General features: G+C 67.2%; 47 protein-coding genes and 5 pseudogenes (1 of these 52 cut by a window edge). 31 read left to right on the top strand and 21 right to left on the bottom strand.

All coding sequences use genetic code 11. From position 1 onward, the window contains the following. From ACAH41_RS18545 to ACAH41_RS18535, 3 genes are all read right to left on the bottom strand, one after another. A protein-coding gene (locus ACAH41_RS18545; protein WP_325648438.1) for an NAD(P)-binding domain-containing protein crosses the window boundary here: on the bottom strand, positions 1-720 show its 5' portion. 156 nt of this gene lie to the left of the window's left edge; only the first 720 of its 876 coding nucleotides appear in the window; it begins with the start codon at positions 718-720; the stop codon falls past the left edge of the window. Between the two features lie 10 nt (positions 721-730). Continuing rightward, positions 731-1639 carry an NAD(P)-dependent oxidoreductase gene (locus tag ACAH41_RS18540; RefSeq protein WP_325648437.1) on the bottom strand — a complete coding sequence of 303 codons (909 nt, stop codon included), beginning with the start codon at positions 1637-1639 and terminating at the stop codon, positions 731-733. 144 nt (positions 1640-1783) lie between these two features. After that, entirely contained in the window at positions 1784-2722 is a 939-nt protein-coding gene (locus ACAH41_RS18535) for a LysR substrate-binding domain-containing protein (RefSeq protein WP_325648435.1), read from the bottom strand. Positions 2723-2793: 71 nt separating this feature from the next. Between ACAH41_RS18535 and ACAH41_RS18530 the strand changes: the two genes are divergently transcribed. The 6 genes from ACAH41_RS18530 (at position 2794) to ACAH41_RS18505 (ending at position 10866) form a co-directional block, all read left to right on the top strand. Further along, entirely contained in the window at positions 2794-4419 is a 1626-nt protein-coding gene (locus ACAH41_RS18530; protein WP_325648433.1) for a GMC family oxidoreductase N-terminal domain-containing protein, read from the top strand. A gap of 131 nt (positions 4420-4550) precedes the next feature. Further along, on the top strand, positions 4551-5354 hold the full coding sequence (locus ACAH41_RS18525; protein ID WP_325648431.1) for a glucose 1-dehydrogenase: 804 nt from the start codon (positions 4551-4553) through the stop codon (positions 5352-5354). A gap of 285 nt (positions 5355-5639) precedes the next feature. Beyond that, entirely contained in the window at positions 5640-6608 is a 969-nt protein-coding gene (locus ACAH41_RS18520; RefSeq protein WP_141286335.1) for a sugar ABC transporter substrate-binding protein, read from the top strand. 39 nt (positions 6609-6647) lie between these two features. Beyond that, positions 6648-8219 carry a sugar ABC transporter ATP-binding protein gene (locus tag ACAH41_RS18515; RefSeq protein WP_325648428.1) on the top strand — a complete coding sequence of 524 codons (1572 nt, stop codon included), beginning with the start codon at positions 6648-6650 and terminating at the stop codon, positions 8217-8219. Then, on the top strand, positions 8210-9448 hold the full coding sequence (locus ACAH41_RS18510) for an ABC transporter permease (protein ID WP_325648426.1): 1239 nt from the start codon (positions 8210-8212) through the stop codon (positions 9446-9448). Before ACAH41_RS18515 ends, ACAH41_RS18510 begins: the two co-directional genes overlap by 10 nt. A 41-nt stretch (positions 9449-9489) precedes the next feature. After that, on the top strand, positions 9490-10866 hold the full coding sequence (locus ACAH41_RS18505) for an MmgE/PrpD family protein (protein ID WP_325648424.1): 1377 nt from the start codon (positions 9490-9492) through the stop codon (positions 10864-10866). Between the two features lie 51 nt (positions 10867-10917). On the opposite strand, the gene ACAH41_RS18500 is transcribed toward ACAH41_RS18505, so the two are convergent. Next, the gene (locus ACAH41_RS18500) at positions 10918-11850 is read right to left on the bottom strand and encodes a LysR substrate-binding domain-containing protein (RefSeq protein WP_141286340.1); all 933 of its coding nucleotides are present in this window, start codon (positions 11848-11850) and stop codon (positions 10918-10920) included. Positions 11851-12011: 161 nt separating this feature from the next. Between ACAH41_RS18500 and ACAH41_RS18495 the strand changes: the two genes are divergently transcribed. The 6 genes and pseudogenes from ACAH41_RS18495 to ACAH41_RS18470 all read left to right on the top strand — a co-directional run bounded on the left by ACAH41_RS18495 (position 12012) and on the right by ACAH41_RS18470 (position 18276). After that, on the top strand, positions 12012-13301 hold the full coding sequence (locus tag ACAH41_RS18495; RefSeq protein WP_325648423.1) for a CoA transferase: 1290 nt from the start codon (positions 12012-12014) through the stop codon (positions 13299-13301). A 72-nt stretch (positions 13302-13373) separates the two neighbouring features. Next, positions 13374-14222, top strand: coding sequence for a sugar phosphate isomerase/epimerase family protein (locus ACAH41_RS18490; protein WP_325648421.1), 849 nt, complete (start codon positions 13374-13376; stop codon positions 14220-14222). A gap of 66 nt (positions 14223-14288) precedes the next feature. Then, positions 14289-15722: an aldehyde dehydrogenase family protein gene (locus tag ACAH41_RS18485; RefSeq protein WP_325648419.1), complete on the top strand. Its 1434-nt coding sequence runs from the start codon at positions 14289-14291 to the stop codon at positions 15720-15722. A gap of 97 nt (positions 15723-15819) precedes the next feature. Beyond that, a complete protein-coding gene (locus ACAH41_RS18480; RefSeq protein WP_325648417.1) occupies positions 15820-16563 on the top strand; it encodes an SDR family oxidoreductase in 744 nt (247 codons plus the stop codon). A 6-nt stretch (positions 16564-16569) separates the two neighbouring features. Further along, positions 16570-17424 (top strand): annotated as a pseudogene (locus ACAH41_RS18475) (SMP-30/gluconolactonase/LRE family protein). Between the two features lie 111 nt (positions 17425-17535). Beyond that, complete coding sequence (locus ACAH41_RS18470) at positions 17536-18276, top strand: IclR family transcriptional regulator (RefSeq protein WP_325648413.1); 741 nt, start codon at positions 17536-17538, stop codon at positions 18274-18276. A 19-nt stretch (positions 18277-18295) separates the two neighbouring features. Here the strand turns inward: ACAH41_RS18470 and ACAH41_RS18465 are convergent, their stop codons facing one another. Continuing rightward, the gene (locus tag ACAH41_RS18465) at positions 18296-19069 is read right to left on the bottom strand and encodes an SDR family oxidoreductase (RefSeq protein WP_141286352.1); all 774 of its coding nucleotides are present in this window, start codon (positions 19067-19069) and stop codon (positions 18296-18298) included. A 119-nt stretch (positions 19070-19188) separates the two neighbouring features. On the opposite strand from ACAH41_RS18465, the gene ACAH41_RS18460 reads away from it, so the two are divergent. Further along, on the top strand, positions 19189-20028 hold the full coding sequence (locus ACAH41_RS18460) for an SDR family NAD(P)-dependent oxidoreductase (protein ID WP_325648410.1): 840 nt from the start codon (positions 19189-19191) through the stop codon (positions 20026-20028). Positions 20029-20103: 75 nt separating this feature from the next. On the opposite strand, the gene ACAH41_RS18455 is transcribed toward ACAH41_RS18460, so the two are convergent. The 4 genes from ACAH41_RS18455 to ACAH41_RS18440 all read right to left on the bottom strand — a co-directional run bounded on the left by ACAH41_RS18455 (position 20104) and on the right by ACAH41_RS18440 (position 25224). After that, positions 20104-21837, bottom strand: coding sequence for an FAD-dependent oxidoreductase (locus ACAH41_RS18455; protein ID WP_325648408.1), 1734 nt, complete (start codon positions 21835-21837; stop codon positions 20104-20106). Between the two features lie 132 nt (positions 21838-21969). Continuing rightward, the gene (locus ACAH41_RS18450) at positions 21970-23169 is read right to left on the bottom strand and encodes an arabinose transporter (RefSeq protein WP_325648406.1); all 1200 of its coding nucleotides are present in this window, start codon (positions 23167-23169) and stop codon (positions 21970-21972) included. Continuing rightward, the gene (locus tag ACAH41_RS18445; protein WP_325648404.1) at positions 23154-24224 is read right to left on the bottom strand and encodes a zinc-binding dehydrogenase; all 1071 of its coding nucleotides are present in this window, start codon (positions 24222-24224) and stop codon (positions 23154-23156) included. Before ACAH41_RS18445 ends, ACAH41_RS18450 begins: the two co-directional genes overlap by 16 nt. Positions 24225-24255: 31 nt before the next feature. Continuing rightward, entirely contained in the window at positions 24256-25224 is a 969-nt protein-coding gene (locus ACAH41_RS18440; RefSeq protein ID WP_325648402.1) for a tripartite tricarboxylate transporter substrate binding protein, read from the bottom strand. Between the two features lie 216 nt (positions 25225-25440). On the opposite strand from ACAH41_RS18440, the gene ACAH41_RS18435 reads away from it, so the two are divergent. Both ACAH41_RS18435 and ACAH41_RS18430 read left to right on the top strand, forming a co-directional pair. Continuing rightward, positions 25441-26613, top strand: a complete 1173-nt coding sequence (locus ACAH41_RS18435; RefSeq protein WP_325648400.1) for an MFS transporter — start codon at positions 25441-25443, stop codon at positions 26611-26613. A 213-nt stretch (positions 26614-26826) separates the two neighbouring features. Then, on the top strand, positions 26827-26970 hold the full coding sequence (locus ACAH41_RS18430) for a hypothetical protein (protein WP_325648398.1): 144 nt from the start codon (positions 26827-26829) through the stop codon (positions 26968-26970). Between the two features lie 33 nt (positions 26971-27003). Here the strand turns inward: ACAH41_RS18430 and ACAH41_RS18425 are convergent, their stop codons facing one another. Further along, a complete protein-coding gene (locus ACAH41_RS18425) occupies positions 27004-27555 on the bottom strand; it encodes a DUF2889 domain-containing protein (RefSeq protein WP_325648395.1) in 552 nt (183 codons plus the stop codon). A 264-nt stretch (positions 27556-27819) separates the two neighbouring features. Between ACAH41_RS18425 and ACAH41_RS18420 the strand changes: the two genes are divergently transcribed. From ACAH41_RS18420 to ACAH41_RS18355, 14 genes are all read left to right on the top strand, one after another. Further along, positions 27820-29598, top strand: coding sequence for a thiamine pyrophosphate-binding protein (locus ACAH41_RS18420; RefSeq protein WP_325648393.1), 1779 nt, complete (start codon positions 27820-27822; stop codon positions 29596-29598). Continuing rightward, complete coding sequence (locus ACAH41_RS18415) at positions 29595-30104, top strand: Zn-ribbon domain-containing OB-fold protein (protein WP_231011412.1); 510 nt, start codon at positions 29595-29597, stop codon at positions 30102-30104. The genes ACAH41_RS18420 and ACAH41_RS18415 overlap by 4 nt, the downstream gene beginning before the upstream one ends. Next, positions 30101-31267: a thiolase family protein gene (locus tag ACAH41_RS18410; RefSeq protein WP_141286496.1), complete on the top strand. Its 1167-nt coding sequence runs from the start codon at positions 30101-30103 to the stop codon at positions 31265-31267. Before ACAH41_RS18415 ends, ACAH41_RS18410 begins: the two co-directional genes overlap by 4 nt. 10 nt (positions 31268-31277) lie before the next feature. Further along, a complete protein-coding gene (locus ACAH41_RS18405) occupies positions 31278-31748 on the top strand; it encodes a MaoC/PaaZ C-terminal domain-containing protein (RefSeq protein WP_141286498.1) in 471 nt (156 codons plus the stop codon). A gap of 26 nt (positions 31749-31774) precedes the next feature. Beyond that, entirely contained in the window at positions 31775-32992 is a 1218-nt protein-coding gene (locus ACAH41_RS18400; RefSeq protein WP_141286500.1) for an acyl-CoA dehydrogenase family protein, read from the top strand. A 10-nt stretch (positions 32993-33002) separates the two neighbouring features. Then, positions 33003-33809, top strand: a complete 807-nt coding sequence (locus ACAH41_RS18395) for an enoyl-CoA hydratase/isomerase family protein (RefSeq protein ID WP_141286502.1) — start codon at positions 33003-33005, stop codon at positions 33807-33809. Positions 33810-33879: 70 nt separating this feature from the next. Then, the gene (locus ACAH41_RS18390; protein WP_141286504.1) at positions 33880-35316 is read left to right on the top strand and encodes an aldehyde dehydrogenase family protein; all 1437 of its coding nucleotides are present in this window, start codon (positions 33880-33882) and stop codon (positions 35314-35316) included. Between the two features lie 43 nt (positions 35317-35359). Beyond that, positions 35360-36109: an electron transfer flavoprotein subunit beta/FixA family protein gene (locus tag ACAH41_RS18385; RefSeq protein WP_141286506.1), complete on the top strand. Its 750-nt coding sequence runs from the start codon at positions 35360-35362 to the stop codon at positions 36107-36109. 1 nt (position 36110) lies between these two features. Then, positions 36111-37040 carry an electron transfer flavoprotein subunit alpha/FixB family protein gene (locus ACAH41_RS18380; RefSeq protein ID WP_231011415.1) on the top strand — a complete coding sequence of 310 codons (930 nt, stop codon included), beginning with the start codon at positions 36111-36113 and terminating at the stop codon, positions 37038-37040. Positions 37041-37098: 58 nt separating this feature from the next. Next, a complete protein-coding gene (locus ACAH41_RS18375) occupies positions 37099-38262 on the top strand; it encodes an iron-containing alcohol dehydrogenase family protein (protein ID WP_325648392.1) in 1164 nt (387 codons plus the stop codon). Between the two features lie 242 nt (positions 38263-38504). After that, positions 38505-40082, top strand: a complete 1578-nt coding sequence (locus ACAH41_RS18370) for an aldehyde dehydrogenase family protein (RefSeq protein ID WP_325648391.1) — start codon at positions 38505-38507, stop codon at positions 40080-40082. A gap of 67 nt (positions 40083-40149) precedes the next feature. Continuing rightward, positions 40150-41094: a tripartite tricarboxylate transporter substrate-binding protein gene (locus tag ACAH41_RS18365; protein WP_325648730.1), complete on the top strand. Its 945-nt coding sequence runs from the start codon at positions 40150-40152 to the stop codon at positions 41092-41094. Positions 41095-41101: 7 nt separating this feature from the next. Continuing rightward, complete coding sequence (locus tag ACAH41_RS18360; protein WP_325648390.1) at positions 41102-43180, top strand: acetate--CoA ligase family protein; 2079 nt, start codon at positions 41102-41104, stop codon at positions 43178-43180. A 67-nt stretch (positions 43181-43247) separates the two neighbouring features. After that, positions 43248-43664 carry a helix-turn-helix domain-containing protein gene (locus ACAH41_RS18355; RefSeq protein ID WP_325648389.1) on the top strand — a complete coding sequence of 139 codons (417 nt, stop codon included), beginning with the start codon at positions 43248-43250 and terminating at the stop codon, positions 43662-43664. Positions 43665-43715: 51 nt separating this feature from the next. On the opposite strand, the pseudogene ACAH41_RS18350 reads toward ACAH41_RS18355, so the two are convergent. The 7 genes and pseudogenes from ACAH41_RS18350 to ACAH41_RS18320 all read right to left on the bottom strand — a co-directional run. Then, positions 43716-44279 (bottom strand): annotated as a pseudogene (locus ACAH41_RS18350) (IS110 family transposase); the annotation flags it as partial. A 299-nt stretch (positions 44280-44578) separates the two neighbouring features. Then, positions 44579-46788: pseudogene (paoC, locus tag ACAH41_RS18345) on the bottom strand (aldehyde oxidoreductase molybdenum-binding subunit PaoC). Then, positions 46785-47738, bottom strand: coding sequence for a xanthine dehydrogenase family protein subunit M (locus tag ACAH41_RS18340; RefSeq protein ID WP_325648388.1), 954 nt, complete (start codon positions 47736-47738; stop codon positions 46785-46787). Before ACAH41_RS18340 ends, paoC begins: the two are co-directional and overlap by 4 nt. Beyond that, positions 47735-48415 (bottom strand): aldehyde dehydrogenase iron-sulfur subunit PaoA, encoded by a 681-nt coding sequence (gene paoA / locus ACAH41_RS18335; RefSeq protein WP_325648387.1) that lies wholly within the window; start codon positions 48413-48415, stop codon positions 47735-47737. The genes ACAH41_RS18340 and paoA overlap by 4 nt, the downstream gene beginning before the upstream one ends. Before the next feature lie 207 nt (positions 48416-48622). Beyond that, a complete protein-coding gene (locus tag ACAH41_RS18330; RefSeq protein WP_325648386.1) occupies positions 48623-48769 on the bottom strand; it encodes a DUF2255 family protein in 147 nt (48 codons plus the stop codon). A 71-nt stretch (positions 48770-48840) separates the two neighbouring features. Next, positions 48841-49023 (bottom strand): annotated as a pseudogene (locus ACAH41_RS18325) (DUF2255 family protein); the annotation flags it as partial. Positions 49024-49176: 153 nt separating this feature from the next. Beyond that, a complete protein-coding gene (locus ACAH41_RS18320) occupies positions 49177-50190 on the bottom strand; it encodes an antibiotic biosynthesis monooxygenase (protein ID WP_325648385.1) in 1014 nt (337 codons plus the stop codon). Between the two features lie 136 nt (positions 50191-50326). Between ACAH41_RS18320 and ACAH41_RS18315 the strand changes: the two genes are divergently transcribed. Together ACAH41_RS18315 and ACAH41_RS18310 are read left to right on the top strand one after the other, a co-directional pair. Beyond that, a complete protein-coding gene (locus tag ACAH41_RS18315; RefSeq protein WP_325648384.1) occupies positions 50327-51304 on the top strand; it encodes an AraC family transcriptional regulator in 978 nt (325 codons plus the stop codon). Between the two features lie 195 nt (positions 51305-51499). Continuing rightward, a pseudogene (locus tag ACAH41_RS18310) lies at positions 51500-53011 on the top strand (IS630 family transposase). 455 nt (positions 53012-53466) lie between these two features. Here ACAH41_RS18310 and ACAH41_RS18305 read toward each other — a convergent pair. The 4 genes from ACAH41_RS18305 to ACAH41_RS18290 all read right to left on the bottom strand — a co-directional run. Beyond that, positions 53467-54414 (bottom strand): AraC family transcriptional regulator, encoded by a 948-nt coding sequence (locus ACAH41_RS18305; RefSeq protein WP_325648382.1) that lies wholly within the window; start codon positions 54412-54414, stop codon positions 53467-53469. 13 nt (positions 54415-54427) lie between these two features. Next, positions 54428-55831, bottom strand: coding sequence for a D-arabinitol 4-dehydrogenase (dalD, locus tag ACAH41_RS18300; protein WP_325648381.1), 1404 nt, complete (start codon positions 55829-55831; stop codon positions 54428-54430). A gap of 81 nt (positions 55832-55912) precedes the next feature. After that, the gene (locus ACAH41_RS18295) at positions 55913-56641 is read right to left on the bottom strand and encodes an SDR family oxidoreductase (RefSeq protein ID WP_231013127.1); all 729 of its coding nucleotides are present in this window, start codon (positions 56639-56641) and stop codon (positions 55913-55915) included. Positions 56642-56664: 23 nt separating this feature from the next. Next, positions 56665-57457, bottom strand: a 793-nt coding sequence (locus ACAH41_RS18290; protein ID WP_325648380.1) for a TOBE domain-containing protein, incomplete at its 5' end; no start/stop codon positions are given.

Raw genomic sequence — 57457 nt, 5'->3', positions numbered from 1 at the left:
TGCGGCCAGCTGCGATGCCAACGTGAGGTCCGCGACCACGCTGCGCAAGGGCACGTCCGCCGTGGTGCGGCCGGCGGCGATGGCCGGCAGCAGCCGCACCGTGCCGCTGTTGTTGCCGGAGCATCGCGTCAGCACCGTGCCCATGTCTTCGACCGACAAGCCGTTGCAAAAGCCCATCGCCGCGGTTTCGTAAGTCACCAAGCGGTTGGCCGCGGCGACCGTGGCCACCACCAGCGCCGCAGCCCGGCCGTTGCCGGCATCGCCGAAGTCGATCACCTTTGGGCAAATGGCTTCCAGCAGCGGACGCACCGCCGCCACTGCGCCCGCCGGGCCGCCGCAGGTGATGGCCGATGCCTCCGGCAGGGCCGCGTGCGATTCGCAGTGCAGCGGGGCGTCGACGAAGCCGATGCCCCGCTGCTGAAGCGCGGCCGCCAGGGCCTTGGCGTCGGCCGGATCGCCAGAACTCAGGTCGACCACCGTCGTGCCGCTCGGCAGCCGGGCACCGAAGCCCGCGGTGTCGTGCAGCGCGGCCGAAGCTGCGCAGACCAGCAGCACGCGGCACTGCTGCGACAAGGCGGCCAGATCCTGCACCGGCACGATCTCGCGCTGAAGGTGCTCGGCCGGCCACTCCGGCGCCAGCACGTGAACACGGAATGCCTTCAAGAGGCGGTGTGCCACCACGGCTGCCAACGGGCTGCTGCCCACAATGCCTACGTTCATGTTCTGAGCCTCAATGAGCGGGGGATGCCAGGGGGGCGCCGGTAAAGCGTGCGTCGGCCATCGATTCGACGACCCGGATCATGTCTTCGAGCTGGGCCTGCTCGCCCAGCGTGTTCAGGCCAATCTGCAGCAGGCCGCGAACGATGTCCGAGACCGGCATCGGCACGCCCCGGGCCATGCCCATCGACAGCGCCTGGTTGACGTCCTTGACCTGCAACCCCAGACCGAACTTGGTCGACTGCCGGCCTTCGGCGATCGCCACCAGCATGCCCTGCGTGGTGAAGTTGCGCCCGGTGGTGTGGTTCAGCGCCTCGGTCATGGCCTCCAGCGGCAGGCCGAACTTGCGGCCCATGGCCACCGCCTCCAGCGTAGCCAGGCGGCAGCCGGCGTTCATCATGTTGTTGACCGCCTTCATGGTCTGGCCGTTGCCGACCCGTCCGCCGCAATAGAAGACGTTCGGGCTGATGGCTTTCAGGACCGGTAGCACCTTGGCGTACACCGGCTCGGGGCCAGAGGCGATGATGGACACCGTGCCGGCGATGGCCGTGGCCATGGCGCCCGACACCGGCGCATCGATCAGGTCCACGCCCTGTTCGGCCAGGCGGCTGGCGAAGCGGCGTGTCTCGCCCGGCACGCCGCTGGTCTGGTCGACCACGATCGCACCCGGCGACAGGCCCTCTGCCAGCCCGTCCGGCCCGAACAGTACCCGCTCCACGTCAACGCTGCGTGGCAGGCACAGCAGCACCACCTCGCAGCCCTTTGCCAACGCCTTGGCCGACGGCGCTGCGCGCGCGCCCAGCTGCTCGAAGGTGGCGACCACCGCAGGGTTGAGGTCGAGGACGCTCAAGCTGTGTTTGTCCAACAGATGACGCGCGAGGGCGCCGCCCATCGCGCCCAGACCGATATACCCGACTTGCATTCGATGCTCCTGGAAAGCCGGTGTCGCCCGCGAAGACCGCCGGACGACACGACGGCCAAATTGTCGCGGCCGTGTCGACGCGGGTCGAGTCGGTTCTTTTGGCGGCGACGGTAAGTGCCGCTGACGCTGTGCGCCCCCGCCGGGTCAGTCGGCACCGCCCAGGTCGAGCGACTCGCTGCGCAGCGCCTCCACGAAGTGCGCGACCAGGCGGCTGCCGAGCGCCGGCTCCCAGATCGCGCCGATGTCCGGCGAGGGGATCGCCGGGCTCAGCGGCACGCGCTGGATCAGCCCGAGCGGCCGATAGAGCTGCAGCTCCGCAGCGCTGAGGATGGTGAGGTAGTCGCGCTCCTCCAGCAGCAGTTGCACCCGGATCGACGACCCGGCTTCGACACAAGGTACCGGCGGCCGCTGCTTCTGCATCGCGAAAGCTTCGTCGAACGCTGCCCGCATGACCGAGCCGGCAGGCGGCAGCAGCCAGGGATGGCGGTCCATCGACGCCCAGCTGGCGCCGGCCGGGCCGAGCAATGCATGGCCGCTGCGTGCCACGACCTGCAGGCTGTCGGCGCGCAGCGGCGCGGTGGCAAAGCCCGAGGCCAGGGCCTGGGCGCTGAGCGCGCCGATGATGAGGTCGATCTCTCGCCGCGCCAGCTGTTCCAGCAGTTCCGACAACGATGCTTCGACCACCGACACGAAGATGCCGGGCTGTTTCTGCTGCAGCCGTGCGATGGCGCGCGGCAACAAGACCCGCGGCAGACCGGTGCCCACTCGCAGCCGCCCCTGCAGCCCGGCGTGCAGGGCCAGGAAATCGGCGTGCGTTCGGCGCACGTCGCCCAGCATGCGCGAGGCATGCGCGCGCAGCACCTCGCCATCCGGCGTCAGCGAAAGCCGGCGTCCGCGCACGAACAAGGGCTGACCGATGGCCTCTTCCAGGTCGGCCAGCCAGTGCGACAGCGCTGGCTGAGTCATGTGGAGTTGCCCGGCGGCAGCGGTCATGCTGCCGGTTTCGTCGAGTGCGAGGAACACTTCCAGGTGCCGGATCTTCAACCGGCGGGCCCAGGGAATGGTCTCGAGAAGATCGGACATGTGCGATTGCTGATGGACGCATCGATTCTATTCATTGGCAAGTCAGGACACCGATCCAGAGAATCCGCCGCATGGAGACCTTCGACTACATCATCATCGGCGCCGGCTCGGCAGGCTGCGTGCTGGCCCGGCGACTCTCGGACAATCCCGCGATCCGGGTGTTGCTGCTAGAAGCCGGCCCGCCGGCAGACAAATTCTGGGTCCGCACACCGGCGGGCATGGCCAAGCTCTATTTCCACGACAAGCTGAACTGGAACTACTTCACCGAACCGATGCCCGAAATGCTGAACCGCCGGATGTACTGGCCGCGCGGCAAGGGGCTCGGCGGCTCGAGCGCGATCAACGGCATGGTCTACATCCGCGGCCACCGCCAGGATTTCGATACCTGGCGTGCTCTCGGCAACCCTGGCTGGGGCTTCGACGACGTGCTGCCGTACTTCAAGCGCATGGAGCACTTCGAGCGTGGTGGCGACGCCTACCGCGGCCAGGACGGGCCGCTTTGGATCAGCGATCCGGTGATCCGCCACCCTGCGTCCGCCGACTTCGTGGCCGCGGCCGAGCGCCACGGCATCCCGCGCACCGACGACATGAACGGCGCCCTGCACGATGGCGTCGGCTTCATGCAGCACAACATCAAGCACGGCCGGCGCCACTCGGCCTGGATGGCCTATGTGGAACCGGTGGCCCAGCGTCCCAATCTGGTGGTGCGGACCGGCTGCATGGTGCAACGGATCGTCTTCGACGGACGAATGGCGACCGGCGTCTCGGTGATCTCCGGCGGCGAAACCCGCGTCCTGCAGGCGACGCGGGAGGTGATCGTGTCGGCCGGAGCGGTGAACTCGCCGCAGTTGCTGATGCTCTCCGGCATCGGGCCTGGCGAGGAACTGCAGCGCTTCGGCATCTCGCCGGTCGCGCTGTCGCCAGGCGTGGGCGGCAACCTGCAGGATCACTTCTACGTGCACACCAGCTACCGGTCGACGCGGGACAGTTCCTACAACCACGAGATCACCGGCGCGCGGAAATACTGGACCGGCCTGCGCTACCTGTTGACGCGCTCCGGCTATCTCGCCCTCGGGTCTTCACAGGTGGCGGCGTTCGTCAAGAGCAGGCCCGAAGAGGACCATGCCGACCTGCAGATCAGCTTCAGGCCGATGTCCTTCACCTACCACGGCAACGGCCTGGTTGAGGTTGACCGCGAACCCTCGATCGCCGCGTCCGTCTACCGGCTGCGCCCTGCGGTGAGCGGCACCGTCCGCCTGCGCTCGCCGGATCCCTTGCAGCCGCCGCTGCTGCAGCCGGAGTTTCTGACGCACCAGGGCGACATCGACGCGGTGATCTCCGGCCTGCGGCAGATCCGGCGCATCCTGGCCACCGAGCCGCTCGCATCGCGGGTCGTGTCGGAGATCCTGCCCGGGAGCGAAGTGCAGAGCGACGCTGCGTTGCTCGACTACCTGCGACAGCACGGCAACTCCGCGATGCATCCATCCGGCACCTGCAAGATGGGCTCAGACCCGTTGGGCGTGGTCGACGAGCGGCTGCGCGTGCGGGGCGTCGAGCGGCTGCGCGTGGTTGACGCGTCAATCATGCCGCACGTGACCTCCGGCAACACCAATGCGCCCACGATGATGATTGCCGAGAAGGGCGCGGACATGATCCTTCACGACGCCGTGGCCCACTGCCCGCGCCAGGCGGCCTGACGGTGCCCGCGCCGGCGCCGCGGTGCCGAGCGTCGCATTTGCTGACCGTCGGCGGCAGTAAAAGCGACCAGTCAGGCGTCGGCCCGGCAACCACAATTTCCGTTTGGCAGGGGCGAGCCGCGCCGCCGCCGTTGCCCACACTCAAGGAGCATCAGATGATCGATCTTGCACATCAGCCACGCTACGCCGGCAAGGTGGCCTTCGTGACCGGCGCCGGCAGCGGCATCGGCCGGGCGACGGCGCTGGCCTTCGCGCGCGAGGGGGCCAGCGTGGTCGTGGTGGACATCGCCGAGCCGGCGAACCGCGAGACCGCGCGGCTCGTTGAGCAACTTGGCGCTCGTGCATTGGCCGCCAGCTGCGACGTGTCGAACGGGGACGCCGTGCGCGGGGCGCTCGACGAGGCGATGCGGACTTTCGGCCGGCTCGACTTCGCCTTCAACAACGCCGGCATCGAACAGCCGGCCACCTCGCTGGCCGACCTCAGCGAAGAGGTCTGGGACCGCATCATCCGGGTGAACCTGCGCAGCGTCTTCGTCTGCATGAAGTACCAGATTCCGCTGATGGTCCAGGGCGGCGGCGGCGCGATCGTCAACACGTCGTCAGGAGCCGGCGTGCTCGCCATCCAGGGGCAATCGTCGTATTGCGCGTCCAAGTTCGGCGTCACCAGCATCAGCAAGGTGGCTGCCCTGGAATATGCCAAGTCCAAGGTCCGGATCAATGCCGTGTGCCCCGGCATCATCGACACCGAGATGATCGAGCGCTACACCCAGGGCACGCTGGAGGGCCGCGCCAGGGTGATCGCGCAGGAGCCGATCGGCCGCATGGGCAAGGCCGAAGAGATTGCAGCAACGGTGCTCTGGCTGTGCTCCGACGAGGCGGCTTTCGTGACCGGTCACGCCATGGTGGTGGACGGTGGACAGACCGCCGGCATCTGAGGTCGAACCCTCGGCGTGCTTCAGGCGCGCTTACCTTCGACACCAGAAAAACCGACTCGACCTGACCAGAGGCGGCGCAAATAATCCGCCGACCCCAGTGACTCCCAGTCGATTGGGACGGCGGTCTGCCAGCGGGGCGGTTGCCGCAGAGCCGGGCACTCGAGAAGAGGGCGTGCCGGCCCGTGGATGGGCATGACTGGCATGGGCCGCTCCGGCGTGGTTGGCAGGCGGAGTGCGGCAAGAGACAGCCAACGTAAAACTTAACTATTCAAATTGGAGACAGGCATGAAAGAGATCAAGACGCTAGGGGTGGCCATTGGCGCCGCTGCATTGGCGCTCGTGGCAGGCGCGGCAGGCGCCAAGGACATCACGCTGGGCTATGTGGCCAACAGCATGCAGTTCCCTTACGACGCGGCGCTGGGCAAGGGGTTCCAGGAGGCTTGCAAGGAGCTGGGCTGCAAGACCGTCGTGATCGACGCGCGGGCCAGCGTCGAGCGCCAGGGCAATGCCATCGAGGACCTGATCGCGCAGAAGGTGGATGGCATCACCATCATCGCCACCGACTCGGTGGTGGCCCTGGGATGGGTGGATCGGGCGACGGATGCCAAGATCAATTTCGTTGCCTCTGCCGCGCAGATCGGTGACACCGACAAGGTACCGGTGAAGCAGGTGTACTCCAAGCTCACGGCGCTCGTCATCACCGACGATGTGGTCGCCGGCGAGCGTGCGGGCGAGTTGGCCGTGAAGTTCCTGCCCAAGGGCCGCACGGTAAAGATCGGCATCATCGAGGGTGCCCCCGGCTTCGCGGTGGTTCGGCAGCGCACCGAAGGCTTCAAGAAGGCACTGACTGCGGCGGGCGTGAAATTCCAGATCGTGGCTTCGCAGCCGACCGACTGGACGCCGGCCAAGGGCGAGGCGGTCTGCCAGAACATCCTGACGGCGAACCCCGACCTCGATCTGTTCTTCAGCCACGCCGACGACATGGCCCTCGGCTGCTCGCGCGCGATCCGGGCCGCAAACTCGAATGTGAAGCTGGTCTCGACCGGCGGCGGCTCGAAGCTCGGCAATGACGCCATCAAGAATGGCGAGATTGACGGCTCGGTCTGCACCAAGCCCGCCACGATCGGCCGGCTGGCGGCCAAGGCGCTCTACGACGCGGCGACCGGCAAGAACACCAAGAAGGCCCAATACATCTCGTACGACACGCCGGCGATCACCAAGGACAACCTGGCCGCGTGCCCGGCCGAGTGGTGATCCCGAGGTGCAGCACTTGACCGTCGAGGAGCGGGTTCGATGCCGGTGACACAGCATGTCCCGCTGATGCAGCTGCAGGGACTCAGCAAGGCCTTCCTGAACGGGGCCGTGGTGGCCTTGCGCGGTGTCGACCTGGTGATCGAGCCCGGCATGGTGCACGGCCTGCTGGGAGCCAACGGCGCTGGCAAATCCACGCTCATCAAGATCCTCTCGGGGGCCTTCCCGGCGTCCGGCGGCAAGATCCTGTGGAAGGGTGAGTCGGTTCAATGGTCGTCGCCGCGGGAAGCGAGCGCGATGGGCGTGGCGACCGTCCACCAGCACGTGCCCCTGGTGCCGACGCTGTCGGTGCTGGAGAACGTTTTCCTGGGCGACGAAGGCCGCTGGCGCCGTCATGCGGCCTATCGCTCGCGCTTCGACGAGCTCTGCGACCGAGTCGGTTACCGGCTCGACCCGGACCGTCTCGTGGGCGAGCTCGCCATCGGGCAGCGCCAGATGGTCTCGATCTTCCAGGCCCTGGGCACCGGGGCCGACCTGATCGTGCTGGACGAACCCACTGCCTCGCTGGCCAATGACGAGCGCGAGGTGGTCTACCAGACCGTGCGGCGCCTGAGCCGGGTCGAGAACAAGGCCATCCTGTTCGTCTCGCACTTTCTCGATGAAGTGGTGGCCCTGACCGATTGCCTCACCATCCTGCGCGATGGCCAGGCCGTCATGCGAGCGCAGACCTGCGACATGGACGAAACCCGCATCGCCGAGGCCATCGTCGGTCGGCAACTGGTGGCACTGGAACGGACCTCCGCAAGGACGCGCAGGCCGGACGCACCGGTAGCGCTCGAATTGCGCTCGCTCGCTTCGCCGGGCAAGCTCCAGCCGATCTCGCTGACGCTGAAGGCCGGCGAGGTGCTCGGCATTGCGGGACTGCTGGGTTCGGGCCGCAGCGAGCTGCTGCACGCCATCTTCGGCGCGGATCCCGACGCCACCGGTACCGTCGCCATCGCGGGCCGCGCGGTCGGCCGATCGACCATGGCGGCGGTGAAGGCTGGCATCGGTCTGGTGCCGGAGGACCGCGCGCGCCAGGGCCTGGTGCCGCAGTTCGAGATCTGGCGCAACACCACGCTGCCGGCTCTGGCCGGCGTCTCCTGGCGCCGCTGGCTGCCGGTGCGCCGCCATGAGGTGGCGCGCGGCGCCGAGGCGATCCGCAAGCTGAAGATCAAGGCGCCTTCGCCCGAAGCGCTGGTGACCGAGCTGAGCGGCGGCAATGCGCAGAAGGTGACCATCGCCAAATGGCTCTTCAGCGACATCCGGGTATTCCTTCTCGACGAACCGACAGCGGGCATCGACATTGGCGCGAAGACCGACATCCTCCGGCTTGTGCGCGAGCTGTCCGCCGCAGGCATGACAGTGCTCATCGTCTCGTCCGAATTCGAGGAGCTGCTCGCGGTGAGCGACCGGATCCTGGTGATGCGGGACGGCCGCTGCGTGGCGGAGCGGGCGCTCGAGGACACCTCCGAGCACGAGCTCATCCTTCTGGCGGGCGGGCAGAGCGCCCAGCCGAGCCTTGCGCCCACCGGTGGCGCGCAACTGACACAGACTGAGCGGCCATGGCACTGACGAATTCCCACCTCTCACACGCTTCCGATCCGACAGCGCGGCCCGTTGCGCCGCCGCGCGAGGCTGCGCCGGTCCATCAGGCCCTGCCTACGCAGTGGCGACGGGTGTTCGGTCTGCGCGAGATGGGCGTCTATTACGCCCTGCTGATCCTGGTGCTGGTGCTGGCGGTGGCGAGCGCCTACACAGGGCGGGTCAGCTACCTCAGCATGCAGAACATCACCAACGTGATGCATCAGTCATCGCTGACAGCCGTGATGGCGATCGCAATGACGGTGATCCTGATCACTGGCAATTTCGATCTTTCGGTCGCTTCCGTCGCAGCGCTTTCAGCAGCGGTGCTGATCGGCTTGGCCGACTCCATCGGCTTCTGGCCAGCGGTCGGTGCCGCAATGCTGGTGGCCGTACTGGCAGGGTTGCTCAACGGTGCCATCGTGCAGTACGTCGGCATCAATGCCTTCATCGTCACCCTCGGCACGCTGACGGCGATCCGCGGCATCGTGCTGATCTACACCGACGGCCGCTCCCTGTCGGTCGAGAGCCCCGAGGTGATCGCCTCGATGCGCGCCTTCGAGTCGGGCCGCGTGGCGATCGGCCTGCCGCTGATCTGCATCGGCGCCGTGCTGTTATTCGCCGGTGCCGCGGCGGCGCTGCGCAGGCGGCGCGAAGGCCGGGGCTTGTCGCCCGCGTCGCTTGGCATGCTGATGGGCGGGGTCTGCGCGATCGCAGTGGGTGCGGTGGGCGGATCGGAGCTGTCCGTCTCCAAGGCCGTGATCTACATGCTGATCTTCGCCTCGCTGGTGTGGTTCGTGCTCACCTTCACCACCGTCGGCCGCAAACTGTATGCCGTGGGCGGCAACCCCGAGGCGGCACGCCTGTCCGGCATCAACGTGACGCGTTACCGGATGGCGGCGTTCATCCTGTGCAGCGCCGCCGCAGGCTTCGCAGGCGTGATGTTCGGCAGCCGCCTGCGGTCCATCAACCCGGCCGCGCTGCAGGGTGCCGAGCTGACGGTCATCGCCTCGGCGATCCTGGGCGGCACCTCGCTGTTCGGCGGCGCGGGCAGCGTGGTCAAGACGCTCGCAGGAGCGATGCTCCTGTTCACCCTGACCAACGGCTTCAACATGCTGAACCTCGGGGCCAACTACCAGGGGCTGATCGAGGGCACGGTGATCGTCATCGCCGCAGCGATCTACACGGTGGGCGGCCACGGTCGTGCCCGCGCACACTGATCTGGTCGGCCTCAAGCCTCGCAACCCCCATCTCCGCCCCCATGACCCAAGACATCTGCCACGACTTTGCAAGGGCGAGTGCCGATACCCGTTTCGAGGACTTGCCGCCTGCCGCCGTCGAGTCGGCGCGCAACAGCGTGCTCGACACGGTTGGCGTCACGCTCGCCGCGAGCGGCCTGGAGCCCGCGGTGCGGAACTTCGTCGACGTGGTCACCGAATGTGGCGGCCGCCGGGAGAGCACGGTCCTGGGCTTCGGTGATCGCCTGCCTGCACCTCTGGCTGCGTTGGCCAACGGTGCGATGGCGCATTGCCTCGACTTCGATGACCAGACGCCCTGGGGGGCTCATGCCGCGAGCTCCATCGTGCCGGCCGCCTTCGCGGTGGCCGAGCGCATCGGTGGTGTCTCCGGCCGAAAGATGTTGGCTGCGGTGGCGGTCGGCCAAGACTTGTTCGCGCGGTTGCGTTGCAACGTGGGCTGGCGAAAGGACTGGAACCTGTCGACCTCGGTGGGCATTTTCTCGGCCGCTGCGGCCGCCTCGCATGTGCTCGGCCTGGACGCGCGGCAGACAGCCCATGCACTGGGCATCGCCAGCATGCAGTCCAGCGGCACCATGGAGCTCATCTTCGGCACAGGGAGCGATCTGCGCGGCATGTACGCGGGCTTCACAGCGCAGGGCGCCGTGCTTGGCGCGCTGCTGGCGCAGCGCGGCATCACCGGCATCGATACGCTGTTCGAGGGCCGGGCCGGCATCTTCAATACCTACTATGGCGGGCATTACGACCGGGCAGCCATGCTGCACGGTCTGGGCACCGACTACCTGGGCGCCGGCACGCTGTACAAGGCCTGGCCGGCGGTCGGCAATGTGCACACCTACCTGCACGCGACGCTGGTCCTGATGAAAGAGCATCGACTGGCCAATGACGACATCGAGCAGGTCCTCGTCTCGGTGGGCGACTTCCAGAAGATCATGTCGTCGCCGCTGGAACAGCGGCGCGCGCCGGCCACCCTGGTCGACGCGAAGTTCAGCCTGCCGTTCTGCGTCGGCCTGGCGCTGGCGCGCGGCCGCGTCAAGGTCTCCGACTTCAGTGCCGCGACCCTGAAGGACCCACAGGTGCTGGCCGCTGCCGCCAAGGTGCTGCCGGTTGACGACAGCCGCTTTGACTGGAACACCACCCTGCCGGACGGGCGGGTGGAGATCGTGACCCGGGACGGACGGCATCTCGTGCGCGTGGGCGACAAGGTGCCGGGCAGCGCCGAAGCGCCGATGACATGGGACGACTTGGCGGAGAAGTTCCGCGACTGCGCAGGCGCGGCGACGGCGCCCGTCTCGGCCGAGCGGGTCGAGCGGGCATTGCAACTCGCCCGCGACTTCGAGCACCTCGAGGACGTCAGCGAACTTTTCAGGACGCTGGCCTGAATCGGCCAGGTCACGGCGGCCGCGCTGCCGCCTCGCGGCGGCGACCAACGGTCACTTCGCCAGGAGCTTGACGATGTCCAGCAAGCGTTCGAGCGCGGGATCCATCTTGTCCTTGACCCACGCGAGCACGAAGCTGGTGGCGTGCGAGACATCCTGCAGCGGCACCACCGTGATGCCGTTGGGGTAGATGAAGTTCCGGCCCGTGACCGCCAGGCCGATGCCGATGCCGACCGAGATCAGGTTCAGCTGGGTCGAGATGGTCTTGACCTCTTGCACCACGTCCGGCTCGAAACCGGCCTCCTGGCACAGCGTGTAGAGCGGGCCGTAGCCGGGGCTGCTGACGGATTGCGGCACCACCACGAAACGCTCACCGGCCAAGTCGCTCAGCGTGACCGACTTTCGCTGGGCCAGGCGATGGTCGGTCGGCAGGGCGACACCCAGCGATCCGGTCTGGATGTGGAACCAGTCGAGCACGGTTTCGTCCTGGCTCATCAGGTTCGAGCCAGGCCCCTTGCGGACCTTGACCCGTCCGGGCCCGAAATGCATGAAGCCAGCGTCCAGCTTGCCGTCGGCAAGCGCGCGGAACTGGTCCGTGGTGGAGATCTCGTGCAGCGACAGCGTCACATCGGGATAGGCTTCCTTGTACTGCTTGATGGCCGCCCGGAACAGCGAGTTGAGCAGCGTCAGCGAGCCGTAACCGATGCTCAGGGTGCCGCTCTTGCCCTGGCCCACGCGCTGGGTCGCCAGCACAGCCTGGCCCAGCTGGTTCAGCAGCGCCTGGACCTGCGGCAGCAGCGTCTTGCCGGCTTCGGTCAGGCGGACCCGGTGCGCCAGACGCTCGAACAACGGCGTCCCGATCTCGTCTTCGAGGTCCGCGATGATCTGCGAGACCGCAGGCCGCGTGACATGCAAGCGGTCCGATGCGCGGCCGAAATGTTCTTCTTCGGCGGCGGCGATGAAATAGCGCAGGTGACGGAGTTCCATGAGTCCGCGGGAGTCTATCCGCACCTGACCCGGCGCATGTTGCCGATGACGTCTCGCATACCCTGGGTTAGTTCAACTTACCGGACCCGCCAATAAATGCGACTCGACTCGACTGGGTGCGCTCTTGAGAATGGAGCTGTCGAAATTGAACGGGCGGAACCATGTCGAACAGCAACAGCAGTGCGGAGCCATTGCCGCTCGAGGGCGTCAAGGTGGTCGAGCTGGCCCATCTGATTGCCGGCCCTTACTGCTGTCAGATGCTCGCTGACGAAGGTGCCACGGTCATCAAGGTCGAGCCTCCCAGCGGCGACCTGACGCGGCACCGTCTGCCCGCGCGCCGCACCGAGACCGGCGACGTCACGGCGTACTACGCTTCGCTCAATCGGGGCAAACAGAGTCTGGTGCTCGACCTGAAGAACGAGCACGGCAAAGAGCTGATGCTGAGCCTGCTCGAAACCGCGGACGTGTTCGTCACCAACATGCGTGCGGCAGCGCTGGCGCGCCTTGGCCTGCATCCCAAGAGCCTGCACGAGCGATTTCCACGACTGGTCATCGCCTGCATCTCGGGCTTCGGGCTGGACAATTCAGGCGATTACGCTGACCGTGCCGGACTGGCGATCGTGGCAGAGGCCATGTCCGGTGCCACCGGCCTCACCCGAGATCATTCCGGCAATCCGGTCTGGTGCGGTTTCGCGTTGGGAGACATCACTGCATCGGTGTCGGCTCACGCGGCCGTCATCCTCGCGCTGCGCAACCAGGAGCGTTTCGGCGTCGGCAAGTTGATCGACCTCGGCCTGGTCGAGTGCATGCTGCCGATGGTCTCGGTCGCCATGGGGCGCGCTCAGGTCGACGACGAAGTCGCGTCAAGCTTTACCGGCTCGAACAACTTCCATGGCATTCCCTATGGCGCGTTCCCGGCGTCGGATGGCGCCGTCAGCCTTGGCGTCAACCGCGATGACTTCTGGGCGCGCTTTTGCGTGGCCATGGGCCGCCCGGAGCTCGGCACCGATCCGCGTTATGCGACCTATGTGGAGCGCGCGAAGCGCCAGCGCGAGGTGCATGCCTTTGCCGAAGAATTCACCCGTGCGCACACCCGCGCCGAGATCACCGCCAAGCTGGTAGAGGCCGACGTGCCAGTGGCCTCCATCCTGGGCATGAAGGAAGTGATCCTGAACGACTATCTTCGCGAGCGAGGCTCGCTCTGGGAGGTCGACGATGGCCATGGCGGCACCTTCACCCTGCCTGCCAATACAGCTTGGCTCGAGAAGCCGCGCAAGGCACTGCGGGTGCCGCGCCTGGGCGAACATCGCGACAGTGTGCTGAAGGAACATCTGGGCCTCAGTGCGTCTGACATCGCCCAGCTGGATGGGGCCGGCGCCTTCGGCGTGGCACGGGATAGATCCAAGCCTTCCAGCGAGGCCAAGAGCGACGTCGTAACCTCCCGCGACTGAGCCGCTCCGCGAGCTCCGCGCTGCGCCACCTCCACGGTTTCGGCGCGAGTCCTCTTGCTTTCACTTCATCCCATGTCATCGACACTTCGCCCGGCCGCCTTTGCGGTCAATACTTACTCCTACACGCTGGGGTCGAGCGTTCGTGACTGTCTCGAACGCCTGGCGCGGCGTGGCTTCAGGGCCTTCGAGCTGATGATGTACCCGGGCCATCTCTGGCCGGCCCACGCCGATGCTGCCGCCCGCCGCGAGCTGCGCGCCTTCGTCGAGACCAATGGCCTGCGCATCACCACGCTGAACATGCCGAACATCGATCTCAACGTCGCTGCGGCCACCGAAGAGATGCGGAGGTCGACCCTGGCCGTTCTGCAGTCAGTGGTGGTGCTCGCGGGCGACCTGGGGGCGGAAGGGGTGGTCATCGGCCCAGGCAAGGCGAACCCGCTGCTGGCCATGCCGCGTGACGCGCTGGTCGGTCATTTTCACCAGGCGCTGGCGCAGCTGGTTCCCCTGGCTGCCGACCTCGGGACCGCCGTCCACGTCGAGAACATGCCATTCGCCTTCCTGCCGCACATGGCCGGTCTGCTCGAAGCCGTCGACCAGTTCGCCGACGACCGGGTTGGCATCGTCTACGACCTCGCCAACGGCCATTTCGTCGGCGAGGATCTCTGCGAGGCGCTTCGGCTCTGCGCCCGGCGCCTGCGGGTGGTCCACCTGTCCGATACCGGCCGAAGCGTCTACCGTCACGATGCGGTCGGGCTGGGCACTGTCGACTTCCGCCCTGTGCCGGCCACGCTCGAGGCGATTGGCTTCCACTGCCCGCCGGTACTGGAGATCATCGACCCGGAGCCCGATGCCGCCATCGAGCGCAGTGTGCTGGCGCTTCAGGGCATGGGCTGGGCCCCTGCAGTTGCCGCGGCGCGATGACGCCGCATTCATCGACCGACCGCGGTCTCGCCAAACAGATCTGAATCCACCGTTGCGGAGAATGCAGTGAAACATTACGACAAGTGCTTTATCGACGGCCAATGGGTGGAGCCGCGCTCTGCGCGGACCTTCGAACTCATCAATCCGGCCAGCGAAGAAGTCTTCGCCACCGTGGCATTGGCCAGTGCGCAGGACGTGGACCTGGCGGTCGTCGCCGCGCGGCGCGCCTTCTGGGACTTCAGCCAGACCACCCGCGACGAGCGCATCGCGCTGCTGGAGCGCATCGTGGCGCGGTTCACCGAACGCGAAGCGGACGTGGCCGCGGCCATCACCCGCGAACTGGGCGCGCCGGTGTGCCTGAAGCAGCGCACCGGTGCCGCGATAGACGCCTTCCGTCAGGCCATCAAGACCTTGCGGGCCTACGAGTTCGAGACGAGGCTGGGCGACAACATCGTGCGCCGCGAGTCTATCGGCGTGTGCGGCCTGATCACGGCGTGGAACTGGCCGGCGCAACTGCTGGCCACCAAGGTGTCGGCGGCGCTTGCAGCCGGCTGCACGGTGATCGTAAAGCCGAGCGAGTTCACGCCGGTCACGGCCATCCTGATGACGGAGATCCTGCACGAGGCGGGCGTGCCGAAGGGGGTGGTCAATCTGGTGATCGGAGACGGCCCCACCGTGGGCCAGGCCATCTGCAAGCACCCCGACATCGACTTCGTCTCGTTCACCGGTTCGACGCGCGCGGGCATCCTGGTGGCCGAAGCCGCGGCGGGCACGGTCAAGCGCGTTTCGCAGGAGCTTGGCGGCAAGTCGGCCAACATCATCCTGCCCGATGCCGATCTGGCGGCCGCGGTGCGCTGGAACGTCACGCGGGCCTTTACCAACAGCGGCCAGTCCTGCCATGCGCCCACCCGCATCCTGGTCCAGGAGGCGCAGGTCGACGAGGTTGTGCGCCTGCTGGCGGACGAAGTGGTGAAGGTCCGTGTGGGCGACCCACAGGACCCCGCCACGCTCGTCGGGCCGGTGGTGAACCGGGCGCAGTTCGAGCGGGTGCAGCACTACATCCAGGTTGGCATCGATGAGGGCGCGCGGCTGGTCAGCGGCGGTCTGGGCCGGCCCGAGGGCCTCCTGCACGGCTACTACGTCCGGCCAACCGTCTTTGCCGACGTGACGTCGCAGATGACCATCGCCCAGGAGGAGATCTTCGGCCCGGTGCTCGCCGTGATGTCCTACCGGGACGAGGCCGATGCCATCGCCATCGCCAACGGCACCGAGTACGGACTCGGCGGCTACATCTTCACGCGCGACTCGGCGCGCGGCAAGGACATCGGTGCGCGCATGCGCGCCGGGCGCATTTTCCTGAACGGCGCACCCAGCAACACCGAAGCCCCGATGGGCGGCTACAAGCGCTCCGGCAACGGGCGCGAGATGGGCGTCTTCGGCCTGGAGGAGTACCTTGAGGTCAAGGCCATGATCGGCTTCGCGCCGTCGCTCGGCGCCTGACAGCGGGGCGCCTGCATGTGCGCGAGCAGGCCCCACCCGGCGCTGCCGAGCGTCCCGACATCAACACACAATTCATCAACAACCGGAGTAGACAAGCATGCCGCAACTGGACGGAAAGAAAGTTCTGATCACCGGTGCCCTCGGCACCATTGGCCGCGCGATGGTCACGCGCTATGCCCAGGAGGGCGCCAGCGTGATCGCGCTCGACCGGCCCGGCGCCCCCAATCCACAGGGCATCCTGGACGAGGCGGCGCCGAACGTGCGCTTCTTCGGCTGTGACCTGAACCAGCTTGCCGCCACCGAAAGCGCGGTGAGCCAGCTCGCCAACGAAGTGGGCGGCATCGACATCCTGGTGAACAACGCCGCGCTGGTCATCATGAAGCCCTTCGAGCAGTTCAGCATCGAGGAGTACGAAGACCAGGTGCGCATCAACTCGTCGGCCGTCTTCGTGTTGGCCCGGGCCTGCTGCAAGACGATGAAGGAGCGCAAGCAGGGCAAGATCATCAACGTGACCTCCTTGACGCTCACCGGCCGATGGGAAGGGTACGTGCCCTACATCGCCTCGAAAGGCGCGATGTTCGGCTTGGTCAAGGGCCTGGCGCGCGAGCTCGGTGCGCACGGCATCACGGTGAACGGCATCTCGCCGGGCGCCGTGCTGTCGGAAGCGGAGTTCCGTGATCGGGCCGATACGCGCGAGCAGTACCACAACTGGATCCTGGAGAACCAGAGCCTGAAGCGCCGCATCGAGGCGGTCGACATCGCCAACCTGTCCGTGTTCCTCTCGTCCTCGCAGGCGGACCTGATCACCGGCCAGAACATCCAGATCGACGGCGGCTGGTAGTCCGTCATGGCCGACCATCGCCCGGAGCTTTTCGCCGAAGACTTCATCTTTCTCGAGGCGCCGCACTGGCAGGACGGCCGGCTCTGGGTGTCGGACGTCTTCGACCATTCGGTCTATGCACTGGACGTGCAGGGTGGACGCCGCAAGGTCTGCCACGTGCCGCACCGCCCGTCGGGGCTCGGCTTCCTGCCGGATGGCACGCCCATCGTCGTGTCATCGAAGAACCGCAAGCTGATGCGGATCGACGGCGAGACGCTGGTCGAACATGCCGACCTGTCGAACCTTGCCACTGGCGACGTGAACGATTTCGTCGTCGACCGTCACGGGCGGATCTATGTCGGCAACTTCGGCTATGACTACGACGCCGGCGAGCCGCGGGCGCTGACCGAACTGCACCGGATCGAGCGGGACGGCACCGTCAGCGTGGCTGCCAGCGGGCTCGAGTTCCCCAACGGCGCTGCCATCATCAACGATGGCACGACGCTGGTGGTGGCCTAGACCTGGGCGGGTCGATTGACCGCATTCGACATCGACGCCGACGGTCACCTCGGCCGCCGGCGGGTGTTCGCCGATCTCGGCGAGCGGCATCCCGACGGCCTCTGCGGCGATGCCGAAGGCGCCATCTGGGTGGGCTGCTTCAATACCGGTGAGTTCCTGCGGGTGCTCGAAGGCGGTGTCGTCACCGACACCATCGCCTTCGAAGGCCGCGGCGTGTCGTGCACGCTGGGCGGGGAGGGCGGCCGGCAACTCTTCTGCACCGTCTATCGCGGCTCCATCGAGGAGCTGGTCGCCGGCCGGCGCCACGGCGCAGTCTTCGCGCTGCCGGTGGCTGTGCCGGGGACGGACCCTGTCCGAGCATGATGCTGGCCTGCGCTCCGCCAACGCCCCCGGGACTGCTGAGCGGCATCCATGCCGGCTGGTGGAACCGGCTGAATACAATGCGGGCCAACATCCCAGAGAGGATCCCGCCCCATGATGCGCTCGGTAGAACGAACCCTCGCCGTGTTCGAAAGCTTCACCCCCGACCAGACTTCGCTGACGCTGCAGGAGATTGCGGACAGCATCGAACTTCCGAAGTCCACCGCCTTCCGTATCGTTGGCAGCCTTGAAGAGGCCGGCTACCTGGTGCGGCTGGAGGACCAGCGTTACTGCCTGTCGTTCCGCTTCACGCGGCTGGCCGGGCTGGTGCGCAACACTTTGGACATCCGCGCCATCGCGCGTCCCGCGATGCTGACCCTGGCCGAGCAGACCCAGGAGACGGTGGCGATCCACATGGCGGTGGACGGCAACCGTGTCTGCGTCGACTCGGTGGCAACTGCACCATCGCAACTGCGCAGCGTGATGCAGCCGGGCGAGCAGATCCCGCTGCTGCTCGGTTCGGCATCCAAGACGCTGCTGGCTTTCATGCCGGAAACCGCCTCGTCATCGACCCTCGCCGCAATCGCACGGGCCACCCAGCGCAAGTCCGCCGAGATCCGCGCGCAGCTCAGCGAGATCCGGGATCAGGGCTACGCGGTGTCGCACGGTGAGCGGCTGCTCGGCCTGTCGGCCATTTCGGCACCCGTGTGGGACGCCAACGGTGAGGCGCGTTACTGCATCACCGTCAACGGTCCGTCGGTGCGCATCCAGATGCACGAGAAAGCCTTCACCAAGCTGGTGAAAAAAGCCGCCGGCGACATCTCGCGCCGCTTCGGCGGGCCTGTCGCCAGCTGAGCGGGGCTTTGCGCGTCGGCTAGAACAGCGAGCCGATCATGCCGCCCTCCACCGCAATGGTGGACCCGGTGACAAAACCCGCCTGTGCGGAGGCCAGGAAGGCCACCACGCCTGCCAGTTCCTCTTGCGTGCCCATGCGGTGCAGCGGCGTCATCGAGACGCGGCGCTCCGCCTGGGCCGGCGTGTAGGCGGCCGAGCCGCTGCGGTGCGAGGTGTCGATCAGGGCGGGCGCCACGCAGTTCACCGTGATGCCCTTTGGCCCGAGCTCGTTGGCCAGGCCCTTCAGATAGGCCGTCACGCCGGCCCTGAAGACGGTGGACAGCGCATGCACGGCCATTGGCTGCTTGGCAGAGGCCGACGTGATCGCCAGGATGCGCCCCCATCCCTTGTCGAGCATCTGCGGCGCTACCGCATTGACCACCTGGACCACGCTCAGCAACTGGTTCTCGTAGGCCTCCTGCCAGCGCTCGGGCTCGGTCTCCTTGAGCGTGTCGCGCAGCGGGTTCGGTGGGCGGCCGGTGACGAGCACCATGATGTCGGCGCCCCCCAGCGATGCCAGCGTGCCTGAGAGGCGCGCCACGTCGTCGGCCACCAGCATGCTGCCCGCCACGACATGGGCTTTGACGCCGTAGTCGCCCTCGATCTCCTCGGCCACCGCCTGAAGCTTCTCGGCGGTGCGGGCGAACAGCAGCACGTTGGCGCCCTCCGCGGCCAGGGTGCGGGCGATGTTGCGACCCATGCCGCCACTGGAGGCGGTGACCAGGGCGAGCTTTCCGTCGATGCCGAGATTCATGGTAGGTCTGTCTCCGGGGGCGATGTTGCGGTTCCGTTCAGTGGAACTGTATGTGTGCAGTGGAACCGATGATAACATTCGAAGCTCTGTTAAGGACCAGCTTTCAAGGGGCTTCGGGCATGAGCACTTCCACGAATCAGGCGGCCGGTTGGACCGCAAGCAAGCGTCTCGACGGCAAGGTCGCCGTTGTCATCGGTGCGGGTCAGAGCCCGGGCGAGGGCTTGGGCAACGGGCGCGCGGCGGCCATCCGCTTCGCCCGCGAAGGCGCGCGTGTGCTGGCGGTGAACCGATCGATCGAATCCGCCGAAGAGACCGCCGCGATGATCCGCAGCGAAGGCGGCGATGCCATCGCCTTCAAGGCTGACATCCAGAAGGAGGCCGACATCGTCGCCGCCATCTCCGAGGCGCATCGGCGCTGGGGCTCGCTCGACGTTCTGCACAACAACGTCGGCGTGAGCCTCGGCGGTGGCGATGCGGACCTGATGGACATCACCGAAGAACAGTTCGACAACATCTACCGCAGCAACCTGCGCGGCACCGCGTTCACTTGCAAGCATGCGCTGGTGATCATGCGCCAGCAGCGTTCGGGCGCGATCGTCAATGTCTCCTCGGCTGCCGCGGTGGGCCTGTATCCGTATGCGGCCTACAAGGCCACCAAGGCAGGCGTCAATGCGCTCACCGAGCAGTTGGCACTGCAGAACGCCAAGTTCAACATTCGCGTCAATGCCATCCTGCCAGGCCTGATCGACACGCCCATGGCGGTCGAGACCCGCTCGCGCCGTTTCTCCAAGTCGCGTGACGAGATCAACGCCGAGCGCAACGCCAAGGTGCCGCTGCTGCGTCAGGGCACCGGATGGGACGTCGCCAACCTCGCGCTGTTCCTGGCGTCGGACGAAGCCAGCTTCATCACCGGCGAGTGCATCCTGGTCGACGGCGGCCGGATCCTCAACCGCACCTGATCGGCGGGTGGGCGCAGGCGGCCGCCTCGCGCCAGGCAATGCCCCGCCGGGCACGGCCGTCCGGATCCCGCCGCCTCAGGCCTTCTCGGCCGCCGCGGGGGCCACCGCTGGCGGGCGGGATGCAGGCGCCTCGGCGCCACAGGCGTTCCGCGCCGCAAGGTAGCCGAAGACGAGCGCAGGCCCCAGGGTGATGCCCGGCCCCGGATAGGCACCGTTCATCACCGACTGCATGTCGTTGCCGCAGGCATACAGGCCCTCGATGGCGCGACCCGCCTCGTCCAGCGCACGCCCTGACGGATCAGTCCGCACGCCGGCGGACATGCCGAGGTCCGCAGGGAACACGGCAACGGCGTGATACGGCGGCCGCTCCAGCGGCGCCACGCAAGGATTGGGTTGCTGGTCGGCATCGCCCAGGTGCCGCTGATAAATGGTGCTGCCGCGCCCGAAGGCGGTGTCGACACCGCGCGCCGCGCCGACATTGAAGGCCCGCACGGTCTCTGCCAATGATGCCGGCGGCACCCCGATCCGGGTGGCCAGCGCTTCCAGCGTCGGCGCCGTGTGCAGGTAGCCGCTGCGTTGCTCGGCACGGGCCGACAAGGCGAAGGGCCGGATCCGGCCGAGGCCGTATTTCCAGAGGAACCGGCTGTCGCAGATCAGCCAGGCGGGGATGGCGCTATCGGCACTGCGCAACTGCGCGCGCACGAACTCGTGGTACGAGACCGCCTCGTTGACAAAGCGGCAGCCGGTCTGGTTCACCGCGATCAGGCCGGGCTTGGCACGGTCTGTGACCGTGTGCGGAAACAGCGCCGTGCTGCCGTCCGAGCGCCGGAATCGGGACACCGGCACCCAGAAGGCCTGGGCGTCGTCGATCATCGAGGTGGCGGGCGTCAGCTGTGCGCCGGTGCCGGCGGCAAGCGCGGCGCCACTGTGGGCTGCGCCGCTTCGAACCGTCGCCGACAGCGTACCGGCCGACCCCGGCACATAGCGTGGGCGCAATGCCGAGTCGTGGGACAGTCCGCCCGTCGCGAGGATGATGCCGAGGCTGGCGCGAGACTCTCCGCGCTGGCCGTCGAATTCGGTGCGCACGCCCGCCACGCGGCCGTCGGCCTCGATCAGTCCGATCACCGAGGTGCGGGTGGCGATGTCGACGCCCAGGTCGAGCGCCGACTTGAACAGCCGCGCTGCCAGCGCGTTGCCGAGCACCAGTGAAGTGCCGCGGTGGGCTTGCAGGCGCTGCAGCATGAAGCGGGCGAGCAGCTTCAGCGCATGCCACTGCGCCTGCGGGGATCGGCCCACCCGACGCAGGACGGGCAGATCCTCGCGGCTCACCATCATGCCGCCAAACAACAGGAACTCGGGCAGCGGATCGCGAAGCCGTGCGAAGTCGGCGCCGAGCGCGCGGCCATCGAACGAAACCGGCTCCAGCACCCTGCCGCCGGCAGTGGCGCCCGGCAGGTCGGCGTAGTAGTCGGGATAGCGGCTGACCGGTTGCAGGCGCAACGAAGTGTGGGCCTCCAGGAAGCGGATGGCCTCGTCGCCTCGCGACAGGAAGGCCTGCATGCGAGGATCGTCCGATGAGCCTGGAACGGTCTGATCCAGGTACTCGCGCGTCGCAGCGGCGCTGTCCGGAAGTCCGGCCTGATGCATCTTGTGGTTGTCCGGGATCCACACCATGCCACCCGAGATGGCCGTCGTCCCGCCGATGCGGTCGCTGTGCTCGAGCAGCAGCACGCGCTTGCCCAGCGCAGCTGCAGTGCAGGCGGCCGAGAGCCCGGCGGCGCCGCTGCCTACGACGATGATGTCGTGCATGGCTTCCTTTGAATTGTGTCGTTGTGGTCTGCGCAGCGCAGGCGCCCGCAGGGTTGGTGCCGGCGGGGCCGGCAAGGCGTGGCATCGGGATGACCTGCGGCCACCTGCCGCGGGACCTGGCCGGTGCGCGGATCAGTCATGGGCCAGGCGCAGGGCAACCGCCGCAGCCAGCAGGACCACGGCGCCACTGGCGCCAAAGGCCGCTGCAAAACCCGCTTGGTCGGCCAGCAACCCCAGGGCCGGTCCCGCCAGGGCGAGGGCCAGATCCAGGCAGGCGGTGTAGCTGCCCAGCGCCAGCGCGCGGTGCCCGCTCGGTGCACCGCGCACGACCTCCAGCCCAAGGCCCGGAAACACCAGCGAATAGCCCAGACCGGTAAGGGCTGAGCCGAGGAGCGCTACCGTGGCCGAAGGCGCCAGGGCCAGCAAGGCCAGCCCGGCTGTTTCCACCAGCATGCCGCACGCGGCGACCCGCGCACCGCCGAAGCGGTCGGGCAGCTGCGATCCCACCAACCGCGCGGCCACGAAGGCGGCCGAGAACGCGGTGAACCCGGCCCAGCCCGGTGTCCAGCCGCGGCTGGCAAACAGCAGTGCGACAAAGGTCGTCACGGCGGCGAATCCGAGGCTGCTGAGTGCCAGGCCGAGCCCCGGCTTCCAGACCGCGCGCAGGACTGGCATGCCGCCGGACGGCCGGGCGGCGCCAGGCGGCCCAGCCCGTTGGGGCGCCTGGCGCAGCAAGGGCAGGGCCATGGCCGGCACCACCAGCGTTGCCAGGCCGATGGCCGAGAAACCAATCGTGTCATAGAGCAACACGCCGATCGGCGCTCCGATCGCGAAGGCCGTGTACATCGCGATGCCGATCCATGCGATCACCCGACCCGTTTGGCTGGCAGGGGCCGCAGCGATGCCCCACGCCAAGGCGCCGGTGATGACGAAACTCTCGGCCGCGCCGAGCAGGGCACGCCCCAGCAGCAGCACGCCCACGGCGACGCCGGGCGACGCATGGAACGGCAAGGACAGCAGGTACACCGCACCTGAGAGACAGCCCGCGAGCAGCCCCGCGCGCAGCGCTACCCGCGGCCCCCGCGTGTCGCAGAGGTGGCCGCACCACAGGCGCGAGGCGAGGGCCGCCGCAAACTGGCTGCCCACCACGGTCCCGACCACGAAGGAGCTCATGCCCAGCGTCTGGTGGACATGCACGGGCAGGACCGGCATGCCCAGGCCGGTCATGGCGAAGACCATGAACACCAGCGCCATCGGCGCCATGAGGATGCGCCGCAGCGGCGCGCCTGCCATGGCACCGGGCGGGGGCGAGGCGGTCAGAATTCGAAACACGCTTTGCCTGCGGTCTGGCTGTCGAACTGCCGATAGGCCTGTTCGGCCTGGGCAAGCTGCCAGCGATTGCTGAACTGCTGGTCAAGGTCAATCCCATGGTCGGCCACGAAGCGCACGCAGCGTGCCATGCCGACGTCCGAGAAGGTCCAGTGGCCGACGATGCTGCGCTGCCTCATCGTCAGGTCTGACCAGACGTTGAGCGTGACCTCTCCGCCGACGCCGACGAAGGCGATGCGGCCCCAGTTGGCAGTGCAGCGCACCGCGGCGAGCCGGGCGGCGGCGACACCCGAGCAGTCGATGGCCACCGTTGCGCCCCGGCCCGCGGTCCACTGCAGGATGGCTTCCACCGCATCCGCTTCGCGCGAGTTGACGGCCTGGGTGGCGCCGAGCTGGCGTGCCCGCTCGACTCGGTCACTGCAGACGTCGACCGCGAAGGTCCGCGCGCCCATGGCGCGGGCCAGCTGGATCGCCGACTGGCCGACCGGCCCCAAGCCGAAGACAGCGAGCGTGTCGCGCTCGCTGATCTCCATGCGCTCCAGCGCGCCGAAGGCCGTGCCGGTGCCGCACGAGATGGCTGCACCCGCCCGGTAGCCGATTTCGGCGGGCAGGTGGATCAGCGAGCGGGCCGGCACCCGCATGAACGGCGCATGGCCGCCGTGAGCCGTATGGCCGAACACGGTCGAGCCGCGCTCGCACATCTGGACCCAGCCGCTGCGGCAGGGATCGCAGTGGCGGCAACCATCGTAGTGATAGACCATCACGTGGTCGCCCGGGCGAAAGGCGCGCCGGTCGACATTGCGGCCGAGTTCGGCGATGACACCACAGGGTTCGTGACCCGCGATGACCGGGCTCTCGGGCGACAGCCCGTGTTCGGCCAGGAAGCCCGGGCTCTTGGCCGCCAGCGATGCGCCAGGAGCCCCGCGGTAGTGGTGCAAGTCGCTGCCGCAGAAACCGGAGGCCTTCATCTCGACCACCACGTCGTCGTCCCCGGGAACGGGGTCGTCGAATGACTGCAGCGCGAGCTTGCGATGACCCTTGAAAACGACGCCGAGCATCGATGATCTCCTTGATGGGCGACGCAGCCTGTCAGTCCAGGGCCAGCTTCAGGTCCTTCAGGATGTCCTTGAAGACCATGGAGTCCTTGCGGGCCATGTCCTGCAGCTCGGCAGGTGTCTGGATCAGCATCTCGAAACCCACGCTGCCCATGTAGGTCCGCAATTCGGGATCCTGCAGCACCCGACCGACGTCCGCATTGATCTTGTTCACGATGGGCTGCGGCGTGCCGCGAGGGGCGTACATCGACACCCAGGTCTGCAACTGATAGTGCGCAGGGCCTTGCGACTCAGCCACGGTCGGTACATCGGGAAAGATGGCGCTGCGCTGGGGCGCTGTGATGGCCAGGTATTTGATCTTCCGCGCCTTGAGCATCGGCTGCGTGGTCGAAGCCGTGCCCACGGCCCAGCTGATGTCGCCGTTGCTGATGGCCATGTAGATCTGCGGCGTTTCCTTGTAGGGAATGTGGGTCATCTTCACGCCGGCGGCCTGCTCCAGCATGGCGCCGCCCAGGTGGATGTTGCCGCCCACGCCGGACGAGCCATAGCTCAGGCCTCCGGGCGCAGCCTTCGCCGCCTGGATCAGGTCGCCCACGGTGTTCCACTTGGAGTCCGCGGCGACTGTGACGAAATACCAGGTGCGGTACAGGGTCGCCACCGGTTCGACGTCCTTGATCGGGTCGTATGGCAGCTTCTTCCACAGGTGGGGCGCAACGGCGATCAGTGGTGCATCGACCTGTACCAGCGTGTAGCCATCGGCTGGCGCGCGCTTGGCCGCCTCCATTGCCAGCCAGCCGTTGGCGCCGGGCCGGTTCTCGATGACCACCTGCTGACCCCACACGCGCGCCAGCCTTTCGCCGACCATCCGCATGATGGTGTCTGGCCCGGTGCCTGCAGGAAAGGGCAGCAGCACCTTGACCGGCCTGTCGGGGAAGGTCTGGCCATGCACACCGACGGCCACAGTGCACGCGAGTGCGGCCGCCACGAAAGATTGCTTGTGCATGGTTGTCTCTCTTGTGGATGTCGATCGCCCGCACCTGGCATGCCAGTGGCACCCTCAAGGCGACGTCGGTCGAGTGTGCCGCCGGGATCGCCGACGTTCCAGTTGCTTTTTCTAGCCGAAGGGGCTGGTCCAACTTTCCATGAAGCCTGGGACAATCGGACAGGTGAAACTCGCAATGTCCTTGTTCGCCGCCCAACGGGCTCCATGGCTCACCAGGTGAGCCCGCCGTTCGCCCGCGAGTCGCTCGCGCGCGAGATCGTCCGTCTCGTCGGCGGTCAGGGTGGCGTGCATGCCTGCATGTCGGGCCTGCGCATGGCGGTGCCGCTGATGGCACTGCAGCTCGGCCACGGCGCAGCGGCCGTGGGCTTGCTGCTGGCCTTGTTCGGCGCGGCCCAGCTCGCCATCTCGATCCCGGCGGGCCGGATGGCGGATCGGCATGGGCTGAAGAGGCCGATGCACATCAGCATGGTCGCCGCCTTCGCCGGGGCCGCGGTGGCAGCAGCCTGGCCGACCTACCCGGGACTGTGCGCAACGGCTCTGTTGGAAGGCGGTGCCGTTGCGCTCGCGGTGATTGCCCTGCAGCGCCACGCGGGGCAGATCGCGCACGGCGCGGACGAGATGAGGCGGGTGTTCTCCTGGCTCTCTTTCACGCCGGCGGCAGCGAACTTCCTCGGCCCCTTCGCGGCGGGCTTGGTGATCGACGCGCTAGGCTACCGGGCCGCGTTCCTCCTGCTGGGCGTGGGGCCCGTGGTGAGCTGGGCCTTCCTGCGCGGTGCCACGGCTTTGCCGGCATCCGCCGGGCCGTCCCGGTCCGGCGCCGGTGGCGAGGGCCTGTGGCGCGATCCGGCCGTGCGCAGCGTGCTGCTGATGAACGGCTTCGTGTCGGCCACCTGGGACATCCATGGCGTCATGGTGCCGCTGCTCGGACATGCGCGCGGGCTGAATGCTTCGGCGATCGGCAGCATTCTCGCCTCGTTCGCCATCGCGGCGGCGGCCGTGCGCCTGCTGGTGCCCTGGCTCGGCCGGCACTTTCGGGAGTGGGTGCTCATGGCGAGCGCGCTCACCGCGGCCTGCGTGCTGCTGGCGGTGTATCCCTTGATGCGCACCGCGCTGGCGATGGGCGCCTGCTCCATGTTGATGGGCCTGACGATCGGCGGCGTGCAACCCATGGTCATGAGCCTGCTGCACCAGATCACACCGCCGCACCGGCACGGACAGGTGATCGCACTGCGCATGATGATGATCAATGCCTCCAGCATCTCGATGCCGCTCATGGCCGGTGCGGCCGGGGGCATCGTCGGGGCGGCCGGCGTCTTCTGGGTCATGGCTGCGTCGCTGCTGGTCGGCGTACGGGTCGCGTTCGACCTGCGCCGCATGCCGCCGCCTTGATGCGTCAGCGTCGCTCATCCGAGGACCCAGAATAAGCGACCGGACCGGCCCGAGGGGCGTACAGATGCTGCCTGGCATCTCCAGTCAGGACGGCGCCTGGAGCCGCAGTACCGATCATGCCCCCCAATTCAATGCCGCCGCCTGGTGTGTCTCGGCCTCGCGCTGTGTTCGCCCGGTTTCGCGGCGCCAGCGTCCTTCCCCAGCAAGCCGAGCTTGTCCTTCTTCTTCGATGCCTACATCAGCAGCGGCGGCCAGATCGCCGCCGGCAAGATGAAGGCATTGGCCGTGACCTCGCCGGAGCGGCTGCAGGTGCTGCCGAACGTGCCCACCTTCAAGAAGCGGCTCCCGAAGGAGTAGGGCAGCGTCGAGCGCTGTCGCCGGCACGCGCGTTCAGGGTGCGTCGGTGGCGGCCTGGCCCGCCTGCTCGGGCCAGAGGATCTTCGCCACGGCGCGCTCGCGGCCATATGCGTAGCAGCTGTCCATCTTCCACGGCGCTGCGAGCGCCCGTTCCGGATCCGCGCCGCGGATGCCCTGCAGCGCCGTCGTGCCCAGCGTCACCAGCATCTCCATCAAATGGGTGCAACCGGCGGCGCCGCGCAGCCGCTCCTTGACCTTGGCCGACCAGCCGCGGGCCACCTTCTCGCCGATCAGGACTTTGAGCGTTCCTTCTGCTTCCCGGCACAGACGCCACGGCGTGGCATCGGACGACGCCTCGATGTCGCGCACGACGAACTCGCTGTCCAGCGTGATGCGCACCCAGAGGTCGTGCAGCGGATCGCCCGCAGGCACCGGCTCCGGCGAGCTGGCGCGCAGGAAGGGAAAGGGCTTGCGGTCGACGAGCCGTGCCTCGACGTCGAACAGGCCGTCGTCGCGTGCGAAGGCGCGCATGTCGATGGCGCGGTGATGCACTTCACGGCGCGGGGCAGGCAGGGTCAGTGGCATTACAGGCTCGACTGGAGGGGGACAGGCGCACGGGGCCGTTGCCGTGCATTGTTGCGCCCGCCGCGGCGCCGGTCGAGTCGACTTTCTTTTGCTTGACGGTAAGCGCTGCTGACCCGAGAGCGCCGCTGGTAAGCCAGACCGGCTCCACGAATAAGAAGAAGTGAATGGACACGCCCAACCCCGCTCGGCACAGTCCATCGTCCTCGGAAGGCATCCGCCAATCGAGCCGACGCACAACACAGAACAGCGAAAGCAGGCATGGTCATGAAAGGCAGCGAAGTCATCGCGCAGTACTTGGTGCAGCAGAAGGTGCCCTACGTGTTCGGCATCTGCGGCCACGGCAACGTGGGCATGCTCGACGCCCTCTACGACGTGCGCGACAAGGTGAACCTGGTGTCGCCGCGCCACGAGCAGTGCGCGGGCCACATGGCGGACGCCTACTTCCGTGTCAGGCACCAGCCGGTGGCCACGCTGACCTCGACCGGGCCGGGTTCGGCCAACATGGTGATGTCACTGGCGACGGCGCTTTCGGACTCGTCAGCCTTCCTGGCCATCACCTCGAACGTGCCGACATCGCAGATGAACCGGGCGCCGTTCCAGGAGCTCTACAAGCACAACCAGGCCGACTTCCCGTCTGTGCTGCGGCCGGTGGTCAAGCGCAGTTTCCAGCCCTCGCGGGTGGACATGCTGCCGCTGGCCCTGCGGCAGGCCTTCGACACCATGGTGAGCGGCCGACCCGGTCCGGTGAACCTGGACGTGCCCTACAACCTCTACCAGGAAGAGGCTGACGTCGAGGTGCCGCCGCCTTCTCAGGTGATGGGTGCGCAGCGGCCGGCCGCCTCCGCCGAGGACTTGGGGAAGGTGGTCGAACTGCTCAAGGCGGCCCGCCAGCCCGTGTTCTTCATCGGCCATGGGGTCACGCTGTCCGAGGCCGGACCGGCGCTCACAGCGCTGTCCCGTCGGCTCGGCGTGCCGGTGATCACCTCGCCGAACGGCATGGGCTGCGTGCCGGCCGACGATGTGCAGACCCTGGGCTTCATCGGCCGCAACGGGGCCTACCCGGCCAACCAGGCGGGCCGGCATGCCGACCTGATCATCACCGTCGGCACCCGCTTCGACGACCGCTCGTCGTCGAGCTGGCAGCCGGGCTATTCGTGGAACTTCCCGAAGACCCGGCTGGTGCATGTCGACATCGATCCGCAGGAGCTCGGCCGTAACTACCCGCCCACCGTGGGCATCGTGGCCGACTGCAAGGTGTTCTGCGAGCAGCTGCTGGCGGCCATCGACGAAGCCTCGCTGTTCGACGCCGGCACCTATGCCGGCTGGCGTGAGCAGGTCGCCGGCTGGCATGCGGAATGGGAGCGCTTCGTTCGGCCCAACTTCTCGGCCATCACCACGCCGATCCGGCCGGAGTACGTCGTCGACACCTTGCAGAAGGTGCTGCCTGACGACGTGATCCTTTCGCTCGACTCGGGCGTGCATCACAACTGGTTCATGCAGTTCTGGAAGCCGCGCCGGCCGCAGAGCATGCTCAACAGCTGGGGCTACTCCTCAATGGGCTTCGGCGTCTGCGGTGTGCTGGGTGCCCAGCTCGCGGCCCCCGACCGGCCCTGCGTGGCCGTGGTCGGCGATGGCGGCTTCACCATGACGCCTTACGTCGTTTGCACCGCGGTGGAATACGAACTGCCCTGCGTCTGGATCGTTTGGAACAACTTCGCCTGGGGCGCCATCCGCGACATCCAGCACGGCATGTTCGGCGGCCGCGAACACGGCACCGCCTTCTACAAGGGCAAGCAGGGCCCGGGCGGCGAACGCTACAACCCCGACTTCGCCGCCTGGGCGCGTGCCTGCGGTGCCGACGGCATGACGGTTACCCGCAGCGAGGACCTGGGCGACGCGGTTGCCGCGGCGCTGCGGAACCGCCGCCCTTGCGTCATCGACGTGCACATCGACGGTGACGTCCGTCCGCCTTCGACCGGCACCTGGCAACTGCCGCCGACGCCGTTCAAGGAACCGGCCTTCGGCAAGCCGTGGGTGGCATGAGCGCAGACGAGCATTCCAAGGTCGGATCCCTGAGTGCGCCACAGGCCCTGACGCCGTCGAACACCATGTCCACGTCCATCCCCTTGCCCGTTCCCGAGCCTAACGCCGACTCGCGCGCCTACTGGGCCGCAGCCCGCGAAGGCCGGTTGACGGTGCGGCAATGCCTCGCCTGCGGCGAGCGCCATTTCATGCCCCGCGGCCAGTGCCCGGTATGCTGGTCGGACGCGCTTGAGTGGATCGATTGCAGCGGCTTCGGCACGGTCTACAGCCTGAGCATCGTGCACCGCGCGCCGACCCCGGATTTCGCGGCCATCACGCCCTACGTGACAGCGCTCGTCGCTCTGGAAGAGGGGCCGCGCATGTACGCCAACATCGTCGGCCCCGGAGCGCTGGAGAGCGTGATCGGCGACCGGGTGCGGGTGGTGTTCGAACGCCGGGGCGAAGCCGGGATGCAGATCCCGCAGTTCACCCGGGTGGCCGGCCAGTCCGGCGGGAGCGCGGCATGAGCTTGCGCAACAAGGTCGCCATCGTCGGCGTCGGCGAGTCCGACATCGGCAAGGTGCCGCACCTGTCGGGCCTGGGCCTGAATGCGCAGGCCTGCAAACGCGCACTGAACGACGCCGGTCTTCGCCCGTCCGACATCGACGGCCTGCTGACCGCCTACTCGTTCACCGAGCACTACACCATGCTCGGCGCCTCGTTGTGCGAATACATGGGTCTGCGCCCGCGCATGTGCGCCTCCATGGTGGCGGGTGGGGCGAGCCCCGGTATCATGCTGCGCCACGCTGCGCAGGCCATTGCCGCCGGCACCGCAGAGACGGTGCTGGTGTGCGCCGGCGAGAACCGGGCTACCGGCCTCGGGCGCGAGGCGGCGATCGCCGTGCTCGCCAACGTGGGCCATCCGCAGTTCGAGAAGCCCTATGGCGCGTCCATCCCGAGCTTCTACGGCATGGTCGCCCAGCGCCACATGCACGCGCACGGCACCACGCGCGAGCAGCTCGCCAGCGTCGCGGTCAACACCCGCGCGCATGCGCTGCTGCATCCGCATGCGCAGATGAAGACGGCGCTCACGATCGACGAAGTGCTGGCCTCCAAGCCGATCGCCGACCCGCTGCGCATGCTCGACTGCTGCATCATCTCCGACGCCGCCGGCGCCTTCGTGGTGACCTCGGCCGAACGGGCGCGAGACCTGCCGCACAAGCCGGCCTACCTGCTCGGCATCGGCGAGATGCACACCCATGAGCACGTGATGTGCGCGCCCGATCTCAACCACTTCGGCGCACAGGAGTCGGGCCGCAGCGCCTACCGCATGGCCGGTCTCGGCCCCGGCGACATGGACCTGGCGCAGCTTTACGACTGCTTCACCATCGTGCCGATCATCGAGCTGGAGGAGCTCGGATTCTGCGGGCCTGGCGAGGGCGGTGCGTTCTTTGCAGAGGGCCATGCCCGCGTCGGCGGCAAGCTGCCCGTCAACACCAACGGCGGCATGCTTTCGCATGCCCATGCCGGTGCCGCAGGCGCGATCCTCGGCATCGTGGAGGTGGTCCGGCAACTGCGCGGCGGCCTCGGCGCGCGCCAGGTCGATGGCGCCACTGCGGCGCTGGTGCACAACGAGGGCGGGATCCTGTCGTCGCATTGCACGATGGTCCTCGCCAATGACAGATCTTGAGAGAACGACCATGAGCACACCCGAGCATCCCCGCGGCCGCTACTTCGAGGACTTCGCCGTGGGCGAGGAGATCGTGACACCGGCCCGCACCATCACCAGCACAGACATCGTCAACTTCGCCTGCATCTCGGGCGACTTCAACGAGATCCACACCAACTTCGAGTACTGCAAGCGCACGCCCTTCGGCGAGCCCATCGCCCATGGCCCGCTGGTCTATGCGGTGGCCGGCGGCCTGTGGCATGCCGCCGGCGTCAACGACGGAACCATCCTGGCCTTGCTCGGCGTCGACGAGTGGCGCCTGGTGAGCCCCGTCAAGCACGGTGACACCGTCCACTTGGTGGCGCGGGTCGCCGAGAAGAAGGAGACCAGCAAGCCCGACCGCGGCGTGGTGGCCTTCGACCGCCGCATCGTCAAGCAGGACGGCACGGTGGTGCAGACGATGAAGACGACGTTGATGTACCGACGCCGCCCACGGGACTGAGTTCCCGACGAACCCAAGGACAAACAATGAATTTCACGATGCCTCCCGAAATCGAAGCCGTGCGCGACATGGTCGCCCGCTTCATGGCCAACGAAGTCGTCCCGGTGATGGAGGATTTCGAGAAGCGCGGCGAGTTTCCGCGTGAGCTGGTTGCGCGGGCCGGCGCGGCCGGCCTGTACGGCGCCGTCTTCCCTGAATCGGTCGGCGGCAGCGACATGGGCTACATGGCCGCCGCGGTGATCATCGAGGAAATGTCGCGCCAGGAAGTGCGGTTCACCTCGTGCAACAACCAGCAGGGCGGTACCTGCCCGACCTGCATCTACATGGCGGGCACGCCGGAGCAGGTCGAGAAGTACGTGCCCAACCTGCTGGCCGGCAAGACCATCGGCATGATGTCGCTGTCCGAGTCGGGCAGCGGCTCGGACGCCGCCGGCGCGATGAAAACCTTCGCCCGGCGCGACGGCGACGTCTACCGCATCAAGGGCGAGAAGATGTGGGCCTCGATCGCCAACGAGACCGACGTCGGCATCCTGATCGCGAAGACCGACCGCGATGCGGGTGCCAAGGGTGCCACCGCATTCATCGTCGAGCCGAAGAAGTACCCCGGCTTCACCGCCAAGCCGGTCGACCTGCTGGGCATGTCCAAGGCCTTCCGCACCAACATCGTCTTTCTCGACGACTTCGTGGTGCCTGTGGAGAACCGGCTGGGTGCCGAGGGCGACGGCTTCAAGATCGTCATGCGGGCCTTGCAGCCCGGGCGGCTCAACGTGGCGGCCAAGTGCCTCGGCCTGGCCCAGGCATGCTTCGAGGAGGCGGTGCGATACGCCAACGAGCGCACGGTGCGCCAGCAGCCCATCGGCCGCTTCCAGATGATCCAGGATTCGATCGCCGAGATGGCGACGGCGATCGAGGCCAGCCGCGGCTTGGTCTATCGCGCCGCCTTCAGCATGGACAACGACATGCCGTCCAACCGTATCGCGTCGATTGCCAAGTACCACGCCTCGCAGACCGCCAAGATGTGCGCCGACAAGGCCCAGCAGATCTTCGGCGGCTACGGCCTGGCGCGCGAGTACCGTGTGTCCTGGATGCGGGTCTACGCCGACATGCTCTACAACGGCGAAGGCTCGGCCAACATCCAGAAAATCATCATTGCCGAGGACGCGCTGGGCTACAAGCCGGCCGACCGGCACCACGGCAAGACCAACCTGCGCGATGTCCGCCAGACGGACATCGCCAAGCAGTGAGGCTCGAATCATGAGCCACACGCTGGAATCGGGCCTGGTTCTCGACGACATCGGCGTCTCGATGGACGGCCATGTCGCGATCGTCGAGCTGCAACGCCCGCCGAACAATTTCGTCGATGTCGACCTGCTTGGCAATCTGGCCACCGCGCTGGAGGCCCTGGACCGCGATCCACAGTGCCGCAGCGTGGTGCTGGCGGCGGCGGGCAAGCACTTCTGCGCCGGCGGCAACTTGAAGCAGCGGCTGGAGACCGAGGCCCGCGGCGAGAAGTTCGTGCCCGCCAAGCGCCATCCGTACAAGGAGGCGCGTCGCCTGATGGCGACGCGCAAGCCCATCGTCGCCGCGGTGCACGGTGCCGCGATTGGCGCCGGGCTCGGCCTTGCGGTCTTCCCGGACTTCCGCGTCACCTGCAAGGAAGCCCGCTTCTCCGCCAACTTCACCGCCATCGGGTTCTTTCCGGGGTTCGGGCTGACGGTCACGCTGCCCCGGCTCGTCGGTCACCAGCAGGCGCGCTGGCTGATGCTGACCGGCAAGCGCATCACCGGCGAGGAGGCACATGCCATCGGCCTGGCCGACCGCCTGGTGCCGCAGGACGAGGTCCGGCCGGTCGCCATCGAGATGGCCCGGGAACTGGCCAAGGCGGCGCCGCTCTCGGTCCAGGCGACCCGCGAGGCGCTGAACGCCGAGCTGCTCCTGGCTTTCCGCGCCGCCACCGAGCGGGAGTCATTCGAACAGAACTGGCTGCGCGAGACCCAGGACTACAAGGAAGGCGTGGAGGCTTCGGCCGCCCGCCGGGATGCGAATTTCACCGGCACCTGAGCCGTCTTTGGCTTATGAACTGCCACAGGCGTCCCGCACGCCGGGCGCACATTTACCCAGGATGATGACCATGCATGACCGATCGTCGAAGCTCTCCGACGTCCGCCTGTTGATCGACGGCCAGTGGCAGGACGGCACCGAGTTCGTCGAGGTGCTGGACAAGTACTCGCTGGCACCTTGTGCCCGCATGCACGTTGCCTCGCAGCAGCAGGTGCAGCAGGCCGCGGCCGCCGCGCAGGCCGCATTCGAGCGGTCCGAGCTCAATGCCCATGACCGCGGCGCCATTCTCGACCGCGCGGCCGACCTGATCGAGCGCGACAGCGCACGTTTCGTCGATGTCATCCAGACCGAGGCGGGATTTCCGCTGGCCGATGCGCAGGGCGAGTTGCGGCGCTGCGTCCAAACCTTCCGGCTCTCGGCCGAGGAAGCCCGACGCCTGACCGGCGAGATGGTTCCGCTCGAGGGCGCGCCACAGGCGGCCGGCCGCTTCGGCTTCACCATCCCGGTGCCGCTCGGCGTGGTCTGCGCCATCACGCCCTTCAATGCGCCGGTCAACACGGTGGCCCACAAGGTTGCCCCGGCGCTGGCGGCCGGCAATGCCGTGATCGTCAAGCCTTCGAGCAGCACGCCTCGCAGCGCCGTCATGATCGCCGCCGCCTTGATCGAAGCGGGCCTGCCCAAGGGCATGGTGTCGGTGTTGCACGGCGGCGCGCAAGTGGCGCACTGGCTGATCGACGAGCCCGTCATCCGCTTCTTCGCTTTCACCGGCAGCACCGAGGTGGGGCGCGACATCCAGCGCCGTGCAGGGCTGCGTCGCACCCAGATGGAACTCGGCAGCATCGCGTTCACCGTGCTGTGCGCGGATGCCAACCTCGATGCGGCGATCCCGAAGATCGTCGGCGCTGCGTACCGCAAGGCAGGCCAGGTTTGCACGTCGATCCAGACCCTGCTGGTCGCTCGCAGCCGCATGGCGGAGGTGGAGGAGAGACTGAAGACGGCGGTACAGGCGCTCGCCAGCGGTGATCCGCGCGATCCTGCCACTCAGGTGGGACCGGTCATCAGCCTGGCCGCCGCCGAGCGGATAGACCGATGGATCCAGCATGCCGTGGGCCAGGGAGCGCGATTGATCGCCGGCGGCCCGCGCCAGGGCGCGGTGGTGCCGCCGACGCTGCTGGCGGATGTTGCGCGGGACTGCGAGGTCAGCTGCCAGGAGGTCTTCGGTCCCGTCATGAGCCTGGAGTCCTTCGACCACATCGACGAGGCCATCGTGCGGGTCAACTCGACGCCGTTCGGCCTGGCCACCGGCGTGTTCACCAACCGGCTGGACGACGCGATGAAGGCGGTGCGCCGGCTCCAGGTGGGCGGCGTGCACATCAACGAAACCTCGAGCTCGCGGGTCGACCTGATGCCTTATGGCGGCAGCAAGGACTCGGGCTTCGGTCGTGAGGGCCCGAAGTATGCGGTCCACGAAATGTGCGAGATGCGCATGGTGAGCTGGACGGTTTGAAGCTGCTGGTAACAGCGAACATGGCGAAACGGAGAGGCAGTCGATGAAGGTGTTGGTGGCTATCAAGCGGGTGGTGGACTACAACGTGAAGGTCCGGGTGAAGTCCGACGGCAGCGGCATGGATGTCGCGAACGTGAAGATGTCGATGAACCCCTTCGACGAGATCGCCGTCGAGGCCGCGGTACGCCTCAAGGAGGCGGGCTCGGCCAGCGAGGTGGTCGTGGTGTCGTGCGGCACGGCAGCCAGCCAGGATGTGCTGCGCACGGCCATGGCCATCGGCGCAGACCGTGGCCTGCTGGTCGAGACGGCAGAAGAACTGCAGCCACTGGCCGTGGCCAAGCTGCTCAAGGCGATCGTCGACCGCGAGCAGCCCGGCCTGGTGATCCTCGGCAAGCAGGCCATCGACGACGACTGCAACCAGACCGGCCAGATGCTCGCCGCGCTGGCCGGCATGCCGCAGGGAACCTTTGCCTCCAAGGTCGAAGTGAGCGACAACGCGCTGCTGGTCACCCGCGAGGTCGACGGCGGCTTTGAGACCTTGCGGCTGCGACTGCCCGCGGTGGTCACCACCGACCTGCGCCTGAACGAGCCGCGCTACGTCACCCTGCCCAACATCATGAAGGCCAAGAAAAAGCCGCTGCAGGTGCTCACGGCGGCCGAACTCGGCGTCGACGTGGCGCCGCGCATCCGAACGCTGAACGTGTCCGAGCCGCCGCGGCGCGGTGCGGGCGTCAAGGTGCCCGACGTGGCTGCGCTGGTGGCCAAGCTCAAGAACGAAGCGAAGGTGGTCTGAGATGAAGGTGCTGGTGATCGCCGAACACGAGCGGGGCAGCCTCAAGGGCGCCACCCTCAACACCGTCACCGCGGCCGGCCGCATCGGTGCCGAGGTCCATGTGCTCGTCGCCGGCAGCGATGTCGATGGTGTCGCGCAGGCCGCGGCGCGGCTGCAGGGCGTGAGCCGGGTGCTGCAGGCCGACGGTCCCAGCCTGGCCGCGCAACTGGCAGAGAACATCGCCGCGCAGGTGCTGCAGTTGGCGGGTGGCTACAGCCACCTGCTGTTCTCGGCGACGGCTTGCGGCAAGAACATCGCGCCGCGGGTGGCGGCGTTGCTCGATGTGGCGCAGATCAGCGACGCCATCGGCATCGTTGCGCCGGACACGTTCGAGCGGCCCATCTATGCGGGCAATGCGGTCGCCACCGTGCAGAGCCGCGACGCGGTGAAGGTGGTCACCGTGCGCGGCACCGCCTTCGACCCGGCGCCCGAGGGCGGCAGCGCGGCGATCGAGCGGATCGATGCCGTGGCCGACAGCGGCCTCAGCGCCTTCGTCGAGGCGCAGCTCGTCAAGCTGGACCGGCCCGAGCTGACGGCGGCCCGCATCATCGTCTCCGGCGGCCGTGCGCTCGGCAGCAGCGAGCAGTTCGCCGAGGTGCTGACGCCACTCGCCGACAAGCTGGGCGCCGCCCTGGGTGCGAGCCGCGCGGCGGTCGACGCGGGCTATGCGCCGAACGACTGGCAGGTAGGCCAAACCGGCAAGATCGTGGCCCCCCAGCTGTATGTCGCCTGCGGCATCAGCGGCGCGATCCAGCACTTGGCTGGCATGAAGGATGCCAAAGTCATCGTGGCGATCAACAAGGATGCGGAGGCGCCGATCTTCGGCGTCGCGGACTACGGCCTGGTCGCCGACCTGTTCGTCGCCGTTCCCGAGCTGACCGATGCGCTGTGACACGGCGGGCGCCGCGAGCGCCAGCCGTGAGCGAACGGCCTGAACCGAGGCGCATGCCATGACCCTTTCGTACCAGCACGTCTCCGCCGAACTGCGGCTGTTCCACGGCAGCGAGAGCCTGCTGGCGCTGCGGCGGGAACTCGAACGCGCCGGCTCCCGTCGTGCGGTGATCATCTGCGGCCGGACCATTGCGCGCAGCACCGAGCTGCAGATGCTTCGCGAGACACTGGGGTCGCTCGTGGCCGGCGTCTGCCCATCGGCCAGGGAGCACAGCCCCGTGGCAGGTATCGAGGAAGCGGCAAGCCTCTTCGAGCAACTCGGCGCCGATGCCATCGTCGCGGTGGGCGGTGGCTCCGCGGCGGTGACCGCGCGTGCCGCGGCCATCCTGAACGGCGAGCGGCGGCCACTGGCGGAACTCTGCACCCGCCGCATGGCCGACGGCCGGTTCGAGAGCCCGCGCCTGAATGCGCAGAAGCTGCCGCTGTTCGTGGTGCCCACCACGCCCAGCACCGCCTTCGTCAAGGCCGGCACCGCGGTGCACGATGCCCAGGGCAAGCGGCTCGCGCTGTTCGACCCCAAGACGCGGGCACGGGCGGTCTTCGTCCATCCCGGCTTCCTGCAGACGGCGCCAGACGCACTCGTGCAGAGTGCGGCGCTGAACGCCCTGGCAAATGCCGTGGAAGCGCTTGAATCGCCGCAGTGCGATCCGGTCTCCGAGGCCCTGTTGATGCAGGCGCTGCGGCTGGTGCAACGGGGCCTGACGGCCTTCGATGGCCTGCACGCCAGCGAAGCACGGGAAACGCTGGTGGTGGCCGCGCTGCTCTGCGGCCGCGGCACCGAGCAGGGTGGCACCGGCCTGGCCTCGGTGCTTGCGCATGCCATCGGCCAGCGTTCGCATGTGGCGAACGGCGTCGTCAATGCGATCGTGCTGCCGCACACCATGCGCTTCAACGCACCGGTCACTGCGCAGCGCTCGCCGTCCATCCGGCAGGCGCTGGCCGAGCTTGATGCCGAGCCGTCGGCCGACACTTCGGCGATCGGCCGCGTCCAGGTGCTGCTCGCGCGTGTCGACCTGCCGCGTCGCCTGCGGGACATCGGCGTGCTGCACGACGACCTGGCACCGCTTGCCGAAGCCGCCATGGCCGACTGGTTCGTGAGCCGCAATGCACGGCCGGTGAAGGACGTGCAGACGCTGCTCGAAGTGCTCGAAGCGGCTTGGTGACTGTGTTTGCTGCAGCGTGCCGCGGTGAGTTAGCCGAACTTACCTCGGCTGCCATAAAAGGCGACTCGACATCGGCTGGCGACACGCGGAACATGCCGTGTCGATCCCCATCGTGGCACGCCTCGTTGTCGTGATCGACAGCAGCCTCGGCATCTGCCGTCCTGACACGGGAGTCCGGCGTGCTCAAGGTGCTCACTGGCCTGGGGCCAAAGTGAGGCCGGTGCTGGTGGCGCCTGTGCAGGTTGGCGACGGCGGGCACTGCTTCCATTGACCTTTTTGTCGACCGGCCGAGACAAGCCGGATCGGCCTTTCCGCTGAACCGAAAGACCATGCAAACTTCTGCAGCCACAGTCCACGAGCGCCCAGCCTTCCTGGGCTCCACCAAGCAGCTGCTCATCGGCGGCCAATGGGTGCCCGCCGCTTCCGGTGAGGCCTTCGATACCTTCAACCCGGCCGATGGCACCGTCATCGGTCGGTTGGCGCGCGGTGGCCCGGTGGACATTGACCGCGCAGTCGCAGCAGCCCGTGCCGCTTTCGAGGGCCCCTGGAGCCGCTGGAAGCCGATCGAGCGGCAGCGCCTGCTGCTGCGCATCAACGATCTGCTGCTGGCGCACGCCGAAGAGCTTGCGGTGCTCGAGACCATGGACATGGGCGCGCCGCTCTCGCGCACTCGTTCGACCGTGCAGTGGATCTCTCAGACCATCCTGCACTTCGCTTCGTGCACCGGCGCGGCGACGACGACCACGTCCGGCCATTCGCTGCCCGGAGAGGTGATGGCTCTGACCCACAAGACCCCGCTGGGTGTCGTGGGCGGCATCATTCCGTGGAACGGGCCGCTCGGTGGCCAGTGGTGGATCCTCGGGCCGACGCTGGCCACGGGCTGCACCTGCGTACTGAAGCCGGCCGAGGACGCCTCGCTGTCGGTGCTGCGCTTCGCCGAGATCATGGCCCAGGCGGGTGTGCCCGACGGCGTCATGAACATCGTCACCGGCTACGGCAGCGAGGCGGGTTCCGCGCTGGCGGCGCATCCTGGCGTGGACAAGATCTCGTTCACCGGCTCGACGGAGACCGGGAGGAAGATTGTCGCGGCCTCGGCCGGCAACCTGAAGCGTCTTCAGCTCGAACTCGGCGGCAAGTCCCCGGACATTGTCTTCGCCGATGCAGACCTCGACATCGCGGTGCCCGGTGCCGCCATGGGCGTGTTCTCCAACAGCGGCCAGATCTGCTATTCCGGTACCCGGCTGTTCGTGCAGCGCCGGGTGCAGGAAGAGTTCGTCGAGCGACTGCGGCATTTCAGCGCCGGACTCAAGGTGGGGAACGGGCTGCAGCCGGACGTCGACCTCGGCCCGCTCATCTCGGCGCGCCAGCTCGACAGGGTGATGGGCTACGTGAAGATCGGCAGCGAAGAGGGCGCGGTGCTTGCCGCCGGGGGCGCGCGCCTGGGTAACGAGCTGGCCAATGGGTACTTCGTCGAGCCCACGGTTTTCTCGGACGTGGCCAACACCATGGCAATCGCACGGGAAGAGATCTTCGGCCCTGTGATCTCAGTGATCCCCTTCGACACGGTGGACGAGGTGCTGAAGATGGCCAATGACTCGGAGTTTGGTCTGGCCGGCGGCGTCTGGACTCGCGATCTGAGCACTGCACATCGAGTCTCGCAAGGCATCCGCTCAGGCACGGTCTGGGTGAACTGCTACGGCATGGTCGATCCGACTGTCGGCTTCGGTGGCTGCAAGGCCAGTGGCTACGGCTGGAAGGGGAGTACCGAGCATGTCGAAAGCTTCCTGCAGCGCAAGGCCGTCTACATCAACCTGAACTGAACCACTGAGTTGCAGACAGTGCAGCGGAGGACGAGCAGTGAAATATCTCAGGCAAACGATCGCGGCCATGGGCTTGCTGGCCACGAGTTCGGCCGCCCTGGCCCAGGCCTACCCGAACAAGCCGATCCGTCTGGTCGTTCCCTTCGCACCCGGCGGTTCAACCGATGTGGTGGCGCGGGTGATCGCTCCCTCGATGGGCCGCAAGCTCGGGCAGACCGTGATCATCGAGAACCGCCCTGGCGGCGGCGGCGTGACTGCCACCAACGAGGTTCTCCGGTCGCCACCCGATGGCTACTCTTTGGCCATGGCCACGCCGTCTACGACGGCTGCCAATCCGGCCATCAGCACCAAGGCGCCCTACGGTCCTGCCGACCTCACCGCCATCATCGACGTTGCTGCGACGCCCACAGTCATTGCCGTCAATCCCAGCTTCCCGGCCAAAGACTATGCCGGCTTCTTGGCGGAGTTGAAGCGCAAGCCCGCCAGCTACGCCTATGCCTCGTCGGGCATGGGCGGCATCAGCCACCTGCAGATGGAAACCTTCAAGAGCCTGACCGGCGTGTTCATCACGCACATTCCCTACCGTGGTGCGGCACCGGCCCTGAACGATACGGTAGCGGGCCAGGTCCAGGTTGTGATGGATGCGCTGCCTTCGGCGCTGCCATTCATCAAGGCTGGCAAGTTGGTGCCGATGGTGGTCGCATCGCCCGAGCGTTTGAGCGACTTCCCGGACGTGCCGACCTTTGCCGAGGTCGGGCTGGCCCCAATGAACCGCATGTCCGCCTTCGGCATCGTCGGTCCCAAGGGCATGCCTCCCGAGCTGGTACGCAAGATCAATGAAGCGGTGCGCGCCGCGCTGGAGGAGCCGGCGGTCCGGCAGCAGATCGAGAGGAGCGGCGCGATGGTGATCACCGGCTCGCACGAGCAATACACGGCGGAGATCAACAGCGAGTTTGCGCTGCTCAAGCGGGTGGTGGCCGAGCGCAAACTCACCATGGACGGCTCAAACTGAGGCCCCGATGAGCGACATCTACTCTCTCGAACGCTTCTTCCGCCCGCGCAGCGTGGCCATCGTGGGCGCCTCGCCGCAGGCTGGCTCCCCCCGCAACGCGATTGTCAAAGTACTGCTCAAGCATGGCTTCGAAGGCCGCGTCTACCCTGTCAGCCCGACCCATGCCGAGGTTGAAGGGCTGGCAACCTTCAAGTCGGTGGCCGAACTGCCCGAGACACCCGACGTGGCACTCGTCATCACCCCCGCCCACACGGTGCCGGACATCGTCGCGCAGTGTGGCGTGAAGGGCATTCGCCATGTGATCGTCTTCAGTGCCGGCTTCGAGGAGACTGAGGCTGGCAAGGTCCACGCCGCCCGATTGGTGGAGGCAGCCGCCCGCTGCCAGGTGACCGTGATGGGCCCGAACTGCCAGGGCGTCTGGTCAGTTCGCAACAAGAGCATGCTGACCTACAGCCCGGCTCTGCAAAACCTGGATGCGGTCCAGCATGCGCCGATCGCCGTGGTCAGCCAGAGCGGCGCCCTGGCCGGTGCCATCGGCAATGCGATGCAGCGCAACGGCATCGGCTGCTCGTACATGGTCAGCGTTGGCAACGAGACCTGCCTGGACGCGCTGGAAGTGCTCGACTGGGTGGTGGACCAGGACGACGTGCGGGTCGTGGCGCTCTACATCGAGGGCTTGAACGACGCCCACCGCATGCTCGGCATCGCGCAGAAGGCGCGCCGGCGCGACGTGCAGATCGTCGTGCTGAAGGCCGGCCGATCGGCGATGGGCCAGCAGGCCACGGCCTCCCACACCGGCAAGATTGCGTCCTCTCATTCGGTCTATGCGGACGTACTGGAGCAGGCGGGGGTCATGTCGGTGGACAGCCTGGTTGACCTGCTGCTGGCGGTCGAGGTGCTGTCGTTCATGCGCGCTCCGCGGGCGAGCGGCGATCCGAAGGGCGGCATTTCGGTGCTGAGCTCGTCAGGCGGCGCTGGCGCACTGCTGGCCGACCACAGCAGCCATTGCGGCGTCCCATTGACCGAGTTTGGCGACGCCACCACGGTGCGACTTGAAGCCCTGCTGCCCGACTTCGCGCGCAAGGCCAACCCGATTGACCTGACCGGGCAGATCAATACCGTGGCGAACCTGTTCCGCGACACCTGCCATGCGATCGCGGACGATCCCCGTACCGAGGCCATCGTTGTGCAGTACGCCAGCAGCGGCAGGAGGTATCTGCAAGAAGATGCAGCGGTGTTCAAGGCCCTGGGCAGCCAGCTTCCGGTGATCGTCAGCTTCGTCGGCGAGACCATGGCGCCGGAGGCCCGGCGGGCGTTCCGCGAAGCCGGTGTGCTGCTGGCTGCCGATCCGTCGACCACCATGCAGGCGCTGTCGTGGCTCTACCGGCGCATGCGGTACCGGGCGCTGCCCGCGGTGCGCGAGCGGGTGGCGCTGGTGCCGCGTGCAGCCCCTTCAGACTGGGACCGCACGATGCGGTTCTGCGAGGACGGCGGCATCACCCCGGCCCGCTGGACGGTGTTGGGCGCTGGCGACCGGGCGGCGCAGGCCTGTGCCGACATGGCCCTTCCGCTGGTGGTCAAGGTCCTGCCTTCCGAGGCCGAGCACAAGACCGAACTCGGCCTGGTGCGTTTGCGGGTGGGATCGTTCGACGAGGTGGACCTGCTGGCGGCGGAGTTCCGAGCCAGGCTGGGCAGGCCTGGCGCCCGCATTCTGGTGCAGGAGATGGTCGGCGAGGGCGTCGAGGTGGTGCTGTCCTGCCTGAGGGAAACCGACTTCGGCCCCATCATCTCCCTGGGGACCGGCGGCGTCGCGATCGAGCTCTACCGCGACGTTGCCCACCTCGCGCTGCCCGTGACTTCCGCGCAGGTGCGCGCGGCACTGCACAAGCTCAAGCTGTGGACCCTGCTGCAGGGCTTCCGGGGCAAGCCGGCGGCCGATGTGGATGCGCTGGTGAATGCCGCGGTCGCATTCGGCGACCAGTTCTTGGCGGCGTCGGATATCCGCGAGTTCGAGATCAATCCGCTGATCGTCGGTGCACAGGGCCAGGGACTGCGGGCCGTGGATGCGTTGGTGGTAGCCCGCTAGGAACCTATCCGTCAACGATGTTGACACCCAACGGCAACTTGCGGAATGCGAGGATGGCCGCGGCCAGGTGATTGAGGGCGACGAAGCTGCGCGTTCCAAGCTCACCAGCGTCAGGCTGGCGCAGCGCGCGCGCATCGTGCTGCTGGCGGCGCAAGGCCTGCGGAACAAGGACATTGCCGAGCAATTGGGGATCGGTCGCGTGCAGGTGGCGCGCTGGCGCGAGCGCTATCTGGAGTTGGGGCTCGAAGGCATCAAACGCGACCTGCCGCGCGGTGCTCCGCCGGTGAAGGTGGATTCCGCCAAGCTGGTGAAGCTGGCCACCCAAACCCCACCGCCTGCGGCCACGCACTGGAGCACCCGCAAGATGGGCGAGGTGCTGGGGTGTCGCGCTACTCGGCCTCGCATGTTGCGTGATCTGCGTTCCCAAGACCACAGCGTTTTGTTAGTCGCTCTTAATGTGGAAGACACCCACCTCCCGACGTGACTGAGCCTGACCTGAGGCTGGCCGGGACCGCGGGGTCAGCGGGGAAGCGGGTTTCAGGCGGCGGCGGGCGTGGCGATGAAGCCATGCCCGCGCACTGGCCCCGTGGATGTCGGACACCAGCACGTTGATGCGAATGCCCGCGTCCACCAGCACCTTGTGCAGCCGGTTCTTCTCCGCGCTGCACATGCCCACCAGCTTCTGTCGCTGGCGCGCCACCAGGCGAAGCTGGCGCATCTGCACCGGCGGGATGAAGGAGGCGCGCAGCAAACCCGCGCGCGCCAGCGTGGCCAGCCACTGCGCGTCGGCCATGTCGGTCTGGCGACCAGGCACGGCCTTGACGTGGCGTGCGTTGACCACCCAGGCCATGATGCCCACGGCCCCCAGCGCCGCGAACGGGCTCTTCCAATACACCCCCGTGCTCTCCATCACCACAACCTCGGGCGCGATCTCCAGCGCCCACGCGGCGAGCGCGCGGCGGTCGCGTTTGAAGGCGCCGAAGTCGCGCTTGGTGACCTCCACGCGGCCATCGTCGTGCTCGACGACAGCGCACGCGGTGATCTTGGCCTGGTGAACGTCCAGCGCAATGACGCGCTTGTGCATCGGGGTCAGATCCATTGCCTGGGCTCCTGCAGCTTGAATCACAATCACAAGCGTGCGGGCCAGCACTGGTGCCGCCGACCAATGGCCTGCCGGGCAAGCCCGGCGGCTCTCTTTAATGTGGGCTGTCAGGTGTGCCCCGACCCTGCCGGGTCCGGGCAACCCTCGCAGGCAATCCTGGGTACGAGTGGTCGGCAGCGGGTCAAGTTAGCGATCGCGGTCAAGTGCCATCAAAAGTTTGACCGACCTCTACCCGCGCTGGCCCGCACACCCCAGTGTCTTCCATCATCCAGGGTGACCCGCAAGGGACATGACAGTTAGCTCACGGCTGGCAGCAAGTGCAGATACTTGTCGAGCGTGATCGGGTATTCGCGCACCCGCACCCCGGTCGCGTTGTAGACCGCATTCGCGATCGCCGCCGGCACGCCGCAGATGCCCAACTCGCCGACGCCCTTCGCCTTCATCGGCGACATCGTTGGGTCGACCTCGTCGAGGAAGATCACCTCCTGATGCGGAATGTCGGCATGCACCGGCACCTCGTAGCTCGCCAGATCGTGGTTGATGAAAAGACCATGGCGCTTGTCGACCACCATGTCTTCCATCAGCGCCGCGCCGGCGCCCATCGTCATTGATCCGATCACCTGGCTGCGCGCCGCCTTGGGGTTCAGGATGCGACCGGCAGCGCAAACCGCCAGCATGCGCCTGATGCGGATCTCGCCAGTTGCTGAATCGACGCCGACCTCGACAAAGTGCGCGCCGAAGGTCTGCTGCGAATACCTTTTCGACTGATTGCCATAGGTGATCTCGTCTTCGCCAGTCAGGTCTCCGGCGGCCGCGGCCTCGCCGAGCGGGACGTGGCGGCCGCCTGCGCGGACCTCGCCGTCGGCGAACTCCGCTTCCGCACCCTCCATCCCGAGCCTCCCTGCCACGGCCTCGCGCAACTTCAGGCAGGCGGCATAGACGCCCGAGGTGGACGAAGCGGCGCCCCATTGACCGCCGGAGCCCGGTGATTCGGGGAAGCTCGAATCGCCGAGCCGCACCTTCACCTTGTCCACGGTCACGCCCATCATCTCCGCGGCAGTCTGCGCAATGATCGTGTAGCTGCCGGTGCCCACGTCGGTCATGTCGGTTTCCACAGTCACGATCCCATCGCCGCCCAGCCGTACGCGCGCCGCGGACTTGGCGATCAGCGCACCGCGCAACGCCGAGGCGACGCCCACGCCGATCAACCAACGCCCTTCACGCTTCTGCGCGGGGGGGTCTGCAGGGCCTGCCACCCGAAGCGCTCGGCGCCTTGGGTCAGGCACTCGTTCAGCTGCCTCGCCGAGAACGGCCTCGCCGGGTTCTCGGGATCGACCCGGGTGTCGTTCAGCACCCGGAATCGAACCGGATCGATGTCGAGCTTTTCCGCCATCTCGTCCATCGCGATCTCCAGCGCCATCATCCCGCTGGCTTCACCCGGAGCGCGCATCGCGTTGCCCTCGGCCAGGTCGAGCACGGCGACGCGAAGGTGCGTCATCCGGTTCTCCCCTGCGTAGAGCGAGCGTGTCGACGCCGTCGTCGGTTCAGAGCGGCCACCCCGCAGATTGCCCGACCAGCCTTCATGACCGATCGCGGTGATGCGGCCCCCGGGCGTCGCCCCGATGCGAATGCGCTGGATCGTCGCCGGCCGGTGCGTCGTGTTGTTGAACATCAGTGGCCGCTGCAGAGCGACCTTCACCGGCCGCTTTGCCGCGCGCGCACCCAGCGCGGCCATCACGCAGTCCGAAATCACCGTGCCCTTGCCGCCAAAGCTGCCGCCGATGAAGGGCGCGACGATGCGTATGTTCTGCTTGGGCATGCCGAGGATGCGCGCCAGGTCGCGCAGGCCCCAGTTGAGTTGCTGGATCGGGCTCCAGCAGATGAGCTTGTCGCCCCGCCATTGGGCGATCGTCGCGTGCGGCTCCATCATCGCGTGCGCATGGGCGGGCGTGCTATAGGTCGCGTCGAGCTGCACCGGTGCCGCGGCGAAGGCAGCCTCGAAGTCCCCGACGTGCGACTGCGGCGGCGGACCGAACGCTGCTGGCTGGGGCGTCACCGCCGTCGCCTTGGCCGCGGCGAGGTCGAACGCCCCGGGCTCGCTGGCGTACTTCACGCGCAGCAGGTTCGCACCTGCACGCGCTTGTTCGAAGGTCTCGGCGACGACCAGGGCAATCGCCTGGTGGTAATGGTCGACCCGGGGGCCGGCAAGAGGCCGGTCGACGTAGAACTCACCGGTGCCGACGGGGCCTGCGTTCTCTGCCGTCACGAGGGCAATCACACCCGGCGAGGCTTTCGCAGCCGAGGCATCGATCGCTTCGATGCGGCCCTTCGCGATCGCGGCGCCGACGATCACGCCGTAGGCCGGGTTCACGACCTCCGCATGCTGCTCATAGGCGTAGGACGCGGCGCCGGTGACTTTCAGCTTGCCGTCGATCCGGTCGGTCGCATGGCCGACGACCTTCAGTCGATCGATCGGATTGATACCGGCAGGTTCATCGAACTTCATGCGGTCCTCGCTTCCGCCATGACCGCGGCGAGCGTGCGCTCGACCAGCGGGATCTTGAACGCGTTCTCGTGGGTAGGTCGAGCGCCGACCAACAGGTTGGCTGCCACGGCCTTGGCCCCGTTGGGCAACAAGGATTCGGCCATTGCCGAGCGCCACGGCTTGGGCCCGACGCCACCCACCGCGACGCGCCCCGTGCCATCGCGTTGCATCACGAGAGCGATCGAGACCAGCGCAAACGCATAGGAGGCCCGGTCTCGCACCTTGTGATATCGATGCGTACCGCCCGTCGGCGCGGGCAGCGTGACGGCTGTGATCAGTTCACCGGGAGTCAATGCGTTCTCGATGTGCGGCGTAGCGCCGGGCAGCCGGTGAAAGTCGGCGATCGGGATGACCCGGGTCGCGCCCTGCGCATTCAAGGTCTCGACGTTCGCATCGAGCAGCCGCATCGCTACCGCCATGTCGCTCGGGTTCGTCGCGATGCACGTATCGCTCACGCCGACGAGACCGAGCGAACGGCTCGCCCCGCCGAGCGCCGCGCACCCCGCGCCGGGCTGGCGCTTGTTGCACGCCAGGTTGGTGTCGTAGAAATACGGGCAGCGCGTGCGCTGCAGCAGGTTGCCGCCGGTCGTTGCCTTGTTGCGCAACTGGCCCGAGGCGCCGGCCACGATGGCGCGCGACAGCACCGCGTAGTCGCGCCGCACGCGCATGTCGCTCGCGAGCGCCGTGTTCGACACCAGTGCGCCGATGCGCAGGCCGCCTTCCGCTGTCGGTTCGATCTTGTCGAGGCCGAGGCCGTTCACGTCGATCAGATGCGTGGGCGTCTCGATCTCCAGCTTCATCAGGTCGAGCAGATTGGTACCGCCGGCGATGAACCGGGCACCCGGGCTATTCGCCGCAGCCATCGCGGCGGCTTGGCGCGACACCGCGCGCTCGAAGGTGAAGGCTTTCATGCCGGCCTCCTCGGCACGCCGTCGGCGACCTCGATGATCGCGTCGATGATGTTCGGATAGGCTGCGCAGCGACAGATGTTGCCGCTCATGCGCTCGCGCAGTTCCGCCGCCGAGAGCAGCGGCTGCACCGCGATGTCCGCGCCGACGTGGCTGGGTACTCCGGCCCGGATCTCGTCGAGTACGGCGATGGCCGAACAGATCTGCCCGGGCGTGCAGTAGCCGCACTGGAAGCCGTCGTGCTTGATGAACGCGACCTGCATCGGATGGAGACGCTCCGAGGTGCCGAGGCCTTCGATCGTCGTGATCTTCGAGCTGCCGTGCATCACGGCGAGCGACAGGCACGAGTTGATCCGTTGGCCATCGACGATCACGGTGCAGGCGCCGCACTGGCCGTGGTCGCAGCCCTTCTTCGTGCCGTACAGGTGGAGGTGCTCACGGAGTGCGTCGAGCAAGGTGGTGCGGTTGTCCAGTGTCAGCGGATGCGTCTCACCGTTGATGTCGAGGCTGATGGTGCTCATCGGGACTGCGGTGGGTGTGACAGGCGAGTCCGCCACGCCGGGTCCGCTCGGCATTGTTGCGGCCCGGGCCGCAGTAACCGTCGCGGAGGCCCCCACCGACGAGGCGCCGACGATCAGCAAGTCCCGCCGTGAGATCGGCAGTTCGGAGGGGGAAGTCATAGGGCGAGTTCCTCTGTGGGTCGCTGGCCCGTCAGGCACCAGGGAGAAGCAAGGTCGGGATCGGTTGAAGGCCTCGATACGGCAACAGGTCCGAGCCGCAAACGCACGTGGCTACGACACGAATGATCGCGTCGGTGGGTTCCTGGATCTGCGGAGCGGCGCACTCCTCGAAGCGAATGTCCCCCGGGTCGTGCAGAACGGCGGCCTTCACTGCGGGGCTCCCGTCCGTGCTGTGGGATAGACCCGGACCGTGGCCTCCCGCGCGCCGCCGCTGACCATCGGCGCGAGGTACCGACTGCCGCTGTACTTGGTACGATAGGCGTCGTCAATGCGGGTGTTGATGGCGCCTTCCACCGGCTCGAATCGCAGTCATGGGTTTGCCCTCCCGCGATGATTCGGCCCGCGCGCTGCCGCAGCGCCGCTTGGTACCAGCGCGACGACCGGCCGCTGTATGCGCGAACGAAGAGGTCGCCATCGACGGCAACGCACCAGATCCATGTCGGCGTTCCCGTGGTCACGCCGTCTTCCCGAAATGGCGCGATCTTCAGGTCGTCCTGGGCGACGATGCGTTCGAGATCGGTCGTCGGCCAAGGGTCGGCCTTCGCCATCGTGTTCAGTGTCGTCGGAGTCACGTTCACCCTCGTGGTCCGGCCAGTCACAACGAATTTAGTTCCGACCCGCCGAGGACACTAGACGGCCGCGAGCGCATGGGCCTATCACCGTGGTTCATGAATCGAGGCGACAGCGGCACTTCGCTCGATTCAAGGGGCGACCCCTTCGACGATGAAGACACGTGACGTGGCCGAGCGCTGCCGAATGGGCCGCAGCGCGCGATACGCAGGGGAGTCGTACCAGGCCTGGGCCTGCGCCAAGCTCGGGAACACGATCATCACGATGCGTTGCGCCGGCGCTCCTTCGAGCGAGGAACGCTGCCCGCCGCGCACCGCGTACCGTCCCCCGAACGGCGCGAACGTCGACTCGACGGCGGCGCTGTACGGCTTGATCCCTTCGGCGTCGGTGAGCTCGAACTCGGAAAGGTAGAACGCCGGAGCCGTCGCGGCCTTCAGTGCCGGCGGGCGTACCGCGATCACGACCGGCGTCGCCTCGATCAGGTTGCGTCCGGTGATCATCGGCCCCGTGGTCTCCAGGTACTTCCTGAAGTGCGGCGTGTCGCGGTGCCGGAGGTATGCGTCTTCATCGGCGTAGATCTCGATGAAGCGGACCTGGTTGGGTGCGTCTTTCAGGGCAACGGCATAGATGGCGGCGACGCCGGGCTCAACCCGAATCGAGGCTTCGATCTCTTCGCTCACAGCCGCCTTGTAGGCATCCAGGCGGGCAGGATCGATCTGCAGATCGGCCGTGCGAACGACAGGATTCGAAGGCATCGATGGCTTCGCGCCGAGCAGCACCGGCACCACGTCGATCAACGTGCGCGACGTTGTCATCGCGTCGGTCACGGCCCGGAACTTCTCGAAGTGAGGCGTGCGCAGATGCGATGCGTAGGCGTCAGCATCCTGGTACATCTCGAAGACACGGATGTGCGCCGGATTGCCTTTTTCGGCCACGGCATGCAGCGCGAGCGCTCCCGGCTCGTCGCGCATCACTGCTTCGGCGTGCTGCGCGGATGCCACCTTGAAGGCCTCCAGCCGAGATGGGTCGATCTGCAGATCTGCCAGCCGCACGAACGGCACGGGTTGCGCCTGAGCGTGAGACGAAGACTGAAACAACGAGCCAAGGATCAGCGTACTCGCCGCCAGGAATTGATTGAGGTTCATCGGATGTTCGTCAGGTTGATGTGGGGAATTCTGCGTAGGCGCAGAGACATTCGTTAGTGCGATCCGCTCGATCCATTGCCCGATCCTCCTGTTCTGACACCTTTTTGGGCAGAATCTGGATGAGGCCTGCGCTACGATGATCCTCATGGAACCCAGGCCACCACGCAGCCGTGCCGACGCCGATCGGCGTTTCGAGTCAGCGCGTGCCGCGCTTGCCGCGCGCATCGCCGGCTGGACCGTCGGCGTCGAACAGATCGACACCGCCAACCCGAGCTTGACGCTTTACCGGCACGACGCTCCGACCGACGCGATGAGCTGCATGGTTCAGCCGGCGATCGCCTTGACGGTGCAAGGCGCGAAGCGTGCGTTGCTCGGTGACGAGGTGTTCGACTACCACCCGCATCGCTTCCTGATCACGTCGCTCGATCTGCCGGTCGTGTTGCGCGCGGTGAAGGCGAACAGCGAGACGCCGTACCTGAGCGTCGTGCTCAGGCTCGACCCGCGTGCCATCGCGGAACTGATGACGCAGATCGAGGTGCCGCCACCGTCGCGTGCACAGCCGGTCACGCACGGCATCGTGCTCGGAGAGACCACGACGCCGTTGCTGGAAGCGTTCGACCGGCTGGTGCGACTGCTGGATGAGCCGGCGACAATCCCCGTGCTCGCACCGCTGATCCAGAAGGAAATCTTCTACCGTGTGCTGATGAGCGACCAGGGTGCACTGCTCTGGCAGATGGCCTCGTTCGGCAGCCATGGACACCGCGTTTCGCGGGCGATCGACTGGTTGAAGTCGAACTTCGCCGAGCCCTTGCATGTCGAGGAACTCGCGGCCGAGGTGCAGATGAGCCCTTCGAGGTTTCACCATCACTTCCGCCAACTCACGTCAATGAGCCCGCTGCAGTTTCAGAAGTGGCTGCGCCTCAACGAGGCACGTCGCCTGATGCTCACGGAGAGCATCGATGCGTCCAACGCGGCGTTCCGCACCGGCTATGAAAGCGCATCGCAGTTCAGTCGTGAATACAGCCGCGAGTTCGGTGCGCCACCGCGGCGCGACATCGAGCGGCTGCTGCGAACGCGTGATGCTGAAGGCTCCGCGAAAGCGGTGCGTGCGTAGGCCAATCGCGTCCCAGCAGGAGCCCTGTTCACTCGCGATCAGCGATCAGTTCGATCATCGCGGGCATCGGCTCGGCCTGTCGCAGCACCGCCGTGCCTCTGTCGATCGTGCCTAGTGTAGTGTTTTGTTCTTGAGTGAACTTAAATGCATTACCCATCTCCAATGCTCTACTACAGTTTGCATTGGAGAGAGCAATTGCGAGTTGCCCCGACGATTGAGCTGACGGACGAGCAAGAAAGCGAGCTGAGGAAGCTGTCGAATTCCAAGCTAACCAGCGTGCGCATGGCTGAACGCGCGCAGATCGTGCTGCTGGCTGCGCAGGGCCTGCAGAACAAGGAGATCGCAGAGCTTCTTGGCGTCGGACGGGTGCAGGTCGCGCGCTGGCGCGAGCGCTACTTGGAGTCGGGGCTGAGGCATTGAACGCGATCTGCCGCGCGGCGCGCCGCCGGTCAAGGTGGACGTGGCCAAGCTGGTGGAGCTGACGACGCAGACCACGCCCGAGGCGGCCACGCACTGGAGCACGCGCAAGATGGCGGCGATGCTCGGCGTCAGCCCCAGCACCGTGATGCGTCATTGGCAGGCCAACGGCCTGAAGCTGCATTTGGTGCGCGGCTTCAAGATCTCGCGCGATCCGAAGTTCGTCGAGAAGCTCGAAGACATCGTGGGCCTGTACATGTCGCCGCCGGAGCACGCCTTGGTGCTGTGCTGCGATTAGAAGAGCCAGGTGCAGGCACTTGATCGCACACAGCCGGGGCTGCCACTCAAGAAGGGCCGCGCGGCCACCATGACGCACGACTACAAGCGCAACGGCACCACCACGCTGTTCGCCGCGCTCAACGTGCTCGATGGTCAGGTCATCGGCCAATGCCAGCAGCGACACACCCACGCCGAGTGGCTGAAGTTCCTGCGCAAGATCGACCGCGAGACACCCAAGGACAAGACGCTGCACCTGATCGCTGACAACTACGCCAAGCACAAGCACCCCGCCGTGCAGGAATGGCTGGCCAAGCACCCGCGATTCAACACGCACTTCACGCCAACTTCGACGCGTGGTTGAACATGGTGGAGCGCTTCTTCCGCGATCTGACCACCGAGCGGCTGTGCCGGGGTGTGTTCACCAGTGTGCCCGAACTGGTGGCGGCGATCGATGAATACGTCGCTCACCACAACACCGACCCCAAGCCGTGGTGCTGGGACATGACGTTCTTGCCCACGGACGTCGCTGCCCGATGGTTCTTCCTGTACCTGATCCTGGACGTTTACAGCCGCAAGATCGTGGGCTTCCAGGTGCACGAAGACGACAACTCGGACCATGCTGCACGGCTCGTGCAGCGCACTGCGCTGGCCGAGGAAATCCACGCGATGCCTCGCGACGAAAGGCCAGTGCTGCATGGCGACAACGGCGCCACGCTCAAGGCCACCACAGTGCTGGCGATGCTGTGGTGGCTGGGGGCGAAGCCTTCGTACTCGCGGCCGCGCGTGAGCGACGACAACGCCTTGGTCGAAAGCCTGTTCCGCACGGCGAAGTACCGGCCGGAGTTCCCCGCTGCGGGCTTTGCCAATCTCGGCGCGGCGCGCGATTGGGCGCGAGAGTTCGTGCATTGGTACAGCAGATGTTGCTCAAGGGCGCGGACCTGTCGGTGCACGATCAGATCGCGCTCGATGCCATCGCCGATCTGCTCAACAACCGGCCTCGTCAAACGCTGAACTGGCGCAGTCCCATTCAGGTGTTCGCAGAGCTCATGCAAGGCATCAACCAACAGGCTCAGGCCACAACCCACTGACATTGCAACGATGCCGAGTGTCGGACTTCAGACCGCAGCCCCAAATTTCGGCAGGCACGGGCAAGACACATGAGCGGCTCAACTGTTGTCGTCACTTTGCGAATGATTGATGTCGCGGCGCCTAGCAGGTACCTGCCGTGCATCGGGTCGCAGGGGAAGACGGCGCGAACCCCGCAGCCATGGCTGGCGGACGCAGCGGGGCAAGCTGCTGCATCCTGTCGGCGGTGGCGCACCACTGCAGCGGATGCTGTTCGCTCGAAATGGGCTACGGCTGCGAGATCGTCAGGGAGCTTGCTGGGGGCGGCGACTTCTGCCGCAGCGTGCCCAACAGCGGCCTGGTGTAGGAGGTGTCGAGACCGATGCGAAGCCTCATGCAGCTCAACTCCTCCGCCCTTCGGGCAGCACGCCGAAGCGTTGACCGGCCTGGCGGCGGAATTCGGTGGGCGTCATACCCTTTATGTCCAGGAACCGGCGGTTGAAGTTGGCGACATTGTTGAAGCCCACCTCGAAGCAGATATGCGTCACCAGCCGGTCCGAATCCATCAGCAGCTGGCAGGCGCGGTTCACTCGGATGCGGTTGACGAAGTCGGTGAAAGTATTGCCGGTAGCGCGGCGGAAGAAGCGCGAGAAGCGGCTTTCGCTCATGCCAAGCTCGGCTGCCAATGCGGCTGCCGAATGTTCCTCGGCCAGGTGACCGGTGATGCGGCTGACCACAGCATGCACGTGGGCCAGCGAGGCATCGTCGCCCGTGCTCTGCAGCTGTACGCTCGACAGCAGCCGGTAGTCAGTGCAGGCCGCCAGGTCTGCCAGGCAGTCGCAGAAGGCGGTCAGCCTGCGCAGCCCACGCGACGACTTAACTCGCTGCCAGTGTGACTCCGCTCGTTCCGACAAACCGAAAAACTCAATTCCGTTCTTGGCGCGCTCCAGTAGCGGCAGAACCTCACGCAACTCCGGGATCGTTTCGGCCGTGCGAACCAGAGGCTCGTGCGAGAACTGGATTACCAGGTCGCGTTGTTCAACGCCGCCGGCTGGTAGGTCCATGCTCACCCAGTTGTGCGGCAGGCGCGGCCCGGTGAGTACCAGTTGCCCCGGCTGAAACGGTCCGATCCAATCGCCAACGAACAGCTTGCCGCTGGTGCTGGTGATGAGGTGCAGCTCGTACTCGTCGTGGTAATGCCAGCGGGCATGCGGCGTGGGGTAGCCGTGCGCGAGGCAGCGCACGAATCCGACCTCACTAGAAGCTTCATAGCCGAGATCAGGCGAGCGGGCGAGTTCGTGTTCGAGCTCGGGGCGTACGACACGCGGGGTCACGGGCTTGAGCGACATCACGGCTCCAGACTCAGACCGCAGCGCGGCGGGCCACAAAGGCTTGCACCTGCGCAAACGCTACGCGCAGCGCATCCAACAGGCGGGCATCGCCGGCCAGCTCGCCCCACAGCGTGGGGTCCGCACCAAACGCGGCCACCGGGTCGGCGGCCTCGCAGATCGCATGGGCCACCGCGGGGTCCATGGCCTGGTCCTGGTAGGCGTAGGGCAGGCCGCCCGCGTGCCAGCGCTGCAGGTAGGCCAGGAACAGTGCAGGCAGCATCGCCACGCTGCGGATGGTGCCGCCCATGGCGAGTTTGTCGCGGATGGTCGGCGCGATCATGCCGGGGATCTTCGAGAACGCATCCATCGCCACGCGCTGGTTGGTGTCCTGGATCGCCGGGTTGCCGAAGCGGTCCAGCACCACGTCGCGGTAGCGGGCCAGGTCCAGCGGGCAGGGCTTCTCGGGCGTGTGCAGCACCGGAATGGCGTCGTCGGTCACGTAGTCGTAGGCCATCTTCCGGATCTCGGCGTCGTGCGTGCCTTCGTGGATGTAGAGGTGGCCCGCCAGCGTGCCGGCCCAGGCAATGCAGCTGTGGGTGGCGTTCAGCAGGCGGATCTTGGCTTCCTCGTAGGCCGCGACCGAATCCACCATATCCACGCCGACCTTTTCCCATTCGGGGCGGCCGGCGATGAAGCGGTCTTCGATCACCCACTGGATGAAGCTTTCGCCCATCAGTGCGGCGGGGTCGTCGCGTCCGGTGGCGGCCTTGACGCGCTCGGCCACATCCGGCGTTGGGCGCGGGGTGATGCGGTCGACCATCGCGTTGGGGCTGGTGGTGTGGGCCTCGACCCAGGCCTTCAGCGCGCTGTCGCCCAGCGCGTCGATGAACTGCAGCAGGCCGCCGCGCGAGCGGTCGCCGTTGTGGCGCAGGTTGTCGCAGTTCAGCAGCGTCACGCCTCCTGCGCCCGCAGCTGCGCGAGCGCGCAGCAGGCTGACCAGGCCGCCGTAGATCGTGTGGCCTGCGCCGCCCGCCTTTACCGCCGCCAGGTCATTGCGCAAGTCGGGGAAAGTGGCCCAATCAAGGCGGTCCTGCGCGTCCAGGTAGTAGCCCGCCTCGGTGACGGTGAAGGAGATGATGCGGGTCGCCGGGTCGGTGCCTGCGGCGATCAGCGGGGCCAAGTCGTCTTGGTAGGGGATCACGCGCTGGATGGATTCGATGCGGGTGTAGCTGCGCTCGCCCTGCGGCGTGATAGTTTCCAGCGTGTAGGCACCGCCCTGCGCCTGCAGCGCGGCAATGGTGTCGAGCATGTCGGGGCGCAGGTTGCCGCCGGTGATGGACCAGCGGGTGTCGCCCGTCTGCCGCAGTTGGTGTACGTAGAGGGCCTGGTGCGCGCGGTGGAACGAACCCAGGCCGAGGTGGAGCATGGTGGACATGGAAAAAGGCCTTCGTGGTCTGACGGCTGCGTTCTGAAAGGCAGGAAAGAAAGGAGAGCCGAGAGAAGGTGAAACAGGGCTTCAGAGGTCGAACTGGGTGGGCATCATCACCACGTCGCGGATCGTCATGCCACGCGGCCTCGTGAGCATGAACAGCACCACATTGGCGACTTCCTCGGCCTCGATCAGGCTGCCGTTGGCCTTGGCTTCGGCCAGCTTCTCGGCCGGCCAGTCGGCCAGCAGCGAGGTGATGACCGGGCCAGGCGAGATCGCTCCCACCCGGATGCCGTGCTTGAAGACCTGGCGCCGCACGGTCTGCACAAAGCAGTTCACTGCCCATTTGGACGAAGCATAGACCGGCTCCCATGGGGTGGGGAAATGCGCTGCCAACGAGCTGGTGACGATGATGTCTCCGGTGCCGCGCCCGATCATGTGGGGCAGCACGTTGTGCACATTTTTCATTACCACGTTGACGTTCAGGTTCAGCATCCGGTCGATCGCCTCCGGGTCGGCGTCGACCAGGTCGCCGCCGACATACAAGCCGGCGTTGGCGTGGAAGATGTCGAGCTGGCCGGTGAGGGCCAGCGTGCGTGCCAGCAGCGTGGCGCACTGGGCCGGGTCCAGCAGGTCCAGCACCACTGGCAGCGCGGTCGAGCCGAGCAACGCGCAGGCGCGTTCCAGCGCCTGGCCGTCGCGGTCGATCAGCACCACCCGGGCGCCAGCCTCGACCATGGCGCGTGCGCTGGCCAGGCCAATGCCCGAGGCCGCGCCGGTGACCGCGGCCACCTGGCCGGCGAGAGGAAGGTTCATGCTCATTTGGGTAGGCTCCGGGCTCAGGCGGTTTGCTGGGCGACCACGCGTCCGGCGGGGTCGAACCAGTGGGCTCGCGAGGTGTCGAACTCCAGGCTGACGGCGGCGCCCGGGTGCAGCGTGGTGCGCTCGTTCTGACGCGCCACGAACTGCGCGCCAGCCGGGGTGCTGACGTAGATCAGGGTCTCGGCGCCGAGCGCCTCGACCAGCTCCACCTGCCCGGCCACCGGCGTGCTGCCCACGGCGCGCACCACGATGCTTTCCGGCCGCAGCCCCATCGCGCCACCGGCGGCGCCGGCCGGAGCCCGCTGCTGCACCGAGGCCGGGGCCTGGGGCAGCGCGACCACGTTCATCTGCGGCGTGCCGATGAACTGCGCCACGAACTGGTTGGCCGGCTTGTCGTACAGCTCCAGCGGCGTGCCGACCTGCTCGATCTTGCCGTCGCGCAGCACCACCACGCGGTCGGCCAGCGTCATCGCCTCGACCTGATCGTGCGTCACGTAGATGGTGGTAGCGCCCAGCTCGCGGTGCAGCTTGGCGATCTCGACCCGGGTCTGGCCACGCAGTGCGGCGTCCAGGTTGGACAGCGGCTCGTCGAACAGGAAGACCTTGGGCGAGCGCACGATGGCGCGGCCGATGGCCACGCGCTGGCGCTGGCCGCCGGACAGCTCCTTGGGCGTGCGCTGCAGGTAGGCGGTGAGGTTCAGGATCTTCGCGGCGCGCTCGACCTTCTCGCGGATCTCGCTTTCGCTGACCTTGGCCAGCTTCAGCGCGAAGCTCATGTTCTCGTACACGCTCATGTGCGGGTAGAGCGCG

This window comes from Ideonella sp., assembly GCF_041287625.1.
Taxonomy (GTDB): domain Bacteria; phylum Pseudomonadota; class Gammaproteobacteria; order Burkholderiales; family Burkholderiaceae_C; genus Ideonella.
The sequence above is the reverse complement of the archived record's forward strand: the minus strand, read 5'-3'. Positions and strand labels throughout refer to the sequence as shown.

What these genes read in the sequence shown, in the direction of transcription:
- ACAH41_RS18540 (WP_325648437.1), bottom strand. Translation starts at nt 1,639, where the DNA reads ATGCAAGTCGGGTATATCGGTCTGGGCGCGATGGGCGGCGCCCTCGCG.
- ACAH41_RS18535 (WP_325648435.1), bottom strand. Translation starts at nt 2,722, where the DNA reads ATGTCCGATCTTCTCGAGACCATTCCCTGGGCCCGCCGGTTGAAGATC.
- ACAH41_RS18530 (WP_325648433.1), top strand. Translation starts at nt 2,794, where the DNA reads ATGGAGACCTTCGACTACATCATCATCGGCGCCGGCTCGGCAGGCTGC.
- ACAH41_RS18520 (WP_141286335.1), top strand. Translation starts at nt 5,640, where the DNA reads ATGAAAGAGATCAAGACGCTAGGGGTGGCCATTGGCGCCGCTGCATTG.
- ACAH41_RS18515 (WP_325648428.1), top strand. Translation starts at nt 6,648, where the DNA reads ATGCCGGTGACACAGCATGTCCCGCTGATGCAGCTGCAGGGACTCAGC.
- ACAH41_RS18510 (WP_325648426.1), top strand. Translation starts at nt 8,210, where the DNA reads ATGGCACTGACGAATTCCCACCTCTCACACGCTTCCGATCCGACAGCG.
- ACAH41_RS18505 (WP_325648424.1), top strand. Translation starts at nt 9,490, where the DNA reads ATGACCCAAGACATCTGCCACGACTTTGCAAGGGCGAGTGCCGATACC.
- ACAH41_RS18500 (WP_141286340.1), bottom strand. Translation starts at nt 11,850, where the DNA reads ATGGAACTCCGTCACCTGCGCTATTTCATCGCCGCCGCCGAAGAAGAA.
- ACAH41_RS18495 (WP_325648423.1), top strand. Translation starts at nt 12,012, where the DNA reads ATGTCGAACAGCAACAGCAGTGCGGAGCCATTGCCGCTCGAGGGCGTC.
- ACAH41_RS18490 (WP_325648421.1), top strand. Translation starts at nt 13,374, where the DNA reads ATGTCATCGACACTTCGCCCGGCCGCCTTTGCGGTCAATACTTACTCC.
- ACAH41_RS18480 (WP_325648417.1), top strand. Translation starts at nt 15,820, where the DNA reads ATGCCGCAACTGGACGGAAAGAAAGTTCTGATCACCGGTGCCCTCGGC.
- ACAH41_RS18470 (WP_325648413.1), top strand. Translation starts at nt 17,536, where the DNA reads ATGATGCGCTCGGTAGAACGAACCCTCGCCGTGTTCGAAAGCTTCACC.
- ACAH41_RS18465 (WP_141286352.1), bottom strand. Translation starts at nt 19,069, where the DNA reads ATGAATCTCGGCATCGACGGAAAGCTCGCCCTGGTCACCGCCTCCAGT.
- ACAH41_RS18460 (WP_325648410.1), top strand. Translation starts at nt 19,189, where the DNA reads ATGAGCACTTCCACGAATCAGGCGGCCGGTTGGACCGCAAGCAAGCGT.
- ACAH41_RS18455 (WP_325648408.1), bottom strand. Translation starts at nt 21,837, where the DNA reads ATGCACGACATCATCGTCGTAGGCAGCGGCGCCGCCGGGCTCTCGGCC.
- ACAH41_RS18445 (WP_325648404.1), bottom strand. Translation starts at nt 24,224, where the DNA reads ATGCTCGGCGTCGTTTTCAAGGGTCATCGCAAGCTCGCGCTGCAGTCA.
- ACAH41_RS18440 (WP_325648402.1), bottom strand. Translation starts at nt 25,224, where the DNA reads ATGCACAAGCAATCTTTCGTGGCGGCCGCACTCGCGTGCACTGTGGCC.
- ACAH41_RS18425 (WP_325648395.1), bottom strand. Translation starts at nt 27,555, where the DNA reads ATGCCACTGACCCTGCCTGCCCCGCGCCGTGAAGTGCATCACCGCGCC.
- ACAH41_RS18420 (WP_325648393.1), top strand. Translation starts at nt 27,820, where the DNA reads ATGAAAGGCAGCGAAGTCATCGCGCAGTACTTGGTGCAGCAGAAGGTG.
- ACAH41_RS18415 (WP_231011412.1), top strand. Translation starts at nt 29,595, where the DNA reads ATGAGCGCAGACGAGCATTCCAAGGTCGGATCCCTGAGTGCGCCACAG.
- ACAH41_RS18410 (WP_141286496.1), top strand. Translation starts at nt 30,101, where the DNA reads ATGAGCTTGCGCAACAAGGTCGCCATCGTCGGCGTCGGCGAGTCCGAC.
- ACAH41_RS18405 (WP_141286498.1), top strand. Translation starts at nt 31,278, where the DNA reads ATGAGCACACCCGAGCATCCCCGCGGCCGCTACTTCGAGGACTTCGCC.
- ACAH41_RS18400 (WP_141286500.1), top strand. Translation starts at nt 31,775, where the DNA reads ATGAATTTCACGATGCCTCCCGAAATCGAAGCCGTGCGCGACATGGTC.
- ACAH41_RS18395 (WP_141286502.1), top strand. Translation starts at nt 33,003, where the DNA reads ATGAGCCACACGCTGGAATCGGGCCTGGTTCTCGACGACATCGGCGTC.
- ACAH41_RS18390 (WP_141286504.1), top strand. Translation starts at nt 33,880, where the DNA reads ATGCATGACCGATCGTCGAAGCTCTCCGACGTCCGCCTGTTGATCGAC.
- ACAH41_RS18385 (WP_141286506.1), top strand. Translation starts at nt 35,360, where the DNA reads ATGAAGGTGTTGGTGGCTATCAAGCGGGTGGTGGACTACAACGTGAAG.
- ACAH41_RS18380 (WP_231011415.1), top strand. Translation starts at nt 36,111, where the DNA reads ATGAAGGTGCTGGTGATCGCCGAACACGAGCGGGGCAGCCTCAAGGGC.
- ACAH41_RS18375 (WP_325648392.1), top strand. Translation starts at nt 37,099, where the DNA reads ATGACCCTTTCGTACCAGCACGTCTCCGCCGAACTGCGGCTGTTCCAC.
- ACAH41_RS18365 (WP_325648730.1), top strand. Translation starts at nt 40,150, where the DNA reads ATGGGCTTGCTGGCCACGAGTTCGGCCGCCCTGGCCCAGGCCTACCCG.
- ACAH41_RS18360 (WP_325648390.1), top strand. Translation starts at nt 41,102, where the DNA reads ATGAGCGACATCTACTCTCTCGAACGCTTCTTCCGCCCGCGCAGCGTG.
- ACAH41_RS18340 (WP_325648388.1), bottom strand. Translation starts at nt 47,738, where the DNA reads ATGAAAGCCTTCACCTTCGAGCGCGCGGTGTCGCGCCAAGCCGCCGCG.
- paoA (WP_325648387.1), bottom strand. Translation starts at nt 48,415, where the DNA reads ATGACTTCCCCCTCCGAACTGCCGATCTCACGGCGGGACTTGCTGATC.
- ACAH41_RS18320 (WP_325648385.1), bottom strand. Translation starts at nt 50,190, where the DNA reads ATGAACCTCAATCAATTCCTGGCGGCGAGTACGCTGATCCTTGGCTCG.
- ACAH41_RS18315 (WP_325648384.1), top strand. Translation starts at nt 50,327, where the DNA reads ATGATCCTCATGGAACCCAGGCCACCACGCAGCCGTGCCGACGCCGAT.
- ACAH41_RS18305 (WP_325648382.1), bottom strand. Translation starts at nt 54,414, where the DNA reads ATGTCGCTCAAGCCCGTGACCCCGCGTGTCGTACGCCCCGAGCTCGAA.
- dalD (WP_325648381.1), bottom strand. Translation starts at nt 55,831, where the DNA reads ATGTCCACCATGCTCCACCTCGGCCTGGGTTCGTTCCACCGCGCGCAC.
- ACAH41_RS18295 (WP_231013127.1), bottom strand. Translation starts at nt 56,641, where the DNA reads ATGAACCTTCCTCTCGCCGGCCAGGTGGCCGCGGTCACCGGCGCGGCC.